Origin of the sequence: Pantoea sp. BS_8 (genome assembly GCF_041954965.1) — a bacterium.
GTDB classification, from domain to species: Bacteria; Pseudomonadota; Gammaproteobacteria; order Enterobacterales; family Enterobacteriaceae; genus Pantoea; species Pantoea stewartii.
In genome coordinates this window covers 229,136-286,806 of sequence record NZ_JAVAXU010000002.1, presented here as the reverse complement: position 1 = coordinate 286,806, position 57,671 = coordinate 229,136, and the positions used below count along the sequence as shown (strand labels likewise).

The following is a 57,671-nucleotide window of genomic DNA, read 5'->3' as shown; positions in this document are numbered from 1 at the left end:
CGCAAATTAACGCCAGTTCGTTAACGGTGAAAGCGTTTATCGATATTCAGGATGACAATCTGCCGAAGCTGATTGTGTGCCAGTCGATGATGATCACAGCCGGATTAACCTTCGGCCAGTTTTCGCATTTCATGAAGCAGAGCGAAGAAGAAATTTCCATGGTCATCATGGAAGCCTTCGCCAACAACCTGCTGATGATGGGTGAAGATGAAGAGCATGTTGCCACCAGCAGCATGCATTCCGTTCTTCACTGATCCTCACCGCCGTGATTAAGCCGTCTGCCAGGACGGCTTTTTTATGCCTGTCACGCTGCCTGTCCCTGGCACAGGCTTTCCTGCCGCACACGTCATAAGCGTTTTTTCCTTCAGCGTCAAATATTCTCAATGTTATCAATTGTGAAGGAGGTAGATTATTTTGTAACCGTAATGTTTTATTCTGCATTAAGCCCTTAATTGCCAGATTTATGACGTTCTTTATGCCGTAAAAGCCGAACCTCATAGCTTAAACATGCATAAAATATTACGTTCAGGCGTTTTTTACGCTGAGGTATGGTTAACCCCGAACGGGGCGGCTATGCTTGCGGTGCGGCACTAACCGCAGGAATACCGTGCTGGTATAGGTTTTTACTATTAAACGTCCACTGAATAATGATTCATTGTGTCACTGATTTTTAAATCATAAAAACGCAATGTCGGATCACTGATGTGCAGCGTTGTTATAACCCGCTCAGGAGGATTAAAAACATGTTCAACCAACGTAAAAAATGGTTGTCAGGTGTGGTTGCTGGGGTGCTGATGGCTGCTTCAGCCAGTACCATGGCGGAAGATAAAACGCTGCACGTTTATAACTGGTCGGATTATATTTCGCCCGATACCGTGCCGAACTTTGAAAAGCAGACCGGTATTAAAGTGGTTTATGACGTGTTTGATTCCAACGAAGTGCTGGAAGGCAAAATGATGGCCGGCAGCACCGGCTACGATGTGGTGGTGCCTTCGTCCAGCTTCCTGGCGCGTCAGCTGCAGTCTGGCGTGTTCCAGCCGCTGGATAAAAGCAAACTGCCCAATTATAAAAATCTTGATCCGGCGTTGATGGAGAAGGTTGCCCAGCACGATCCGGGTAATAAATATGCCATTCCGTATTTGTGGGGCACCACTGGCATTGGCTACAACGTTGAAAAAGTCAAAGCCGCACTGGGTGCGGATGCGCCGGTCAACAGCTGGGATCTGGTGCTGAAACCTGAGAACCTGGAAAAACTGAAAAGCTGTGGCGTCTCGTTCCTGGATGCACCTGAAGAAATTTTCGCGACCGTGCTGAACTACCTCGGCAAAGATCCGAACAGCAGCGATCCTAAGGATTATTCCGGTGCCGCGACCGATCTGCTGCTGAAGCTGCGTCCAAATATTCGTTACTTCCACTCGTCGCAATACATTAACGATCTGGCCAACGGCAACATCTGTGTGGCGATCGGCTGGTCCGGCGATATTCTTCAGGCAAAAAATCGCGCAGAAAAAGCGAAGAACGGCGTCAATATCGGCTACAGCGTACCGAAAGAGGGCGCACTGGCGTTCTTTGATATGATGGCGATTCCTAAAGATGCCAAAGATGTGGACGCGGCTTACACCTGGCTGAACTACATCATGGATCCGAAAGTCATCGCTGACGTGTCCAACAAAATGAATTATGCCAACGGCAATAAAGCGTCTCTGCCGCTGATTAATGCCGATATCCGCAACAATCCGGGCATTTACCCTACGCCGGATGCCATGGCCAAATTGTTTGTACTGAAGGTACAGGATCCGAAACTGGATCGTGTGCGCACGCGTGCATGGACTAAGGTTAAAAGCGGTAAGTAACGAAACGGCATGTCCTGCTACAGCAACAGAGGCGCAGTCCCGGCCTCTGTTGTGCCATTTTTAGCGGCACTGTTTGCCGCGTTGTTCCGCCTGGCTCCGGAGAGATATGAGTGAACGATGCCATCCCACGCCCGCAGACTAAAACGGCAAAAGCGTTAACGCCGTTACTGGAAATTCGTAATCTGACAAAATCCTTTGACGGCCAGCATGCCGTGGACGATGTCAGCCTGACTATTTATAAAGGCGAAATTTTTGCCCTGCTCGGCGCATCCGGCTGTGGTAAATCGACCTTACTCCGCATGCTGGCAGGCTTTGAACAGCCCACCCGCGGGCAGATTGTGCTGGATGGACACGATCTGTCGCATGTCGCGCCCTATCAGCGTCCTATTAATATGATGTTTCAGAGTTACGCGCTGTTTCCCCACATGACGGTGGAGCAGAACATTGCGTTCGGGCTGAAACAGGACAAGCTGGCTAAAGGCGAAATTACCAGCCGTGTCGAAGAAATGTTATCGCTGGTACATATGCAGGAGTTTGCTAAGCGCAAACCTCATCAACTTTCGGGCGGTCAGCGTCAGCGCGTGGCGCTGGCGCGCAGCCTGGCAAAACGGCCAAAACTGCTGCTGCTGGATGAGCCAATGGGCGCGCTCGATAAAAAGCTGCGCGATCGGATGCAGCTGGAAGTGGTGGATATCCTGGAACGGGTGGGGGCAACCTGCGTGATGGTGACGCATGATCAGGAAGAAGCCATGACGATGGCGGGGCGCATCGCTATCATGAACCGGGGCAAATTTGTGCAGATCGGCGAGCCGGAGGAGATTTATGAGCATCCGACCAGCCGCTACAGCGCGGAATTTATCGGTTCGGTCAATGTGTTTGAAGGTCTGCTGCGTGAGCGTCAGGCAGATGGCCTGGTGATTGACAGCCCGGGCCTGAAACATCCGCTTAAAGTCGATTCGGACGTGTCGGTGGTCGATAACGTGCCGGTACATGTTGCGCTGCGCCCGGAAAAAGTGATGCTGTGCGAAACGGTGCCGGCGGATGGCTGTAACTTTGCCGTCGGTGAAGTGGTCCATATTGCCTACCTGGGCGATCTGTCCATTTATCACGTGCGCCTGCACAGCGGTCAGATGCTGAGCGCCCAGTTGCAAAATGAACATCGCTACCGCAAAGGGCTACCGACATGGGGCGATGAAGTCCGCCTGTGCTGGGACAGCGACAGCTGCGTGGTGTTGACGGTTTAAGGAGGCGGGATGAGCCAGATTTTTCAACGCACTAAAGCCCCTGCCAAACTGCTGGGCACGCCGCTGCAGCGCTGGGCAACGCGCGTCAAAATGCAGCACGGGCGCAAGCTGGTCATTGCCTTACCTTACATATGGCTGACGCTGTTCTTTCTGCTGCCTTTCCTGATCGTGCTTAAGATCAGTTTTGCCGACATTGCGCGCGCCATTCCGCCCTATACCGAACTGGTTAACTGGGCTGACGATCAGCTGAGCCTGGTGCTCAATCTGGGCAACTACGTCACGCTCAGCGACGATCCGCTCTACATTGACGCCTATCTGCAGTCATTAAAAGTGGCCGCTATCTCGACGGTGATTTGCCTGCTGATAGGTTATCCGCTGGCGTGGGCGGTCGCGCACAGTAAGCCTTCAATGCGATCCATCCTGCTGCTGCTGGTGATTCTGCCCTCATGGACATCGTTTCTGGTGCGGGTTTATGCGTGGATGGGGCTGCTGAACAATAACGGTATTCTTAATCGTTTCCTGCTGTGGCTGGGGGTGATCGATCATCCGCTGATCATCCTGTATACCAACACGGCGGTGTACATTGGCATCGTCTACTGCTATCTGCCGTTTATGGTGCTGCCGATCTATACCGCGCTGACGCGCATTGATTATTCGCTGGTGGAAGCCTCGCTGGACCTGGGCGCGCGTCCGCTGAAAACCTTCTTTAGCGTGATTGTGCCGCTGACCAAAGGCGGCATCATTGCCGGATCCATGCTGGTGTTTATTCCGGCGGTCGGCGAGTACGTGATCCCTGAGCTGCTGGGCGGCCCGGACAGTATCATGATTGGCCGCATTCTGTGGCAGGAGTTCTTTAACAACCGTGACTGGCCGGTGGCGTCGGCACTGGCGGTGATCATCTTACTGATTTTGATTTTGCCGATTATCTGGTTCCACAAACACCAAAACCGCGAAATGGGAGAGAAGGGATGAACAATCTGCCAACGATCCGCTCTCCCTGGCGCACAGTCATCCTGGCCTGCTGCTTTTTATTTCTCTACGCGCCGATGCTGCTGCTGGTGGTTTACTCCTTCAACAGCTCGCAGCTGGTGACGGTGTGGGAAGGTTTCTCCTTCCACTGGTATAAGGTGTTGTTCCAGGACGATGCCATGATCGATGCGGTGGTGCTGAGCCTGACCATCGCCGCGCTTTCTGCCACCATGGCGGTGGTGCTGGGCACGATGGCGGCGGTAATTATCGTGCGCTTTGGGCGTTTTCGTGGGCATAACGGCTTTGCCTTTATGCTGACCGCACCGCTGGTGATGCCGGATGTGATTACCGGTCTGTCGCTGTTACTGCTCTTTGTGGGGCTCGGTAATGCGCTGGGCTGGCCAAGCGAACGCGGCACGCTGACCATCTGGCTGGCGCACGTGACCTTCTGTACAGCCTACGTGGCGGTGGTGATTAACTCGCGCCTGCGTGAGCTGGACCGTTCCATTGAAGAGGCGGCGATGGATCTGGGCGCAACGCCGTTGAAGGTGTTTTTCGTGATTACGGTGCCGATGATTGCACCCGCTATCGTCACCGGCTGGCTGCTGGCCTTTACCTTATCGCTGGACGATCTGGTGATTGCCAGCTTTGTCACCGGGCCGGGCGCGACAACGTTGCCGATGGCGATTTTTGCCACGGTGCGTCGTGGGGTCAATCCGGAGATTAACGCCCTGGCGTCACTCATCCTGTTTGTCGTGGGCATTGTCGGTTTTATCGCCTGGCGCGTGATGGCGCATGAAGAAAAACAGCGTTTAAGCGATATTCAGAAAGCTAAACGTGGCTGAAATGCCTGACGTTTGCCAATATAGATAAAGGCTGGTTTATCCAGCCTTTTTATCGCGTGGCGGAGTCGAGGACATGTCGGAAACCCTGAAGCACAGTTCTGTTTTACCGGATGCGCCGGTGCCCGTTACGGTGGCCGGCATCGCCATTATTGCCACGCGCTGCCTCAGCGTGCTGATGCTGGTGAACGCGCTGGGCTATACCGAAATCATCAACTTTCTCCATCGCAGTGCGCAGTCCTGGGATTCCACGTTGATTTTCATTGCCAGTCAGATCATTTTTTTATTTGAGCTGCGCTGTGCCTTTACCCTGATGCGCGGGAGCAATCGCGGGCGCTGGGGATTTGTCGTGGTGCAGATTGTGGTGTTGTGCTACATGCTGATGGCCTCCACGGGCGGGATCTATCCGGAAATTTTCAGTATTGACGGCGAAAGTAATCTGCAGATCATTCACCACACCTTGCAGCAAAAACTGCCCGACCTGGCGGTATTCCTGCTGTTGTTTCTGCCCGCCAGTAGCCGCGCATTTTTTCGCAAGCGGTGATACAATCGCGCTCCGCTCACCCTCCCGACAGGCAATACAGGCTTTACCATGCAATGCGCGCTCTATGACGCTAACCGCTGCCGCTCATGCCAGTGGCTCGAAAAACCCTATTCACAGCAGCTTGATGAAAAACAGTCTCTGCTGGCCCAACTGCTGGCTGATGTTCCGGTTGCAACCTGGCTGCCGCCGGTCGCCTCGGCCCAGGAAGGGTTTCGTAATAAAGCGAAGATGGTGGTCAGTGGAAGTGTAGAGCGGCCTGTTTTTGGCATCGTGCAGCGCAACGGCGAGGCCGTCGATCTGTCGGACTGTCCGCTTTACCCTGACCGTTTTTCACCAGTGCTGGCAACCTTAAAACCGTTTATCGCGCGCGCGGGGTTAACGCCATACAACATTGAACGCCAGCGCGGTGAGCTGAAGTATCTGCTGCTGACGGAAAGCACGCAGGGCGGCATGATGCTGCGCTTTGTTCTGCGCTCGCACACGAAGCTGGCACAACTGCGAGCTGCGCTGCCCTGGCTTCAGCAACAGCTGCCGCAACTGACGGTGATCTCCGCCAATATCCAGCCGGTTCATATGGCCATTCTGGAAGGGGAGGAGGAGATTCCGTTAACGCCGACCCAGTCGCTGGCAGAAACGTTCAATGGGGTGCCCTTGTGGATCCGCCCTCAGAGTTTTTTCCAGACCAATCCTCAGGTCGCCAGTGCGCTGTATGCCACGGCGCGCGACTGGGTCCGTGCGCTCCCGGTAACCAGCATGTGGGATCTGTTCTGCGGGGTGGGCGGATTTGGCCTGCATTGCGCGTCGCCGTCCCTGCAGCTTACCGGGATTGAAATCAGCGCCGAAGCGATTCGCTGTGCAGAACGCTCTGCCGCTATGCTGGGCCTGGATAATGTCAGTTTTGCCGCGCTGGATTCCACCGCGTTTGCATTGGGACGCGAAGCGGTGCCGCAGCTGGTGCTGGTCAATCCACCGCGTCGGGGGATTGGCCGTGAGTTGTGTGAGTATCTCCGTGCGATGGCACCGGATTATGTACTTTATTCAAGCTGTAATGCACAGACCATGGCGCAGGATATCGCCCGGCTCAGTGACTACAGGGTAACGCAGGTCCAGCTGTTTGATATGTTCCCGCACACCGCGCATTATGAGGTGCTGACGCTGTTGACGCATCAACGTCAGGGCGGGCCAGCCAGGTAAGCTGCTGAACTGAGGACAGTGCAGAACCGGTCAGCAGAGTACGCGGCTGGCCCATAAACCTTATTCAGGAAACCATTGCTGGTTGATTTTCTGCCAGGTGCCGTTGGCTTTAAGTGCCGCCAGTGCCTGGTTAAGTTTCTCACGCAGGCCGTCGTTACCTTTGCGTACCGCAATGCCTAAGCCGGTCCCAAAATAATCGGCGTCCGTCACATGCTCACCCACACTGGCCAGATCGCTGTTGGTTTTTAACCACTGATTGACCACCGCGCTGTCGCCAAACACGCCGTCAAGACGGCCGCTTTTCATATCCAGAATGGCATTCTGATAGCTGTCATAAGCCACCACCTTGATGTCCGGATGTTTGTCCTGTAGGTATTTCTGGTGCGTGGTGCCGTTTTCGACGCCTACGCGTTTACCGTTCAGGTCACTTATCGCGCTGAATTTGCCTTTCGGGGCAATCACAATCGCCGAGTTGGCATAATAAGGCTGGGTGAAATCGACCTGTTTGCTGCGCTCGGCCGTGATGTCCATGCCGGCAATGACGGCATCATATCGGCGAAACTTCAGCGAGGGGATCAGGCTGTCAAATGCCGTATTGGTAAACGAGCATTCCGCTTTCATCTGCTGGCAAAGGGCCTTTGCCAGATCAATATCAAAGCCGACAATCTGGTTGTCGCTGTTCAGCGATTCAAAAGGGGGATAGGTAGCAGAGGTGGCGAAACGAATTTTCTCAGCGGCCTGCGCGCTTACCGCCAGGCTTACCAGTACTGCAGCAATCATCCATTTTTTCATTACAGGCTCCCTGGCCATCAGTCACATAACATACAGCGGAGTAAGATGCCAGATAATGAATTTTTATGCAATAAATGTGACTGAAAAATTACTCAGGCAGGTTTCCCTGCCTGAAGATCAGTCGCGACGCTCGAAGGCCAGAGCGCGTTTTTCGATCAGGCGCATCAGAAGGGTAAGCAGGCCGTTAACGCACAGGTAAATCAGTCCCGCAGCCGCATAAACCGTGACATCGTAGGTCCGGCCATACAGTAACTGACCGTGTCCCATGACTTCCATCAGCGTAATCGTAAACGCCAGCGAGGTGCCCTTAAAGACCAACACGACTTCATTGGAGTAAGAGGAGAGTGCACGCTTAAACGCATAAGGCAGCAAAATGCGCAGGCTTTGTCTGGGCGTCATGCCCAGCGCCTCGCAGGACTGCCACTGACCGGCAGGTATCGCCCGCACCGCACCGTAAAACAGCTGCGTGGTATAGGCAGCACTGTTCAGCGACAACGCCAGCATGGCACACAACCAGGGTTGTGACAGCAGATGCCACAGCCACGGCAGTTTTTGCAGGCTGGGAAACTGACCGGGCCCGTAGTAGATCAGGAAAATCTGCACCAGCAGCGGGGTGCCGGTAAACAGCGTGATAAATCCTTTAATCAGGGGCGAAAACAGCGGTGTTTTCAGGGTCAGTGCAATGGTAAACATCAGCGACAGACACAGCGCGACCACCAGCGACGCCGCAGTCAGTGTCAGGCTGGTATGAAGCCCTTTCAACAGTTCGGGTAAATATTGCAGCATCAGCTGTTCCCCCGTTCAAAACGGGTTGTCCGGTGTTCAATACGACGCAGCACTGCCTGGCTAAACAGCGTAATCACCAGGTAAATGGCTGCCGCAATCAGGAACCAGGTAAAGGGCTCCTGCGTACGCGTAGCGATGCTTTTGGTTTGCAACATCAGGTCGTTAACGCTGATAAGCGACACCAGCGCAGTGTCCTTCAGCAAGACCAGCCACTGGTTACCCAGACCGGGCAGCGCATGACGCCACATCTGCGGCATGATGAGGCGGAAAAAGATCGCCGACCTCCTCATGCCCAGCGCCTGGCCCGATTCCCATTGACCGACCGGCACGGCTTTTAACGCACCGCGCAGCGTTTGTGACGCATAGGCGGCGTAAAGCATAGCCAGTGCAATTACGCCACACAGGAACGGGCTGACATCAAAATTTTCGATCTGCATCTTAACCGGTACGCTGAACAGACCGAAATGTAGCGTAAAACCGTCAGACAGCGTCAGGAGCAGTTGCGAGGCACCAAAGTAGATAAACAGCACCACCAGAATCTCTGGCAGGCCGCGAATCAGGGTGACCAGTGCGGTGCCTGCCCAGGCGAGCGGACGCAGCCGCATTGACTCCCAGCCAGCAAAAATCATCGCCAGCACAAGGCCAGCGATGAGGGCACAAACAGCAAGGCCGACGGTCATGCCGGCGGCGCTTGCAAGCGGAATTATTTCATTCATCAGAGATTACTGCTGAAACCATTTGTTGTAGATGGTTTTGTAAGTGCCATTGGCCTTGATTTTATCAAGCGCGGTGTTGAACTTGCCTTGCAGCTCGGTATTGCCCTGACGAACGGCGATGCCCAGGCCGGTGCCAAAATAGGCTTTATCCGTGACTTTCTCACCCACCGGGGCCAGATTCGCGTTTTGTTTCAGCCACTCGTTCACCACGGCGCTGTCGCCAAAGACCGCATCAATACGGCCATTTTTCAGGTCAAGCACGGCATTCTGATAGCTGTCATAAGGAACAACGGTGATGTCACTGTGTTTGTCGGCCAGGTATTTCTGATGTGTGGTGCCGTTTTGCACGCCTACACGTTTACCTTTCAGCGCATCAACACTGGCCACTTTGCCTTTCTGCGCCACGAAAATCGCGGAGTTATCGTAGTAAGGCTTGCTGAACAGCACCTGCTTTTCGCGCTCAGGCGTAATGTCCATACCGGCCATAACGGCATCGAAACGGCGGAATTTCAGGCTTGGGATCAGGCTGTCAAAAGACTGGTTGGTAAAGGTACAGGTTGCATCCATCTCTTTACACAGCGCATTCGCCAGATCGACGTCGAAGCCCTGAATTTTGTTGTTGGCATCGACAAATTCAAACGGAGGATAGGAGGCCTCGGTGGCAATACGAATAGTTTCAGCGGCGGAGGCGCTTAAACTCAATCCGGCAAGCAGTGCAGCAAGTACGACTTTTTTCATTTTTAGCATCCTGACTTAGTGCGAAAGATAATGTGCAAACGCCTCGGTTTGCGGCTGTGTAAAGCGGCTGGCATCACCCTGTTCCACGATATGCCCGTTTTCCATATAAACTACACGGCTGGCCGTTTTACGGGCCACGTCCACTTCGTGCGTCACGATAACCTGTGTAATCTGCGTCTGAGCCAGCTCGCGGATAATACTGACGATCTGGGCGGTGATTTCAGGGTCGAGCGCGGCAGTGGGTTCATCAAATAACAGCACCTGCGGCTCCATCATCAGCGCACGGGCAATGGCTACGCGTTGCTGTTGCCCGCCAGAAAGGTGCAGGGGGAAACGGTCGCTATAGCTGGTCAGGCGCAGACGATCGAGGAGCTTGTCGGCTCTGGCGCGTGCGTCGGCCTTGCTCAGGCCCAGTACACGGCAGGGGGCTTCCATCAGGTTTTGCAGCACCGTCAGGTGCGGCCAGAGATTATATTGCTGGAAGACCATTCCGACATTTTGACGAAGCTCGCGTATCGCGGCCTCTGAAGGGGTTTTGCTGAAGTCGAAATCATTACCTGCAATGTGCAACTGGCCTGAGCGTGGGCGCTCAAGCAGATTCAGCACGCGCAACAGCGAACTTTTTCCTGCGCCGCTTGGGCCAAGCAGCACCAGCGTTTCGCCCTGCGGACATTCCAGGTTAATGTCAAACAGCGCCTGGTGAGCACCGTAGAAACAATTAATCGCGTTTAGTTGAATACTCATGCGCCAATTTTGAATAGCTATTAGTTTTGCGGATTTTAACGTCACCAAAATAGTTATGCAATTAAGGTGGCTTAAAATTTACGAATAAGCGGTAAACACACAAAAGATTAGCACAAGATATCGCGAGACAAGGCGGTGAGAAGACGGGGAACCGGAGGTGGCGCGGGATAAAAACGCACGGCCTGGCAGCCGGCGTTTTTATCTGCAGATGTCAAAAAGCGTTTATTTCTTTGTTTTTTCAAGCAGCTGGCTAAGCGATCCTCCGCCAGGATGCGGGACATCTGCCACATAGCGGACATCATCGACGACCCAGCAACTGCCCTGATGAATCATCAGCACTTCGTCCTGCCACTGTTTGTCACCGCGGCTCATTTTCACGCGCAGGGGAATGTTACGGGCATCCCGGTTAGGAATCGTGGAAGCATCGGCAACGTCAACCCCGGTTGGCCCCTGAGCCAGGCTGGAGAAGAGATCGCCGTTGCGCCACGTCGCCGCATCCGGACGTTGGCTGGCTTGCAGCAGCGCCTGATAAAGTCCATCGCTCAGGTAAGGACGATACTGTGCCAGCGTCGCGGTATCAGGCAGGCCGGATGAAGGATGCTCGATACGCATGTCGTAAAAACGCTGGGCGACGGTGTCCGGGCCACCTTCCACGCAGGGGGCCATGCGCGGGCCATTATCCTTGATTACCGGCTCGACCGTCGTACAGGCACTCAGCAGCAGCGCAGCCGGGAGCAAAAGCGCAAAACCTTTGTTTCTCATCTCGATTTCCTTATTGTTCTCTGGCAAGGTGCTTTTTTAACATAGAGTATAGCCCTGCTTTTAGGTGAAAGAGCCTTTGACCCGTTTCGGTAACAGGAGAGTACGATGAAATTGTCAACAACCCCGACGCTGGAAGGACACAGCATCACGGAATACTGCGGCGTAGTCACCGGTGAAGCGATTCTGGGGGCCAATATATTCCGCGATTTTTTCGCCGGGATTCGCGATATTGTGGGCGGCCGCTCGGGCGCTTATGAGAAAGAGTTGCGTAAAGCGCGCGAGATCGCGTTTAAAGAGCTGGAAGACCAGGCCAGATCGCTAGGAGCGAACGCGGTGGTGGGCATTGATATTGACTATGAAACCGTAGGGAAAGACAGCAGCATGCTGATGGTTAGCGTCAGCGGCACGGCGGTTGTTATTCGTTGAAACGCCTCCTGTGCTGTCTGATGGCGCTGCTGCTGGCGGGCTGCCACTCAGGCATTGAATCACGATCGGGCTACTGGGTTGATTTGCGCCATCCCGCACAGGGCGCGCGTCCGCGCGTGAAGGTGGTGGTGATTCACTATACTGCCGAGGATTTCGCCTCCTCGCTGGCTACGCTGACTGACCGTGACGTCAGCGTGCATTATCTTATTCCCCGCCAGCCACCGCAGCGCAACGGTAAAGGCATTATCTGGCAACTGGTACCGGAGCAGGATCTGGCCTGGCATGCCGGCGCCAGCTTCTGGCGCGGCGCAACCCGTATTAACGACACCTCGGTGGGCATCGAACTGGTGAACAACGGCTACCGCCGGACGCCGGCCGGAGTGACGTGGCAACCGTTTCCCCCTGCGCAGATTCGCACCCTGGCGGCGCTGGTACGGGATATAACGCAGCGCTATGGCATCGCACCGGAAAATATTGTGGGCCACAGCGATATCGCGCCGCAGCGTAAGCAGGATCCCGGCCCGCTGTTTCCCTGGCAGCAACTGGCCGCTGAGGGCATTGGCGCGTGGCCCGATCCACAACGCGTGGCGTTTTATCTGGCCGGACGCGATCGTTACGCCGCTGTGCCAGCCGTAACCCTGCTGGAGTGCTTGCAGCGTTATGGTTATCAGGTAACGGAAGGAATGAGCGCGGACGAGCAACAGAAACTGATTGCCGCCTTTCAGATGCATTTTCGTTCTGCAAACATTCAGGGCTTCGCGGATGCCGAAACCCTGGCGATAGCGCAGGCCCTGCTGGAGAAATACGGCACAGCGCAATAATCCCTCGATCACGGCGCTGTGACGAGTTCAGCGGCCTGCGTAAGGCGAGGCGGGCAGGTTCACCGCATCCGATGCCGCATCAGGACGGTGCTGTGCCAGGAAGGCCCGCCAGTGGCCGAGCACCGTTTCAAGCACGGGACGCTCAGCATCCAGATGGGTCACAATCCGTGTTACCGGGCCCACACTCATCAGGACGTTGTGCGCATGCATCCACTGGCCCAGCGCCGTAACCTGATCGACCGGGATGCGCACGAACAGCATATTCGTCTGCTGCTCAGCGACGTCAATCCCCATCTTTCGCAGTTCCTGTCCCAGCCAGGCGGCGTTGTCGTGGTCCGTTTGCAAACGCGTAACGTTGTGTTGCAGCGCATACAGGCCCGCCGCCGCCAGAATACCGGCCTGGCGCATGCCTCCGCCGGCCATTTTGCGCCAGCGGCGTGCACGTTCGATATAGGCTGCCTCGCCGCAAAGTAGCGAGCCTACCGGCGCGCCCAGGCCCTTCGACAGACAAATGGTCAAGGTATCGCAATAGCGGGCAATGTTTTCCAGCGTGGTTTGCTGTGCGACGACCGCATTGAAAATGCGAGCACCGTCGATATGCAGCGCCAGTTTATGTGCTCGGGTAAAATGCCAGGCCTGCTCCAGGTAGGCAGCGGGTAACACTTTACCATGATGGGTATTTTCCAGGCTCAGCAGCCGGGTGCGGGCAAAATGGATGTCGTCGGGTTTAATAACGTCTGCCACGACATCCAGCGGCAAACTGCCGTCTGCTGCTGCGAGAATGGGTTGGGGCTGGATACTGCCCATCACCGCCGCGCCGCCGGCTTCATATTTATAATTGTGCGCCTGCTGGCCCACAATATACTCTTCGCCGCGTTCGCAGTGGCTGAGCAGGGCCACCAGGTTCGCCTGCGTGCCGGTAGGGAAAAACAGCGCTGCCGCTTTACCACTCAGACGTGCGGCTTCGGCTTCCAGTGCATTGACGGTGGGATCATCGCGATAGACGTCATCACCGGTTTCAGCGGCCATCATCGCCTGTAACATCGCGCTGCCGGGACGGGTGACGGTATCACTGCGTAAATCGATCATCGGGCGCTCCTGGTCTGCGGAAAACAGGCGGGCAGAGAACCCGCCCGCAAGAGCACTCTGTTTTACCGTAGCCAGTTGGTTTTTGCCAGCTCCAGCACTTCGTCACCCCGTCCATTGATGATGGCACGAAGCATATAGAGGCTGAATCCTTTGGCCTGTTCCAGCTTGATCTCCGGCGGCATAGCCAGCTCTTCCTTCGCGGTGATCACATCCACCAGCACCGGGCCGTCATGGGCAAAGGCCTGTTCCAGTGCGCCATTGAGTTCTGACGCTTTTTCAACCCGAATACCTTTCACGCCGCAGGCCTCGGCAATGGCCGCAAAGTCAGGATTATGCAGATCCGTCCCGTCAGTCAGGTAGCCGCCCGCTTTCATTTCCATGGCGACAAACCCCAGCGAACTGTTGTTAAAAATGACCAGTTTGACAGGCAATTTCAGCTGTGCGACGGTCAGAAAATCACCCATCAGCATGCTGAATCCACCATCGCCACAGAGCGCCACGACCTGACGGTCCCGGTTAAGCGACTGTGCACCCATCGCTTGTGGCATGGCGTTCGCCATCGAACCGTGATTAAACGATCCGAGCAGGCGACGCTTGCCGTTCATCTTCAGATAACGCGCCGCCCACACGGTCGGCGTGCCCACATCGCAGGTAAAAATAGCATCTTCGTCAGCCAGTTCACTGATTTGCTGAGCCAGATACTGCGGGTGAATGGGCTGCCTGTCGTTCGCGGTGGCCAGCGCATCCAAATCCTTACGCGCTTCCGCGTAGTGTTTCAGCGCACTGTCGAGATGATGCTGATCGGTTTTCACCTGCAGCTTCGGCAGTAACGCGCGCAGCGTCGTTTTGACATCACCGACGTACGCCTGGTCGACATGACAGTGCGATCCCAGACTGCCGGGATTAATATCGATTTGAATGATGTTGGCTTTCTCAGGGTAGAAGGCGCGATAGGGGAACTGAGTACCCAACAGCACCAGCGTATCCGCATTCATCATGGCATGATAACCCGAGGAGAAACCGATTAGCCCGGTCATGCCCACATCGTACGGGTTGTCATATTCGATATGCTCTTTGCCGCGCAACGCATGCACAACAGGGGCTTTCAGCGTTGCCGCCAGTTGCACCACTTCCTCATGCGCACCGGCACAGCCGCTGCCGCACATCAGCGTAATATTGCGGGCGTCATTCAGTGTTTGTGTCAGGGTCGCCAGTTCATCGGCAGACGGCAACACGACGGGTAGCTGCGGTGGATACCACTCTGCACGCGCAGCATCGGGAGCGGGTTGCAGCGCCACATCGCCCGGCAGCACCACCACGGAAACCCCACGGTTCAGAATCGCTTTGCGCATGGCAATGCCCAATACCTGGGGCAACTGCTCGGGATTGGAGACCAGTTCGCAATAGTGACTGCACTCGCGAAACAACTCTTGTGGATGCGTTTCCTGGAAGTAACCGCTGCCGATCTCACTGGAGGGGATGTGGGCGGCAATGGCCAGTACCGGAACGCGATTGCGGTGGCAGTCGAACAGCCCGTTAATCAGATGCAGGTTACCTGGCCCACAGGAACCCGCGCAGACCGCAAGCGTGCCACTGGCATGCGCTTCCGCACCCGCAGCAAAAGCTGCCACTTCTTCATGGCGGGTAGGCATCCACTCAATGGTGCCCATTTTGTTCAGACTGTCAGTGAGTCCGTTTAACGAGTCACCTGTGACGCCCCAAATACGTTTTACACCGGCGTTTTCCAGCGTTTTGGCCACCAGCGCCGCGACGGTTTGTTTCATCTTCATCTCCTTGGTCATTCGTTGCCATCCCGGGGAGGGCAGAATTAAACAGCTACCAAGAAGCGTAGACGAGAGTCATTCAACTCTACCGTAAAAAATTGCATCAAAAGTTGAATTTCGCGCTCAGGCTGAGAACAGCGCAATAAGCACGGGCGCGGCCAGGCTCATAATAAATCCATGCACGATCGCCGCCGGCACAATATCGGTACCGCCTGCACGTTGTAAAACGGGCAGGGTAAAATCCATCGACGTCGCGCCGCACAAGCCCAGCGCGCTGCTGCGGTGGCGGGCGATCAGCGCGGGAATCAGCATAATGGCGATAAGCTCTCGCAGCAGGTCATTAAAAAACGCGGCACTGCCGATCACTGGCCCAAAGGCTTCTGTCATCAGAATGCCGGAAAGGGAATACCAGCCAAAGCCACTGGCGAGTGCCAGGCCGGTTTTAAGGGGGAGCCCCAGTATCAGCGCCGCTACAATGCCGCCCAGTAAGCCACTCAGCAGGACGACACAGGCAATCGTCATCCCCCGGCGATTCAGGATAATCTGACGCAGCGTCATGCCGCTGCCGCGCAGTTGAATACCGACCAGCAAGAGCAGGAAGATCAAGGCATATTCACTGGCTGCGGATGCATGGTGCAGCCAGGGCCATTGCGTAAGGCCCAGCGCAAAGCCGAGGACTACGACGCCGCACAACGTCAGCGATTCCAGCGCCATATGTAAACGTGACGGCAGTTTTTGCTGTTTATGATGATGTTGCCAGGGCATCCGCTGTTCCAGCCAGCGCAATGCCAGCAGGTTGCACAGTAAAATACAGCCCGCAGCGACGGATGCCGTATAAAAAACGGTGATCAGATTGCTGCTAAGGTTGTCCAGAAAAGCCAGGCTGATGCCCATAAAAAACAGAATGACGTAGACCATCCAGCCCAGCAGACGATTTACCGCCTTAAGAAACCTGGCCTGCCGGACGGGTAACAGCCAGCCAGCGAAGAGCGGGAGTAGAATCAGTAACAGTCCTGAATACATAATGAAAAGATCGTCCATGTTAAAATTGACGCTACGCTAACGAAAAAGCACAGGGGAGTAAACCCTGACGGTAAAGTCACCTGACCGCCAGAGCAACGCGTTCTCTTCTTCGGTCAGCTCAGAGGATAAAGCGCTATGAATCTGGAACATATCGATATCCGGGGATTTCGCGGCATTAATCAGCTTTCTCTTCCGTTAACGCGCATTAACCTGTTGATCGGCGAAAATGCCTGGGGGAAATCCAGTCTGCTGGATGCACTGAGTCTGCTGCTGTCACCGCACACGCGCGAGTATGTTTTTACGTCTGACGATTTTCATTTTACGCCAGGTGACAGGGACGACCAGGTGCATCGCCTGTCTGTGGTTTTTCATTTTCGTGCGGATGAGGCAGAAACCAGCGGACCACTTGCGCCTTTCTGGCGAGGCGCGATACCCGGACAACGCTATCTGCGTTACAGCATCCAGGCCAGACGACACGCTGGCCAGATTCGATCCTCGCGACGCTTTATCGACAGCGAGGGCCAGGTGTTGCCTGAAGCGGGAACGGCTGAGGCGATCGATGTTCTTCTGCGTATGAATCCGGTATTACGCCTGCGCGATGCGCGTTTTAGCCGCCGCCTGCGTCCCATTGCCAGCCGGGTGGATGAACGTCTGACGACATTAAATCAACTGACGCAGGAGCTGGATAACCTGACGCGCGATCTGGACCGTCATCCCCAACAGTTGAGCGATGCGGTCCTGCGTCAGGGCGTGCAAACGCTACAGCAACTGATGGAGCACTATTTTCTGGTGCAGCATCCGGATCACGGGAGCCAGGCGTTCCGCGTCGATCCACAGTCACGGGATGGCGTTGAGGGCTGGCGTTCGCTGGATCAGCTCAATCATCTGATTGCTGCGACCGATGTGCGCAGCCGTCAGCTGATTTTGCTGCGGATGTTTAGCTTACTGATGCAGGCAAGGGGCAATGAGCCGTTGCTCCCGGGTGCGCGACCGCTGTTGTTAATTGAAGATCCGGAAACACGACTGCATCCCATCATGCTTTCGGTGGCCTGGAACTTGCTTGCGCTGCTGCCGTTGCAGAAGATTGCCACGACCAACTCGGGCGAGTTATTGTCGCAGGTGGCGGTAGAGGATGTGTGTCGATTGGTACGCGAACCCACGCGCGTGGCGGTGTGGCGCATCGGTTCTGAAGGATTGAGTGCAGAAGACAGCCGTCGCATCGGCTTTCATATTCGTGTTAACCGCCCCTCAGCGTTGTTTGCCCGTTGCTGGTTGCTGGTGGAAGGTGAAACCGAAGTCTGGATTATCAATCAGATGGCACGACAATGCGGTTATCACTTCGCGGCAGAAGGGATAAAAGTCATTGAATATGCGCAGTCAGGTCTGAAGCCGTTGCTGAAATTTGCCCGACGCATGGGCATCGCCTGGCATGTCCTGACGGATGGCGACATGGCAGGAAAAAAATATGCCGCCACGGCGCGCAGCCAGCTTCAGCCGCATGATAATGAAAAGCATCATCTGACCCAGCTTCCGGCGACCGATATGGAACAGTTCCTCTACAACAACGGCTTTAGCGAGGTTTACCATGCGGCAGCGCATCTGCCGTTAAACGTGCCTGTTAATTCCAGGCGTATTATTACCAAAGCGATTCATCGCGCATCAAAACCGGAACTGGCCATCACGGTCGCTATGGCGGCCGCAGAACGCGGAACCGCGTCTGTTCCGACCTGTCTGCAAGAGATGTTTGTTCGCGTCATCCAACTGGCGCAGGGGAAGGCGGGTTAAGGCATAAAGTAAAAATGCCAGCGCATCAGGCTGGCATTTTTGACGGAGCGGTCCAACGTTGGGGATGTCAGGCCACGGCCTGCTGCGCTTCTACGGGTACAATAAGACTGGCATGGTTGCCCTTCGGGCCTTGATGAACGTCAAAATGGACCTGCTGGCCCGCTTTTAACGTCCTGTAACCATCCATCTGTATTGTTGAGTAGTGTGCGAAGATATCTTCGCCGCCCCCGATTGGACAGATAAAGCCGAAACCTTTGGCGTTATTGAACCATTTAACGGTACCTGTCTCCATGCTTTTACTTCCCTCGCAAGACATTTTATAAGTAGGTGAGGTGACGTAAGCTGTGAGTCGGGTTTGATTAAAACTCAATCAGCTTGTGAAGCTAGAATGTAGAAAAATCGCCGCGATCGTCAAGCAAACCACCGGGCCAGGTGGGGAGAAAATCATTAAAATTTGAGGTGGTTAACGCTATTTGAAATTTTGTGATACAGGTCGCGTAACGAATTTTTGGCTGACCGATTCATTAGCGGCAGTGCACTTGACACACGTGTTAAACTCTACAGATGACACCGGGTTTGATGATGACGTACTGACTCACAACGGAACACTATGGCAAACACTAAAGACTGGCTAAATTTCGAACACTTAGCCGAAGGTAAAGTACGCGAAGAGTTAAAGCCACCTTCGATGTATAAAGTCATTCTGAATAATGACGATTATACACCTATGGAATTTGTTATTGACGTTCTGCAAAAGTTCTTTTCTTATGATATTGAACGTGCAACGCAACTGATGCTGAAAGTTCACTACCACGGTAAAGCCATCTGTGGTGTATTTACCGCAGAAGTCGCTGAGACGAAAGCGGCACAGGTGAACAATTACGCGCGGGACAATCATCATCCGTTGCTGTGTACGCTTGAAAAAGCCTGAGCCTCTCTCCATACAGGAAGCAGGTCAGAGCGATTAACTGGAGGAGGTGCCTAATGCTCAATCAAGAACTGGAACTCAGTTTAAACATGGCTTTCGCCAGAGCGCGTGAGCACCGTCATGAGTTTATGACCGTCGAGCATTTGTTACTGGCATTGCTCAGTAACCCGTCGGCAAGAGAGGCACTGGAAGCCTGTACGGTGGACATTGTGGCTCTGCGGCAGGAGCTTGAAGCCTTCATTGAACAAACCACGCCTGTGCTGCCCGCCAGTGAAGAGGAGCGCGATACGCAACCGACGCTCAGCTTCCAGCGCGTGTTGCAACGCGCCGTGTTCCACGTTCAGTCATCCGGACGCAGCGAAGTCAATGGCGCGAATGTTTTGGTCGCCATCTTCAGCGAACAAGAATCCCAGGCAGCGTATCTGCTGCGCAAACACGAAGTCAGCCGCCTCGATGTGGTGAACTTCATCTCTCACGGTACGCGCAAAGACGAACCGGGCCAGGCACCTGGTGCTGAAAATCCGGTTAACGAAGAGCAAGCAGGCGGGGAGGAACGTATGGAAAACTTCACCACCAATCTTAATCAGCTTGCTCGCGTTGGCGGCATTGATCCGCTGATTGGCCGCGATAAAGAGCTGGAACGTACGATTCAGGTCCTGTGTCGTCGCCGTAAAAATAACCCCCTGCTGGTGGGTGAGTCGGGCGTCGGTAAAACCGCGATTGCGGAAGGATTAGCCTGGCGAATCGTTCAGGGCGACGTGCCAGAGGTGATGAAGGACTGCACCATTTACTCGCTGGACATTGGTTCGCTGCTGGCGGGCACCAAGTACCGTGGTGATTTTGAGAAACGTTTTAAAGCGTTGCTGAAACAGCTTGAGCAAGATAACTCCAGCATCCTGTTTATTGATGAAATTCACACCATTATCGGCGCGGGTGCCGCATCGGGTGGACAGGTGGATGCCGCTAACCTGATTAAGCCGCTGCTCTCCAGTGGCAAAATCCGCGTGATGGGATCAACCACGTATCAGGAATTCAGCAATATTTTTGAGAAAGATCGTGCCCTGGCGCGTCGTTTCCAGAAAATTGACATTACCGAGCCCTCTGTTGAAGAGACGGTGCAGATTCTTAATGGTCTGAAAACCAAATACGAAGCGCACCATGATGTACGTTACACCGCGAAAGCCGTGCGCGCGGCGGTGGAGCTGGCGGTGAAATACATCAACGATCGTCATTTGCCGGATAAGGCTATCGATGTCATTGATGAAGCCGGTGCCCGTGCGCGCCTGATGCCTGCCAGCAAACGTAAGAAAACGGTGAATGTGGCGGACATTGAAACGGTGGTGGCGCGTATTGCCCGTATTCCGGAGCAAAGTGTGTCAGCAACCGATCGCGATACGCTGAAAAATCTGGGCGACCGTCTGAAAATGCTGGTCTTCGGTCAGGATAATGCCATTGAGGCATTGACAGAAGCCATCAAGATGAGCCGCGCAGGTCTGGGTCAGGATCGCAAGCCGGTAGGGTCGTTCCTGTTTGCCGGTCCTACCGGTGTGGGTAAAACCGAAGTGACCGTCCAGTTAGCTAAAGCGCTGGGCATCGAACTGCTGCGCTTCGACATGTCCGAATATATGGAACGTCACACCGTCAGCCGTCTGATTGGTGCGCCTCCCGGCTATGTCGGTTTCGATCAGGGCGGCTTGCTGACCGATGCGGTGATCAAACATCCTCACGCCGTTGTGCTGCTGGATGAAATTGAGAAAGCGCATCCGGACGTGTTCAACCTGTTGTTGCAGGTCATGGACAACGGCATGCTGACTGATAACAACGGTCGCAAAGCGGACTTCCGTAACGTGGTGCTGGTGATGACCACCAACGCCGGCGTGCGTGAAACTGAGCGTAAATCTATTGGCCTGATTCATCAGGACAACAGTACGGATGCAATGGAAGAGATTAAGAAAATCTTTACGCCTGAATTCCGTAACCGTCTGGACAACATTATCTGGTTCAGCCACCTGTCAACGGACGTCATTCACCAGGTGGTCGACAAGTTTATTGTTGAACTGCAGGCGCAGCTGGATGCGAAAGGCGTTTCGCTGGAAGTCAGTGACGAAGCGCGTGACTGGCTGGCAGAGAAGGGCTATGACAAAGCGATGGGTGCCCGTCCAATGGCACGTACCGTGCAGGAAAGCCTGAAGAAACCGCTGGCGAACGAACTGCTGTTTGGTTCTCTGGTCGACGGGGGATCGGTTTCCGTTGCGCTGGATAAAGAGAAGGGGCAACTGACCTACCACTTCCTCAGCGCGCAAAAACGCAAAACGGAAGGGACGGTGCACTAAGCACCGTTTCACAGAACGAGAAAAGGCCGGATAAAATCCGGCCTTTTTTTTGTCCGCCTGCGCGCACGCAGGCAGCAGCATCAACGCAACTCAGCGACTACGGAAGACAATGCGGCCTTTGCTCAGGTCGTACGGGGTCAGCTCGACAGTCACTTTGTCGCCCGTCAGGATGCGGATGTAGTTTTTACGCATTTTACCGGAGATATGAGCGGTAACCACGTGTCCGTTCTCAAGTTCTACGCGGAACATGGTGTTAGGTAACGTATCCAGTACGGTACCTTGCATTTCAATATTGTCTTCTTTGGCCATCGAATCCTCTGGGTGTACTACCTTTCAGTTGAATCGGCAAGATAATGCCCAATTCAACAAGTTATGTAAAGAACCGTCGGCAATAAAGCCAACGCATCGCCGTGCTTCGCGTGTCAACGCGAGCATGTCGGTTAAATTCGGGTGTTTATGTGACGTCTGCGGGGGATTAGCGGGCTAAGAATCTGAATCAACCGGTAACACGCGCACGATTGAAACAGTTCCGAGAGTGCGATGAGATTCCCAGCCTGGCAATTCCGGCTTGAAAACCAAGCGCGGACGACATACCAAACCTGGCTATTATATCACTTAACCGACTTTATGTGTGCAAAACATCTACGCAACTTTTAAAAAAGGGTTTGATTACGCCAGCCGCCGCTGTCAACGGCCAGGGATGCCAGGTTTTTTACCTGCTCAAGATAACGATCGCGTGCAATCTCAACCGCTCCCAGCGAAGCGGTATGGGGGTTAAGTATCTGACAATCCACTAACTGGCCCCCGTGCTTAATAAAATGCTGACAGAATACCAGTAAGGCCGTTTTTGACGCATTGGGTTGCAGGCTGAACATCGATTCGCCGCAAAAGATTTGTCCCAACGCCAGACCGTACATGCCACCTGCAAGGGTTTGATCGCGCCAGACTTCAATCGAATGCGCGTGGCCCAGTTCATAGAGCTTCTGCCAGGCGCGTTTCACTTCAAACGTAATCCATGTACCTTCTTCGCGGCCCAGGGCACAGCCGTCAACGACATCGCCAAAGGCCTCATTCATCGTCACCCGATAAGGTGACTGCTGATGAAACCGCTTCATACTGCGACTGAGATGGAACTGCGTCGGGAATAACACCGCTCGCGGATCGGGTGACCACCACAAAATCGGATCGCCGGGCGAGAACCAGGGAAAAATACCCTGCTGATAGGCACTCAGCAGGCGTGCAGGGGAGAGATCGCCGCCCATCGCCAGCAGGCCGTTCGGCTCGCGCAGCGCGGTTTCCGGTGGCGGAAAGCGCAACGACTCTTGTGACAGTTGAACCAGTCTCATCGCGGTAATGTACCCCTCAGCGTTTGCTCAGCACTATAGCGCAAAGCGCTGCTGGAAACGCCAGTAACGTCCACCTTTTGCGACTAATTCAGAATGATTTCCCTGCTCGACGATCTTACCGCTGTCCATAAGGCAAATTCGGTCCATTTGCGCCAGGCCGCGCAGACGATGCGTTACCATAATGACCGTTTTACCCGTGGTGATCTGTTGCAGGAGGGCGAGAATCTGCTGCTCGGTGGTGGCATCAAGCCCTTCAGTCGGCTCGTCCAGAAGCCATAAGTCGCCGTTGTGTAACATCGCCCGGGCGATGGCCAGGCGGCGTAGCTCTCCACCCGACAGCGGACGGCCGCCTTCACCCAGCCAGGCATTAAGCCCTTCTTCATTTTCCAGCAGGCCCTGAAGCCCGGTTTGCACCAGTGCATTTTCAAGCATTGCATCACTGGCGGTGGGGCAGGCCAGCAACAAATTGTCCCGTAGCGTCTGACTAAACACATGGACGCGCTGGGTGACTACGCTGATGCGCTGACGAAGTTGGGCTTCATCCCAGTCCGCAAGCGGTACGCTGTTCAATACGATTTCGCCCTGTTGCGCCTCCCAGGCGCGGGTGAGCAGCCCAAGCAAGGTGGACTTGCCGCAGCCTGTGGGGCCGAGAAGGGCAATACGTTCACCGGCTTTCATCGTCAGTGAAAACTGATCCAACACCTTTTCTGGTCGTCCCGGATAACGGAAATCCAGCGCGTCAATCCTGAGTTGCAGCGCACCGGCGGGAACCGTGCTTGTGGATGGAAAGAGGATGGCAGGCGACTGATCGATAACGTCATTGACGCGTTGTGCTGCCGTGATTACCTGAGACAGGGGCAAAAAGGCGCTCGCGATCGGCGCCAGTGCTTCAAAAGCTGCCAGGGCACAAAACACCACCAGGGCAATGAGCGGTCCGGGCAGTTGCTGCTGCGCAATGCTTGTTGCGCTCAGCCAGAGCAGGGCAGTGACAGTGAGGCCACTGCATAACAGCAGCAGACTTTGCGCCAGCGCCTGTAAACGCTCCTGCTGACGTTGTGCGTCCTGCCACTGCTGCTCATCTTCGTCCAGCCTGGCCCGCCAGCGGGCAGCGTTACCATACAGTGTCAGTTCTGCCTGTCCCGCCAGCCAGTGCATTAACTGTTCTCGCCAGCGCGATCGCTGCCGGGCAATCGCGATGCCGGTGGGCGCGCCCAGACGGTAGAACAGCGGGGGAAAAAGGCAGAGCAGCGTAAGCAGAATGCCGCCCAGCACCAGCGCCAGGTGCAGATCAATCAGGCTGAGGCCTGCTGTTACCACGACGATAACGATAAACGCGCCCAGCAGCGGCGAGAGGACCCGCAAATAGAGATGATCCAGCGTATCCACATCACCAACAAAACGATTAAGCAGATCGGCCTGACGAAAGAGCGCGAGCTGGCCGGGAGAAAGCGCAATCAGGCGGCTAAACGTGAAGACACGCAGATGCTGTAAAACCCGAAACGTTGCGTCGTGACTTACTAACCGCTCAAAATACCGGGCGGCGGTACGGGTAATCGCTGCGCCGCGCACGCCAGCGGCGGGAAGCATATAGTTGAAACTATACAGGCCAGCCACACCGGCTACAGAAGAGGCGGCCAGAAACCAGCCCGACAACGTGAGCAAGCCGATACTGGCTAACAGCGTGACAATCGCCAGCACGATCCCTGACGTCAGGCGGAAGGGATGACGCAGCCATAGCCGCAGAAAGGGACGCAGAGCCGTCATCAGAAAATCTCCTGTTGCCGGTGTTGTAATAAATCACTGAACGGACCGGACGCAGTCAGCGTCTGCCAGTCGCCCTGCTGTACGATCTGACCGGCCTGCATTACCCAGATCGCATCCCATGTCTGAAGCAGATCAATTTGGTGGGTGATCATCAGTGTCGTCTGGCGCGTGGCCGCCTGATTTAATGCCTGCATCACATGATGTTCACTTTGACTGTCCAGGCTGGCAGCGGGCTCATCCAGTAACAATAACTGGGCGGGTTTATACAGCGCGCGGGCTACGGCAATGCGCTGTGCCTGACCGACCGATAAGTGATGACTGGCATCCCCCGGTTCGGTATCCAGTCCGGCAGGCAGTCGGGAAAGAAATTCATCGATCCCACATGATGCGGTTAAGGCACTTAGCCGTGCGGGATCGTGCGGCGCATCCATGATGATATTGTCCCGTAACGTTGCGGCGGGTAGCTGGGGATTCTGGCCGACCCAGGCAAGATGCCGATGCCAGTCATGGCGTGCGATACGGTGAAGTTCAATGCCGTTAACTTTCAGCGATCCCTGATAGGGTAAAAAGCCCAGCAGGGCATTTAACAGTGCGGTTTTGCCTGCACCGCTTTTGCCCACCAGCGCGACGCGCGTGCCTGCGCGCAGGGTGAAGGTGAGCGGGCCGCAGAGCTGATGGCCATTGGGCGCGTGCACCGTCAGATTTTCTGCCACCAGCTCTACTGGCGCCGTTGCGCTAACGGCGTCGCTGGCGGATGTGTTTTCGGCCTCTGGCGTTTCCTGCATAAAGCGTTCAAGCGCATCGGCACCGCCAATTGCCTGCGCTTTAGCATGGTAGAACGTGCCCAAATCGCGCAGAGGCTGAAAAAATTCCGGGGCCAGAATCAGCACCAGGAAGCCGGCAAACAGCGTCACGCCGCGGCCATAATCACCAAAGTGCAGTTCGCCCAAATAGGAAAAGCCAAAATAAACGGCGACAACGGCGATGGACAGTGACGCAAAAAATTCCAGTACTGACGAAGAAAGAAAGGCCAGACGCAGAACCTCCATCGTCCGTTGACGGAAATCCGTCGTGGCGTCAGCAATCGCCTGTTTTTCGGCGTCTGCCCGATGAAACAGACGCAGGGTTTCCCGGCCACGCAAGCGATCCAGAAAGTTGCCACTCAGGCGTGCGAGCGCCACAAAGTTACGGCGATTAGCCTCGGCCGCGCCCATGCCGACCAGGGCCATAAAAAGCGGGATCAACGGCGCGGTCGCGAACAGGATCAGACCTGCCGCCCAGTTTAACGGAAACAGGGTGAGCAATATGCAACAGGGAATGACCGCCGCCAGCGTCATCTGCGGCAAGTAACGCGCGTAATAGGCCTGCATATCCTCGGTTTGCTCAAGTAGTAACGTTGCCCAGCTGCCGGCGGGCTTGCCCTGTATCCAGGCCGGACCCAACGCTGCCAGACGATCCAGCACCTGTTTACGCAAAGCCTGACGGATGGCCTGCCCGGCACGGAATCCAGCCTGCTCCCGGGCATAATTCAGCGCGGCGCGCAGAACAAAGCACAGGATCAGAAGTGAAAATGAGGACAAAAGGGAGGCTGGAGAATGCCTGTCAATAATCAGCGCCTGCAGTAGCGACGCTAAAAGCCATGCCTGCATGATAATCAGAAGCGCGCCAGCGCAGCCCAGCAACGACGTAACGCGCAACCAGGGGCCAGCATGATGACACTGTTGACGAAGCCAACGAGTAAGATGCTGCTGACGCGATTTATTCATGCGAAACCCAATGTGGCAAAGACAAATGAAATGAGGCTGGTCCTCACACCCGGCGCCTGAATTTAGCATGGTGATAATAAAAAAGGCGACTGAAAAACAGTCGCCTCAAACAATTAAGATCAGGTTATTAACAACTTACTTATCGTCCTTAACCAATCCGTCAAGATAACGCTCTGCATCTAACGCAGCCATACAACCGGTACCGGCAGAGGTAATGGCCTGACGGTAGATATGGTCCATGACGTCACCCGCGGCAAACACGCCAGGGATACTGGTTTGCGTGGCATTACCATGCAGGCCGGACTGTACCTTGATGTAGCCGTTTTCCAGCGCCAGCTGACCATCGAAAATCGCCGTATTCGGGCTGTGTCCGATAGCAACAAACAGGCCGGCAACATCCAGCGTTTCGGTCTCTTCGGTATTCAGCGTTGAACGTAGCGTCAGGCCCGTCACGCCCATCTGATCGCCGACCACTTCTTCCAGCGTTCTGTGTGTATGCAACACGATATTGCCGTTGCTGACTTTTTCCATCAGGCGGTCAATAAGAATTTTCTCTGCGCGGAAGCTGTCGCGGCGGTGAATTAAATGCACTTCAGAGGCGATATTCGCCAGATAAAGTGCTTCTTCAACCGCGGTATTTCCGCCACCGATAACGGCGACTTTTTGGTTGCGGTAGAAGAAACCATCACAGGTCGCACAGGCCGAAACGCCTTTGCCTTTAAAAGCGTCTTCCGACGGTAAGCCCAGATAGCGTGCTGATGCACCCGTGGCAATAATCAGCGCATCGGCAGTATATTCGCCACTGTCACCGGTCAGACGGAAGGGACGGTTCTGCAGATCGACCGTATGAATATGATCGAAAATAATTTCCGTGTTAAATTTCTCGGCATGCTCATGCATACGTTCCATCAGCGAGGGACCTGTCAGATCATGCGGGTCGCCCGGCCAGTTTTCCACTTCCGTCGTGGTGGTCAGCTGACCGCCTTTTTCCAGCCCGGTAATCAGTACTGGATTCAAATTGGCGCGTGCAGCATAGACGGCCGCGGTATAACCTGCCGGACCAGAGCCCAAAATGAGCAACTTACTGTGTTTAGCCGTACTCATGCGTTCCTCAGTTTTATTCACCTGACATAACCTGCGATTGTAGGGAATATGCCGTAGCAATGACAACACTTGCGCACTTTTGTTAGCGATTGCTGCAAACGGCGTAGACGATGAATGGCTTTTTCGCCTGCCTCCTGTGCCAAAAGGGGGCAAAAATTCAGTTTACAGACCACCATCGCACGAAAATACTCATTTAAAAACAGTGACCCAGCGAAGTGTCTGGCATCTTGTCCTGAATTTAGACATTTTACTTTGACAATCGCCTGCGCATTTGCGAAAACAGTGTGAGAAGCGAATAACTTAGTCTGAACAAAACGGGTGTTGCCGCCGGGTTTTGGGCAGAGTACCGAACGAATTTTATCGTCTGATATTGGTCATGACGCATGCGGTGGACAGACAGCATGCGTCATACAAATAGGTACGAATGCGCTCAGACGCCGTTATTTCACTTCAAAAATGCCCCGAACAATGACCGTTTTCAGGGGATGGCAGGTAAAGGGAAGGAATGAAGAGAGACAATAATAATGGTAGATAATAAGAAACGCCCCGGTAAGGATCTCGACAGGATCGACAGAAACATTCTCAATGAATTGCAGAAAGACGGTCGCATCTCAAACGTGGAACTTTCCAAACGTGTAGGATTATCTCCTACACCTTGTCTTGAGCGTGTACGCCGTCTTGAACGCCAGGGATTCATCCTTGGCTATACTGCGCAACTCAACCCTCACTACCTGGATGCTTCATTACTGGTATTTGTTGAGATTACTCTGAATCGTGGCGCACCTGATGTGTTTGAGCAATTTAACGCCGCTGTGCAAAAACTTGAGGAAACTCAAGAGTGTCACCTGGTTTCTGGTGATTTCGACTACCTGCTTAAAACGCGCGTGCCTGATATGTCCGCTTACCGCAAGCTGCTGGGTGAAACCTTGCTGCGCCTGCCAGGCGTAAACGACACGCGTACTTATGTGGTGATGGAAGAGGTCAAACAGAGCAATCGTCTGGTGATCAAAACGCGCTGATGCGTGGCAGGTGCAAAGCCTGGGAAATTTCGGTACACTCCTGTGAATACATACAGGACCAGCGTCGGGTGAGCCCGACGCTGTTGTTTCTTACTTTACAGGCACCTGGAGAGATCTCTTGAGCCAGGAATACACAGAAGATAAAGACGTTTCGTTACAGTCGCTGAGCAGCGGACGCCGTCTGCTGGAAGCGTTACTTATTTTGGTGGCATTGTTCGCCATCTACCTGATGGTTTCCCTGGTCAGCTTTAATCCTTCCGATCCGAGCTGGTCGCAAACGGCCTGGCATGAACCTATCCATAACATGGGTGGCACAGTCGGCGCATGGCTGGCTGATACGCTGCTTTTCATCTTTGGTGTGATGGCCTATGCCATTCCGCCGGTCATACTGGGGCTGTGCTGGATAGCGTTTCGCCAGCGGGATAACCAGGATTATGTGGACTACTTTGCCATTGGTTTACGCTTAATCGGTGTCCTGGCCCTGGTCGTCACCACCTGTGGGATGGCCGCGCTCAACGCGGACGACATCTGGTATTTTGCTTCCGGAGGCGTCATTGGCAGCCTCGTCAGTAATGCCATTTCACCCTGGTTCAGTCCGGCAGGTGGCACACTGACTTTGCTCTGCATCTGGGCCGCAGGGATCACGCTGTATACGGGCTGGTCATGGTTAACCATTGCGGAAAGAATCGGTGGCGTGGTCATGGGCGTGCTGACATTCGCCAGCAACCGCTCACGTCATGATGAACCCTGGCATGAAGAGGACGAAGCAGACGATTATCACGAGAGCGCACCCGTCCTTCATGCTCAGACGGACGACGACGATGACGTATTGCTAACCGCGCCGCGTAAGGCGCAGCCCGATCTGGATGCGCATGATCCACTGTTAGCCAGGGCCGCCACCGCCACCCGCGCCGCTGTTGCGGCCACAGCCGAAGTATCTGCGACCACAACACCGACGGCAAGCGCTCAGGCTACTGCCACAGCACCTGCGCAGCCTGCTGCCGCAACAATGGCGGCAACGCCTGTCAGTGCGCCATCAGCTTCATCTGAGCCTGAACAGGTTGCAGCGACGCCTGAACCTGTTTCGCCTGCGGCATCGCCTCATCCTGCCCCGGTGACGCACACTGCGCCGCGCGAGCCGATGCCACAGGAGAAGCCTCTCACTGAACCGCCGCGCTACCGCTTTGAGTTACCGGACGATGCACCGGCGGCTGCCCCGCACTTTACCGCTTATGAGGATGACGAACCCAAAATGGGTAACTGGCGTGAAGCCACGTCAGCAGCCTCGCTGAACAGCGCTGGTGTCGCCGGTGCTGCGGCAACCGCAGCATCGTCAGCATCCTCACCGCTGTTTGAGCCTGTCCCTGAAACGGTGTCGAATCCACAGGTGAAACAGGGGATTGGTCCGGCGCTGCCGCGGCCTAATCCGGTTAAACTGCCTACCCGACGTGAGCTGGCCTCGTACGGCATTAAACTGCCTTCACAGCGTATGGCGGAAGAAAAAGCCAAACGTGCTGAACTGCCGTCATCACAACCTACGAAAGAAGATGCGTCACTCACTGACTGGTCAGCAGAGGAGCAGGATGCGCTGCAACAGGCAGAGTTGCGTCAGGCGTTCCAGTCAGAGCAGCAGCAACGCTATGGCGAAAGCTGGCAGCAGGACGACGCGCACGAGGACGATGAGCTGGCATTGCAGCAGGCCTCGCTGGCGCGTCAGTTCGCACAGCAACAGCAACAGCGCTATGAAACGGTGCCTGAAGACAATGCACCCGTTTTCAATCTGGATACGTCAGCGGCCTTCGATTTCTCCCCAATGAAGGACCTGGTCGACGATGGCCCTGTCGAGCCGCTGTTCACCATTGCAGCATCGCCGGACGTCAGCGAGGTCGCGCCACAACATGAGCCCTGGCAGCACGTTCAGGCGGCACCAGAACAGCCCGCGGCTCAGCGTGTAGAATCAGCCCAGACCTTTGCGGCCGATCACTTTGCCGCGCCTGCGCAGCAGCCGGAGCCGGTCACGGAGGCGAAGCCATCCGTGCATGACAGCCTGATTCACCCCTTCCTGATGCGTCACGAGCAGCCACTGGAAAAACCTTCTACACCCTTACCGTCACTCGATCTCCTGACCGCGCCGCCGGAAGAGGAAGAACCGGTTGATATGTTCGCCCTTGAGCAGACAGCAAGACTGGTTGAAGCGCGTCTGGGTGACTACCGCGTCAAGGCCGAGGTGGTGGGCATTTCGCCAGGACCTGTGATTACCCGTTTTGAACTGGATCTCGCGCCGGGCGTGAAAGCGGCGCGTATCTCTAACCTGTCACGCGATTTGGCCCGCTCCCTGTCGACTACGGCAGTGCGTGTGGTTGAAGTGATCCCTGGCAAACCCTATGTTGGTCTGGAATTACCCAACCGACATCGCCAGACCGTTTACCTGCGTGAAGTGCTGGATTGTCCAAAATTCCGTGACAACCCCTCGCCGCTGTCTGTGGTGCTGGGTAAAGATATTGCCGGCCAGCCGGTCGTCGCCGATCTGGCTAAAATGCCACACTTACTGGTAGCGGGTACAACCGGTTCCGGTAAGTCCGTCGGCGTGAATGCGATGATCCTCAGCATGCTGTATAAAGCCACGCCGGAAGACGTGCGCTTTATTATGATTGACCCCAAGATGCTCGAGCTTTCCGTTTACGAAGGCATTCCGCATCTGCTGACCGAAGTCGTGACCGATATGAAAGATGCGGCGAACGCGCTGCGCTGGAGTGTCGGTGAGATGGAGCGTCGCTATAAGCTGATGTCGGCGCTGGGTGTACGTAATCTGGCTGGCTACAACGAAAAAGTGGCGCAGGCGGATGCAATGGGGCGGCCGATTCCCGATCCGTTCTGGAAGCCAGGCGACAGCATGGATATGACGCCGCCAGTGCTGGAAAAACTGCCTTACATCGTGGTGATGGTGGATGAGTTCGCCGATTTGATGATGGCTGTCGGTAAGAAAGTGGAAGAACTGATTGCACGTCTTGCACAGAAAGCGCGTGCGGCGGGAATCCACCTTGTTCTGGCAACCCAGCGTCCGTCAGTTGACGTCATTACCGGCCTCATCAAAGCCAACATTCCTACCCGTATCGCGTTTACTGTCTCAAGTAAAATTGACTCGCGAACCATCCTTGATCAGGGCGGTGCAGAATCGTTACTGGGGATGGGCGATATGCTTTACATGCCGCCCAACTCATCAATGCCGGTGCGTGTTCACGGTGCCTTTGTGCGCGATCAGGAAGTACATGCTGTCGTGCAGGACTGGAAAGCGCGCGGGCGTCCGCAATATATTGAAAGCATTACAGCGGGCGAAGAAAGTGAAGGCGGGGGCGGCATTGACAGCGATGAAGAACTCGATCCGTTGTTCGATCAGGCTGTTGCCTTTGTGGTGGATAAGCGACGCGCCTCGATTTCGGGCGTACAGCGTCAGTTCCGTATCGGTTATAACCGTGCTGCGCGCATCATTGAACAGATGGAAGCACAGGGCATCGTCTCGTCACCGGGCCACAACGGTAACCGTGAAGTGCTCTCTCCACCACCCCATGATATGTAAAGCCTGAACGATAAGCTTTGAAACACAAAACAATGAGCCAGTTTCCACTGGCTCATTGTTTTTTAGCGGTTAACCCCCATAGTTGATTAGTGTTTCGGTTTTTTCTCCTGTATTAAACGCAGGACAGCGACCAGGCTTAGTCACGTGATCAACGGGAAACGATTTAATAAGGATTTAAGCAGATGAAATTACGCGTAATCGCCTTAGGCCTGCTGGCCGCTTTGGGGTCAGCCAACGTTCTCGCCGATGCGTCGAGCGACCTGCAACAGCGCCTTAATAAAGTTAACAGCTTCCACGCCAGCTTTACTCAAAAGGTGACCGATGGAAGCGGTGCCAACGTGCAGGAGGGTGAAGGCGAGCTCTGGGTTAAGCGCCCCAGCCTGTTCAACTGGCATATGACCGCACCCGACGAGAGCATCATTATTTCTGACGGGAAATCGTTATGGTTCTATAACCCGTTTGTTGAACAAGCTACGGTCAGCCTGTTAAAGAATGCGACCAGCAATACACCGTTTATGTTGATTGCCCGTAACCAGGCCAGTGACTGGCAGCAATACAACGTAAAACAGCAGGGTGACAAATTTGAACTGACGCCGAAGAAAAGCGATGGCAACCTCAAGCAGTTCACGATTGATGTGACGCCAGATGGCACCATTAATCAGTTTAGCGCCGTCGAGCAGGATGGGCAGCGCAGTAACTACCAGCTAAAGAGCCAGAAAAACGGCCCGATTAGCCCGGATAAATTCACATTCACCCCGCCAAAAGGCGTCACGGTGGATGACCAACGTCAGTGAGGTGGTAGTGGGTAACCTGTCCCTGGATTTTTCCAGTGAAGATTTTAAACCGCTGGCCGCGCGTATGCGGCCAGCAACCCTGAAGCAATACATTGGACAGCAGCACCTGCTGGCTGCGGGTAAACCGTTGCCGCGCGCGATCGAAGCGGGGCACCTGCACTCCATGATTCTCTGGGGACCGCCAGGGACAGGAAAAACAACGCTGGCCGAGATTATCGCTCACTATGGCAATGCGGACGTTGAGCGTATTTCTGCGGTCACCTCTGGTGTCAAAGAGATTCGTGAAGCCATTGAACGCGCAAGGCTGAGCAAGCAGGCGGGCCGCCGCACTATCCTGTTTGTAGATGAAGTCCATCGCTTCAACAAAAGTCAGCAGGATGCGTTTCTTCCCCATATTGAAGACGGCACTATCACGTTTATCGGTGCCACGACAGAAAATCCCAGCTTTGAGCTGAACTCCGCACTGCTGTCACGTGCTCGTGTCTATTTACTTAAATCCCTGACCACAGAAGATATTGAGCAGGTGCTTGACCAGGCGATGCAGGATGCCAGTCGGGGTTATGGCAACAGCGATATCCTGTTACCTGACAATACGCGGCGTATGATTGCGGAACTGGTCAACGGCGATGCACGTCGTGCTCTGAATACGCTGGAAATGATGGCCGATATGGCCGAAACCAACGGCACAGGCAAACGCGAGCTGACGCCCCAGTTGCTGACCGAAGTGGCGGGGGAACGGTCTGCCCGGTTCGATAATAAAGGCGATCGCTTTTATGACCTGATTTCTGCCTTGCATAAATCCGTCCGGGGATCGGCACCGGATGCCGCCCTGTACTGGTACGCTCGTATTATTACCGCCGGTGGCGATCCGCTGTATGTCGCGCGTCGGTTACTGGCCATTGCGTCTGAAGACGTCGGCAATGCCGATCCACGAGGCATGCAGGTGGCTATCGCGGCCTGGGACTGTTTCACCCGGGTTGGTCCGGCAGAAGGGGAGCGAGCGATTGCGCAGGCCATTGTCTATCTCGCCTGTGCGCCAAAAAGTAACGCCGTCTATAACGCGTTTAAGGCGGCGATGCGTGATGCACGCGACCATCCAGATTTCGATGTTCCCGATCATTTGCGCAATGCCCCCACGAAGCTGATGAAAGAGATGGGGCTGGGCGAAAGCTATCGCTATGCGCATGACGAAGCCAATGCCTATGCTGCGGGTGAAGTCTATTTCCCACCCGAAATGGCGCAAACGCGTTACTATCATCCCACTCAACGCGGTCTTGAAGGCAAAATTGGCGAAAAGCTGGCCTGGCTGACTGAACTCGATCAAAATAGCCCGACAAAACGCTACCGCTGAAACAGACGTTGCGGTAATGTGGTCAATGTTTTCAACGCATTCCAGCGGGAGTGCGTCCCCTTCTTTTAACTCATAAATACACAGGATAAGCATGCTCGATCCCAATCTGCTGCGTAATGAGCCAGACGCAGTCGCAGAAAAACTGGCACGCCGAGGATTTAAACTGGATGTGGAAATGCTGCGTTCGCTCGAAGAGCGTCGCAAAGTCTTGCAGGTTGAAACGGAAAACCTGCAGGCCGAGCGCAACTCCCGCTCCAAATCCATCGGTCAGGCCAAAGCACGTGGGGAAGACATCGAGCCACTGCGTCAGGAAGTGAACAGCCTGGGCGAACGCCTGGATGCGGCTAAAGCAGAACTGGACGAGCTGCAAAATCAGATCCGCGATTTCAGCCTGGCGCTGCCGAATCTTCCTGCGGATGAAGTGCCGCTGGGGAAAGACGACACGGAAAACCTGGAAATCAGTCGCTGGGGTGAACCCCGCCAGTTTGATTTTGAGGTGAAAGATCACGTTGAGCTGGGCGAAGCGGCTAAAGGGCTGGACTTTGCTGCGGCAGTGAAACTCACCGGCTCACGCTTCGTGGTTATGCAAGGCCAGATTGCTCGCCTGCACCGTGCGCTCAGCCAGTTCATGATTGACCTGCACACGGAACAACATGGTTATCTGGAAACTTACGTCCCTTACCTGGTTAACCATGCGACCTTATACGGTACAGGCCAGTTACCTAAGTTTGGTGAAGATCTGTTCCATACCCGTCCGCTGGAAGAAGAATCCGAAAGCAGCCATTACGCGCTTATTCCGACCGCTGAAGTGCCGCTGACGAACCTTGTGCGGGATGAAATCGTTGAAGAAGAGAGCCTGCCGCTGAAGCTTACGGCACATACACCCTGCTTCCGCTCTGAAGCAGGCTCCTATGGCCGTGATACGCGTGGGCTCATCCGTATGCACCAGTTCGACAAAGTTGAAATGGTGCAAATCGTCGCGCCTGAAACCTCTATGGATGCGCTGGAAGAGCTGGTTGGCCATGCTGAAAAAGTGTTGCAACTGCTGAACCTGCCGTATCGCAAGGTCTTGCTGTGCAGCGGTGATATGGGCTTTGGTGCGACAAAAACCTACGATTTAGAAGTATGGTTACCGGCGCAAAATACCTACCGTGAAATCTCTTCTTGCTCAAACATGGGGGATTTCCAGGCTCGCCGTATGCAGGCGCGCACCCGCAATAAGCAGGATAAAAAACCGCGTCTGGTGCATACCCTGAATGGCTCGGGCCTGGCCGTAGGACGTACGCTGGTTGCCGTGCTGGAAAATTACCAGCAGCAGGACGGCCGCATCGCCGTGCCAGAGGTATTACGTCCTTATATGAACGGCCTGGAATTTATTGGCTAAGCGTTCACCCTGTTTAAAATAACCCAGCTCAGGCTGGGTTTTTTTATCTTTACCGCGAGGCATCCTCAACACGTTTAAAATTTATCACAAATAAACATTATCGATGACGACGCGGGCAGAAAGCGTAAAAATCCAGATTATCATAGAGATAGCGCAAAGTTATCTGATGCCTGACAGATGGCTAACTTACTGAAGATAAATAATTTAAATGGTCACGCAGCAAAATGTGCTGCACCCTCATTCCTCCCGTTGACTTTACAACGCGCGATGGCAAACTGCGCGCAATTTCCTTCATTTCTTTTGGTTTTTATCCCCTATGTCGACCTGGTCACGTCCTGTGATATTGCTGCTCTGCGGCCTGTTATTGATGACAGTTTCCATTGCGGTACTGAATACGTTAGTGCCCCTTTGGCTGACGCATGATGCGCTGGCAACATGGCAGGTAGGCGTGGTGAGTTCGTCGTATTACACCGGTAACCTGCTGGGCACTTTAGTGGCTGGCTGGCTGATCAAGCGATACGGTTTTAACCGAAGCTATTATCTGGCGACCGGCCTTTTTGCGCTGTCGACACTGTGCATGCTGGCGCTGGAAGGATTCTGGGCATGGACATTGCTGCGCTTCACGGCCGGTATCGGCTGCGCGTTAGTCTGGGTCGTGGTGGAAAGCGCATTGTTATGCAGTGGAACAGTACGTAACCGTGGGCAGTTGCTCGCTGCCTATATGATCGTCTATTACCTGGGTACGGTTGCCGGACAACTGCTGGTGAGCAAACTGTCTACCGAATTACTGAGTGTGATTCCCTGGGTAACCGCCACGGTCATCAGCGCCATCTTACCGTTAATCTTCACGCAGGTTTCTGCCAACAGCGATACCGTAGAAGCTACGCCAGGCGGACGAATTTTACCTATGCTGCGTCGTCGCAGTTCTCGTCTCGGTATTAACGGCTGTATTATTTCTGGCATTGTTCTGGGATCGCTGTACGGCTTGATGCCGCTCTATCTTTCTCATCAGGGTATGAGTGATGCCAACGTGGGTTACTGGATGGCCTTGCTGGTGAGTGCCGGCATTGTCGGGCAGTGGCCGATTGGTCGGCTTGCTGACCGCTTTGGCCGCATGATGGTACTGCGAGTGCAGGTATTTGTGGTGATCCTCGGCGCGATTGCGATGCTGACAAACGCCGCGATGGCCCCAGCCCTGTTTGTGCTGGGGCTGGCAGGTTTTACGCTTTATCCGGTCGCCATGTCATGGGCCTGCGAAACCGTGGCGCACCATGAACTGGTGGCAATGAATCAGGCGCTGTTACTGAGCTACACCGTGGGCAGCCTGGCCGGACCAAGCATGACGGCCATGCTGATGCAAAGTTATTCCGACCGTCTGCTGTTCGTTATGATCGCGGCGGTAGCGCTGGTTTACCTAGTCATGTTACTGCGTAAAGCCGATCACCATGCCACGCCAGTGGCACATGCCTGATCATAACGATAACCAGGCGGTGACACTTAACCTTCGCCGTCTGGCTGCGCTGACTGTCAGACGGTTATCGTTTACTGACTGCGGTGACGTGGCCTGTCAATACATCACTTCATGTCCGTAGCTGGCAAGAATATGCTTGACCCGTTCCATGGTCGCTTTACTGGGCGGTTTTACACCGTCGAGCTTGTACTCTTCACCCATCGCAATCCATTTATGCTTACCCAGCTCGTGATAAGGCAGAAGCTCAATCTTCTCCACATTTGCCATATCCTGCGTAAATGCACCTAAGCGATGGACACTGTCATCATCATCAGAATAGCCGGGCACGACGACGAAACGAATCCACGTCCGTTTTCCTTTCTTCTGAAGATAGCGCGCAAAATCGAGTGTGCGATGATTCGACACACCGACAAGAATCTGGTGGATGTCATCGTTCATCTGCTTGAGGTCAAGCATCACCAAATCTGTTGCATCCAGTAATTCATCAATAACGGGATCGTAGCGGCGGACAAAGCCGTTGGTGTCAAGGCAGGTATGAATGCCCTCAGCTTGACATGCGCGAAACCAGTCGCGCACAAACTCCGCCTGCAAAATGGCCTCACCGCCTGAAGCCGTCACCCCGCCACCGGACGCATTCATGAAATGGCGATAAGACAGAACGTCCGCCATGAGCGCGTCGACGGTAATTTCTTTGCCGCAATGCGTGTCCCATGTATCACGGTTGTGGCAGTACAGGCAGCGCATCAGGCAGCCCTGAAAAAAGGTGATAAAACGGATGCCGGGACCGTCTACGGTTCCGCATGATTCAAATGAGTGGATGCGACCAATGGCAGACATTGCGATGTATTCTCCTGATGAGCCTGCGAAGCAGGTGGCGCACTCTCCGGTGCGCTCTGAACGGGAAATCAATTTTGGTGGTTATCCGTCATACAGACAGCGACCAAACCTGACTCGAAAGAAGAGGCTCCATGAAGGAGCCTCAAGGGTGAACTAGAGTGACTGGGTAAAGGTACGGGTAATCACGTCCTGCTGCTGCTCTTTGGTGAGCGAGTTAAAGCGAACGGCATAGCCCGAAACGCGGATGGTTAACTGAGGATATTTCTCAGGGTTATCCATTGCGTCCATCAACATTTCCCGGTTCATCACGTTAACATTCAGATGCTGGCCGCCTTCAATACTGGCCTCATGATGGAAGTAACCATCCATTAGTCCTGCCAGATTGGTTTTACGTACATTATCATCTTTGCCAAGCGCATTAGGCACGATGGAGAAAGTATAAGAGATACCGTCTTTAGCGTACGCAAAGGGTAATTTCGCTACCGAGGTCAGCGATGCTACCGCTCCTTTCTGGTCGCGACCGTGCATGGGGTTAGCGCCAGGGCCAAAGGGGGCGCCTGCACGGCGGCCGTCTGGCGTATTACCGGTTTTCTTGCCATAAACGACGTTAGAGGTAATGGTCAGAACGGACTGCGTTGGCACCGCGTTGCGATATGTTTCCAGTTTCTGAATTTTCTTCATAAACCGTTCAACTAGGTCGCATGCCAGGTCGTCCACACGCGGATCGTTGTTACCGAACTGGGGATAGTCGCCTTCGATGTCGAAATCAATTGCCAGGCCATCTTCATCACGCACGGGTTTCACTTTGGCATATTTAATGGCTGAGAGTGAATCCGCAGCCACAGACAGTCCGGCGATACCGCAGGCCATGGTGCGGTAAACATCACGATCGTGCAGCGCCATGAGTGACGCTTCATAGCTATATTTATCATGCATGAAGTGGATGATGTTCAGTGCGGTGACATACTGTTTTGCCAGCCAGTCCATGAAGTGATCCAGACGGGCCATCACGACGTCGAAATCGAGCACTTCATCCATGATTTTGGCTTCTTTCGGCCCCACCTGCATTTTCAGTTTTTCGTCCATGCCGCCGTTGATCGCGTACAACAAGGTTTTTGCCAGGTTGGCGCGGGCACCAAAGAACTGCATTTGCTTGCCGACGATCATAGGGCTGACACAGCAGGCAATGGCGTAATCATCGTTGTTAAAGTCAGGACGCATCAGGTCGTCATTTTCATACTGCAGTGACGAGGTGTCGATTGAAACTTTAGCCGCATATTTTTTGAAGTTAACGGGCAGTTTTTCAGACCACAGAATGGTCATGTTTGGTTCAGGGGAGGGGCCCATGGTGTACAGCGTGTTCAGGAAACGGAACGTGGTTTTACTGACCAGCGTGCGACCATCAACGCCCATCCCTGCCAGCGATTCGGTGGCCCAGATAGGGTCACCAGAAAACAGTTCATCGTATTCTGGTGTACGCAGGAAGCGGACCATGCGCAGTTTCATAACCAGATGGTCAATCAGTTCCTGTGCCTGCTCTTCGTTCAGTTTACCTGCCTGGAGGTCGCGTTCGATGTAGATATCGAGGAAAGTCGACACCCGGCCAAAAGACATGGCCGCGCCGTTCTGTGATTTAACTGCAGCCAGATAGCCATAATAGGTCCACTGAACGGCTTCAGCCGCGTTGGTGGCCGGGCCAGAAATATCATGACCGTATTTGGCTGCCATCGCTTTAATTTGTTCAAGCGCACGATGCTGATCAGCAATTTCTTCCCGCAGGCGAATCGTGGCTTCCAGGTTTACGCCGTTTTCAAGATCGTTTTGCAGTGAGGTGAACTGAGCAAACTTATCCGCCATCAGATAATCAATGCCGTATAGGGCAACACGACGATAATCACCAATGATGCGTCCACGACCATAAGCATCAGGCAGGCCGGTCAATACGCCAGATTTACGGCAGCGTAAAATGTCAGGTGTATAAACATCAAAAACACCCTGGTTATGCGTTTTGCGGTATTCCGTGAAAATCTTTTTCAGAGACGCGTCGAGTTCACGACCATAGACCTTGCATGAGCCTTCAACCATTTTGATACCGCCAAAAGGAATAATGGCGCGTTTCAACGGGGCTTCGGTTTGCAGGCCAACAATTTTTTCCAGTGATTTATTGATGTAACCGGCATCGTGGGAAGTGATGGTTGAGGCAAGATCGGTATCAAAATCGACTGGTGCATGGGTGCGGTTTTCAATTTTGATGCCTTCCAGCACGCTCTCCCACAGGGTTGTGGTGGCCTCGGTGGCACCGGCCAGAAAGGACTCGTCGCCTTCATAAGGCGTATAGTTTTTCTGAATAAAGTCGCGTACGTTGACGCTGTTCTGCCATTCGCCTTCAGTAAATCCCTGCCAGGCTGAAGCGAGTTTTGCATTAAGTTCGGTCATAATATACCTGCCTTATTTAAGGAGACTTTTGCTCTCGGGCGTACCAGGCTGCGATATGCCGTTGAGACAGGATTAGTGCGTTTCTTTACCACCGCGTAAGTAAATTACCCAGTAGGTCAATCCGACTAGCAGGCCGCCGCCAATGATGTTACCGAGCGTGACCGGAATCAGATTGTCGAAAATAAAGTTTTTAACGGTGAGGGCCGGGAACTGTGCTGCTGTGGCCCCTGCGGCCTGCCAAAACTCAGGTCCGGAAAAGTCGCGTATCACGATCGCGAAAGGAATCAAAAACATATTGGCGATACTGTGTTCAAAACCACAGGCGACAAACATGGCCACCGGCAAAATCATAATCAGGCTTTTATCGGTCAATGTCCGTCCTGAATAGCTCATCCAGACCGCCAGGCAGACCATCAAATTGGCCAATGTGCCGAGGCAAACGGCTTCGATAAAAGTATGATGCATTTTATGGTCGGCTGTTTGCAGGACGTTTAATCCCCACGCGCTGTTTGCCACCATCTGTTCACCGGAGAACCACATGAGCGTGACGAAAAATAACGCGCCAGCCAGGTTACCGATATAAACGGTTATCCAGTTTCGTGCCAGTTGCCCCCAGGTGATGCGTCCACTGGCTTTGGCGACCACAATGAGGACGGTAGATGTGAACAGATCGGCACCGCATACCACGACCAGTATGAGTCCCAGTGAAAAACAGATGCCGCCGATCAGTTTTGCCAGGCCATAAGGCACAGCACCGCTGCCCGTGGTAGCCGTGATGTAAAACACGAAAGCAATCGAGATGAACATGCCCGCAGTAAAGGCCAGAAAGGTCGTGGTGAGGGGATGTTTAGTGGCCTTATTAACGCCAGCATCTTCAGCCACTTTCGCCATCGCGGCGGGTAATAACAGATTAAAAGGATTGTCAGCTTTCACACTAACTCACTCCAAAAGTTGTCTGAAAAAATGATAACAAAGGCAACAGTTACAGAAGTTGATTTGGATCATGATCAGTCATGCAAGGACGGAGCGTGTTTCACTGAAAGACGGGATTTTTGCGGTTAATTTATTGAAATATAATGATTAAAAATATTTTAAATTATGTAGTTTTTGTTTAATGGAGGGCGGAGTGCCGTCAAGACGATCTCTGCGGAGTTAACGAAATGCATCTGTTATGTTGCTTTAAATAATGATGATAAAAACGCTGAACAATACATCCCTTAAATACTTATTCTCAAAAAAAGAAAGGCACCCATTAAATAAGGTGCCTGTGAGATTATTATCGCTTTATCCTGAAACAGAGCCGCGAAAGATTAGGCGTTTTTCCAGTAAAGACGTTTCGCCTTTTGCAGCTTTTCATAGGCAGCAAGCAAAGCCTGATGAGCAGGGAAAGCCTTAAGATCGCTGTCTACCGGCTGGAGGCCATTGAAGGCCGCCTCACCGCTGATTGCCGCCGAGGCGGCGTCGACAGCGTCAGCACCATACATACGCACAAAGGCTGCGTGATACTCAAGCGGATTCCGCTCATCTTCCATCGCCAGCAGCAGCAGAGTTTGCAGACAGCGGTAATAATTTGCACGCTCCGGGCTGAATACGGAGCCATTAAATTCTATTGTCCATTCCGTCCAGATCAGCGCCTGATCGAGATCACCGCCAGCCAGGGCCAGCATGGCTTTGAGTTCGCCAATGCGCAACGTGTACCAGCCGTTATCTTTGCCTGTCGCCAGTCCCAGCAACTCGCGGACACGCGTGAAGTCATCAAAACCTTCTTCGTCCAGCTGAGAAATTAAATCCAGGTACTCTTCCGGATTCCAGTTGCTGCCGGGCAGGGCCAGAAGCGTTTCACGAATACCTGCACCCATGCTGTTATTCGCCAGCAACAAGTCTTCAGCCGGATAAATATCTGACATACCGGGCACAATAATGCGGCAGGCATACACACCGAGGTGCTCATAATCAGCGATGTAAACGTCCTGACCTTCGGCTTTGAAAATCGCCATGAGCGTACTGAATTCCTGCTCGGTGGTGCCATCAAATTTCCAGTCAACGAAGGGATAATCCGCTGTTTCTTTAAACAGATCCCAGGAGATCAGGCCGCTTGAATCGATAAAGTGGGTTTCCAGGTTGGCGTGCTCTGCCACTTCTTCATCATCAAACGTGGGCGGCGTGAACACATCCAGATCTTTCAGGCTGCGGCCCTGAAGCAGTTCGGTAACGGTACGCTCCAGCGCGACACCAAAATCAGGGTGCGCGCCAAAAGAGGCGAAACAGGTGCCGTTGGCAGGATTAAACAGCACAACGCAGATAACCGGATATTTCCCACCCAGTGACGCGTCATAGGCAAAAATCGGGAACCCTTCGGCTTCCAGACGGGCGATGGCCTCAACCACATCGGGGTAACGCGCCATCACGGATTCAGGAATGGCAGGCAGGCTGATGGACTCGGCGATGATACGATTTTTAATATAGCGCTCCAAAACTTCTGACAGCCCCTGTACCCGTGCCTCGTTGGCCGTGTTGCCGGCGGACATGCCGTTCGACACATACAGGTTACCGATAATATTCATCGGAATATAAACGGTCTGCTGATCGGACTGACGGGTAAAGGGCAGGGCGCAGATGCCGCGTGCGCTGTTACCCGACTGGAGATCGATTAAATCTGAAGCGGAGAGGGCGTTTTCAGGATCGTAAAAGGCGCGCAGGCGCGCATCCAGGATGCCTTCAGGCAGGCTGTCGTCTTCAGGCAGAGCAAACCATTTTTCATTGGGATAGTGAACAAAATCCCCCTGGGCGATACTGTTGCCAAGCCAGAAATCAGCAAAAAAGTAATTCGTGGACAGGCGTTCAAAATATTCTCCCAGCGCCGAGGCCAGAGCGGCTTTTTTGCTGGCGCCCTTACCATTGGTGAAGCAGAGGGGGCAGTCGCGATCACGAATGTGGACAGACCAGACGTGTGGCACAGGATTCAGCCAGGAGGCTTCTTCAATATTAAAACCCAGATCCTGTAATTTGGTCTGGAAGCGTGAAATGGAGTCTTCCAGGGCGGCATCTTTGCCCGGGATAAAAGTTTGCGTCATGGTGCCGCTCTCTCTGTAAATGGGGAGACATAAAGCGCGCAATGATACGTTTTTTACCGTCTGTTCGCTATCAAGACGCCGCAATTTTACCGTCGTTTTTCTCATGCTTTGTCATCTGAGCCAAAGCCGGGACTGCATGAAAGGAAGCCGCCTCACAATATTTCGTGCCGGATTACATTGGTAATATAACCTTCGGTGCGTCATGCCGAAAAAATGTGACCGCAGTTCGATTTATGATTGCAGCCACCAGAAGGCAGTGATAAAACCGAATCGTTATTCATAACCGTTCGATATGACAGTGGTGAGGGAAATGACGCAAATTTATAATTTTAGCTCTGGGCCAGCGATGCTGCCGAGCGAAGTACTCCGCCGTGCAGAACAAGAACTGACAAACTGGCATGGTCTGGGAACTTCAGTAATGGAGATCAGCCACCGCAGTAAAGAATTTATTCAGGTGGCAGAAGAGGCTGAAGCGGACTTCCGCGATCTGCTGAAAATTCCTTCCAATTACAAAGTATTATTCTGTCATGGCGGCGCACGTGCGCAGTTTGCTGCTGTACCGGGCAATTTACTCGGCAGTGCGACCAGTGCGGACTATGCAGATGGAGGCTACTGGGCTCACAGTGCCATTAAAGAAGCGGAAAAATATTGCTCACCGCGGACGCTGGATGTCAAAACGACCCAAGAAGGTAAGCGCGCCATCCTGCCGATGCGCGAATGGGATGTCAGCGACACGGCCGCCTATTTGCATTTTTGCCCAAATGAAACCATTGACGGTCTGGCTATTGACGAAGAGCCTGACTTTGGTGACAAGGTTGTGGTCGCCGATCTTTCCTCCACCATTCTGTCACGCCCAATTGATATCAAGCGCTATGGTGTGATTTACGCAGGTGCGCAGAAAAATATTGGTCCGGCTGGCCTTACCCTGGTTATCGTACGGGACGATCTTCTCGGCAACGCGCATCAAAGCGTGCCTTCCATCCTTGACTACACCGTTCTGGCTGAAAATGATTCCATGTTTAACACGCCACCTACGTTTGCCTGGTATCTGAGTGGCCTGGTCTTTAAGTGGCTGAAGCAGAAGGGTGGTGTCGCTGAGATGGAAAAAATTAATCAGGCAAAAGCCGGATTACTCTATGGTCTCATCGATAACAGCGATTTTTACCGTAACGATGTGGCACTGCAAAACCGTTCCCGAATGAACATTCCTTTCCAACTGGCTGATGCCTCGCTGGACAGCCTCTTCCTGGAAGAGTCATTTAAGGCAGGTCTGCACGCATTAAAAGGTCACCGTGTTGTGGGCGGCATGCGTGCCTCAATCTACAATGCGATGCCATTGGAAGGCGTTAAAGCGCTGACCGATTTCATGATTGATTTCGAACGCCGCCACGGCTAAGTCTTTCACTGTCAGTGGAATGACTGACACCCGACTCCGCCCTCTGGCGGAGTCATCGTTTTTTAAGGATTACGTTTCACATGCAAGATTCCCTGACCCTTCAGCCCATCGCTCGCGTTAATGGTACGGTTAATTTGCCCGGTTCCAAAAGCGTGTCAAACCGTGCGCTTCTGCTTGCTGCACTGGCGAAAGGTAAAACCCGATTAACTAATCTGCTGGACAGCGACGATGTTAAGCACATGCTTAATGCGCTTGATGCACTGGGTGTTGAGTTCACGCTTTCCAGCGATCGTACGGTGTGCGAGGTGACAGGAAAGGGTGGGCCGCTGCATGCATCACAGCCCACAGAGCTGTTTCTGGGCAACGCCGGCACTGCCATGCGGCCGCTTGCGGCAGCGCTTTGCCTGGGTGTGCAGGATGTCGTCCTGACGGGCGAACCACGCATGAAAGAACGCCCTATCGGGCACCTGGTCGATGCACTACGGCAAGGTGGGGCTACTATAGACTATCTCGAAAATACAGATTATCCCCCAGTCCGCCTGCGGGGTGGGTTTACTGGCGGCGACGTTACAGTAGATGGCAGCGTATCCAGCCAGTTTTTGACCGCGCTTCTGATGATGGCTCCGTTAGCTGAAAATCCTACCCGTATCAGCATTAAAGGTGAGCTGGTTTCCAAACCTTACATCGACATTACTCTGCACCTGATGCGCTGCTTTGGTGTCGAGGTTGAGAATCAGCAGTATCAACACTTCCTGATTAAGGGTAAACAGCACTACAAGTCACCAGGTGAATATCTGGTGGAGGGGGATGCGTCTTCTGCCTCCTATTTTCTTGCCGCAGCCGCAATCAAAGGCGGTACCGTGCGTGTCACCGGCATTGGTCGCAACAGCGTGCAAGGCGATATTCGCTTTGCGGATGTACTCGAAAAGATGGGTGCATCAATTGAGTGGGGCGATGACTATATTGCCTGCACGGCCAGGACATTACGCGCCATTGATATGGATATGAACCATATTCCTGATGCTGCCATGACCATTGCCACTGCGGCATTGTTTGCAGAAGGTACGACGCAACTGCGCAATATTTATAACTGGCGAGTTAAAGAAACGGATCGTCTGACGGCTATGGCAACCGAGTTGCGTAAAGTCGGTGCCAAGGTGGAAGAAGGGCACGATTTTATTCGCATCACGCCGCCTGAGACGTTGAAGCATGCCGACATCGGCACGTATAACGATCACCGTATGGCGATGTGTTTCTCGCTGGTTGCGCTGTCCGATACGCCCGTTACCATTCTTGATCCAGGCTGTACGGCAAAAACCTTCCCTGATTATTTTGAACAGCTGCAAAAAATTAGCGAAAACGCCTAATCCCCTCGCCCGATGTCGTGCATCGGGCTCATCATCTTCAGGACGCTTTTCCACGCCAGAGGCCTTTTTCCTGGCTAAATTTCTCATTGCCTCTTCTCAAAAGGTAACTAAGCGTCGCCGGGCAGCGTATAATGCCCGACATTTGTGACGGCCAACCGGCCAAAATGCGCGCAGCAACAGGAGGGAATGATGACAGCAACTGCCCCGGTCATAACAATTGATGGGCCAAGTGGCGCGGGAAAGGGCACCCTGTGCAAGGCGATGGCGGAAGCATTACAGTGGCATTTACTGGATTCCGGCGCAATTTATCGTGTACTGGCCTTAGCCGCATTACATCATCAGGTCGATATTGAGTCTGAAGAGGCGTTAGTCCCTATCGCCGCCCATCTTGATGTGCGTTTCCTTTCTCATCATGGCGAAATGCAGGTCATCCTGGAAGGGGAAGACGTCACCAGCGAAATTCGTACCCAGGAAGTCAGTAATACCGCCTCACGCGTCGCGGCTTTTCCTCGCGTTCGGGAAGCGCTGTTACGTCGTCAACGCGCGTTTCGCGAGGAACCCGGTTTGATTGCAGACGGGCGGGATATGGGCACCGTCGTTTTCCCCGATGCGCCTGTAAAGATTTTCCTTGATGCCAGCCCGGAAGAACGTGCTCAGCGACGTATGCTACAGTTGCAGGAGAATGGCTTTAATGTTAACTTTGATCGCCTTTTAGCCGAGATAAAAGAACGCGACGACCGCGATCGCAACCGCGCTATCGCACCGTTAGTCCCTGCCGCTGATGCTTTGGTGTTGGATTCAACCCAGATGTCCATCGAGCAGGTTATTGATAACGCGTTAAATTATGCCCGCAAAACGCTTGGTGTGTAATCTTCCGGCTTAAACGAATGTATTAACCCTGTGCCACGGATCCGGTGCAGGGCATGTGAAACAACCCCATCCGACATGATGTCAGATGGACGTTAAATTGAAGAATCCTAAGATTATCAATATGACTGAATCTTTTGCTCAACTATTTGAAGAATCCCTGAAAGAAATCGAAACCCGCCCGGGTTCCATCGTTCGTGGCGTTGTTGTCTCTATCGACAAAGACGTTGTTCTGGTTGATGCGGGCCTGAAATCTGAATCTGCAATCCCTGCAGAGCAGTTCAAAAACGCAGCCGGCGAACTGGAAATCCAGGTTGGTGACGAAGTTGACGTTGCTCTGGACGCAGTGGAAGATGGCTTCGGTGAAACTCTGCTGTCACGTGAGAAAGCTAAGCGTCACGAAGCTTGGATCACGCTGGAAAAAGCTTACGAAGAAGCTGAAACTGTTACCGGTATTATCAACGGCAAAGTCAAAGGTGGCTTCACAGTTGAGCTGAACGGTATCCGTGCGTTCCTGCCAGGTTCACTGGTTGATGTGCGTCCAGTACGCGACACACTGCACCTGGAAGGCAAAGAGCTTGAATTCAAAGTGATCAAGCTTGATCAGAAACGCAACAACGTCGTGGTTTCACGTCGTGCGGTTATCGAATCTGAGAACAGCGCAGAGCGCGATCAGCTGCTGGAAAACCTGCAGGAAGGCATGGAAGTTAAAGGTATCGTTAAGAACCTCACTGACTACGGTGCATTCGTTGATCTGGGCGGTGTTGACGGCCTGCTGCACATCACTGACATGGCCTGGAAGCGCGTTAAGCATCCAAGCGAGATCGTGAATGTTGGCGATGAAATCAACGTTAAAGTCCTGAAATTCGACCGCGAGCGTACCCGTGTATCTCTGGGTCTGAAGCAACTGGGCGAAGATCCATGGGTGGCTATCGCTAAGCGCTATCCAGAAGGCACCAAGCTGACTGGGCGTGTAACCAATCTGACTGACTACGGCTGCTTTGTTGAAATCGAAGAAGGCGTTGAAGGCTTGGTACACGTTTCAGAAATGGACTGGACCAACAAAAACATCCATCCGTCTAAAGTTGTAAACGTAGGCGATGTGGTTGAAGTGATGGTTCTGGACATCGATGAAGAGCGTCGTCGTATCTCCCTGGGTCTGAAGCAGTGCAAATCTAACCCATGGCAGCAGTTCGCTGAGACCCACAACAAAGGCGATCGCGTTGAAGGTAAAATCAAGTCAATCACTGACTTCGGTATCTTCATCGGCCTGGACGGTGGCATCGACGGTCTGGTTCACCTGTCTGACATCTCCTGGAACGCGACTGGCGAAGAAGCCGTTCGTGAGTACAAAAAAGGCGACGAAATCGCTGCCGTTGTACTGCAGGTTGATGCAGAGCGCGAGCGTATCTCTCTGGGCGTGAAACAGCTGGCAGAAGATCCGTTCAACAACTACATCACTTTGAACAAGAAAGGTGCTATCGTCACCGGTAAAGTGACTGCAGTTGATGCGAAAGGTGCTACAGTTGAATTGGCAGACGGCGTTGAGGGTTACCTGCGCGCTTCTGAGGCTTCAATGGACCGTATCGAAGACGCTACACTGGTTCTGAACGTCGGTGACGACGTTGAAGCTAAATTTACCGGCGTTGACCGTAAAAACCGCGTAGTGAGCCTGTCTGTTCGTGCGAAAGACCAGGCTGACGAGAAAGAAGCTATCAACACTGTTAACACCAAACAGGAAGAAGGCAACTTCTCAAGCGCAATGGCTGAAGCGTTCAAAGCGGCTAAAGGCGAGTAATCGACCTTGCACCGGGCGGATTCATCCGCCCGGTTTCGGTAAAGGCTGTCATACATTCCTGTAGGGATTAACCGGAGGTTACATGACCAAGTCAGAATTGATTGAAAGGCTGGCGGGACAGCATACTCATATACCGGCGAAAGTCGTTGAGGATGCAGTCAAAGAGATGCTTGAGCACATGGCCACAACGCTGGCACAGGGCGAACGCATTGAAATCCGGGGATTCGGCAGCTTTTCGTTGCACTATCGCGCACCGCGCACTGGCCGTAACCCGAAAACGGGTGACAAAGTGGATCTGGAAGGTAAATACGTTCCCCACTTCAAGCCGGGCAAAGAACTGCGTGACCGTGCTAACATCTACGGCTAAGCCGATACCGAAACGCCTAAACGACATCTCCGGATGTCGTTTTTTTTTTGCCCGCGTGATTATGTTCGCTCTCCCGCAAAAAAATGCGTCTGCGCTGCAACGAATTATCCTCTCTGGAAACCCTTTCTTAATTCACTCTTTACGCGCTTTACCCTGAAAGTCTGAAGGACATACTTACGCCAGTTCATCAGCGGGATACGGTATGTTGACATGGATTGGACTGGCGAGACTGGCCTCGCTGACCGCGTTACCCTTACTGATCGTGCCTCAGCTCCCTTCGCGAACGTTTATTGTCGTGATGCTGCTGTGTGGCACTTGTCTGGTAGGGATGTCCGTACGTTATGTCCGCATCGCAGGCTATACGCTTTTGCTGGCCGCCTGGGGGCTGGTTAATGCGCAATCCCTGGTCAACGACACGGAATGGATGAGTACCCGACCCGCCTGGTTTGTCGTGCAAATTGAAGAGGTAAAACAAGACGCGTCACGTATTCGGGTCAGAATGTTGAAAGCGGGAAACCGGATTTTCTTTCCTCCCCGTTTTGCCTGGCTGTCACTGCAGGATAACGCTACAGCCTATTGTCCGGGGCAGCGCTGGCAAATGCGGCTCAGGTTACGCGCTGTTCATGCCAGACTCAATGAGGGAGAATTCGACGCACAACGCTTTGCCATGGCGAATCATACCCCGGTGCAGGGGCGCATTATCAAGCAACATCCTGTGCAGTCTGAATGCAGCTGGCGTTGGCAGCATATTCGTGGCCACAGGCAACATTACGAACATTTACCCGCTTCGGCTACGCTGGAGGCACTGGCTTTTGGCATTCGCGACAATCTGAGTGAGGCAACCCGTCAGCTGTTACGTGATACCGGAACGGCGCATCTTATGGCCATTTCAGGTATGCACATTGGCCTGGCCGCGGGCACCGGATGGCTACTGGCGCGGGGCAGCCAGTTTTTGTTACCGGCACGCTGCATTAGCTATCTGTATCCGCTCATTGTCAGTTGGCTCTGTGCCGCACTCTATACGTGGCTTTCAGGGGCCCAGGCGCCAGCGCAGCGGGCATTACTGGCACTGACGCTATGGGCAATAACACGTATAACAGGTATACAGCTCAGCCCCTGGCAAATCTGGACGCTCTGCGTAGGGTTGTTGCTGGCACTGGATCCGCTTACCGTCCTCTCGGACAGCTTCTGGCTGTCGGTGCTGGCGGTGGGGATGTTGCTGACCTGGTATCGCTGGTTTCCTCTGGCCGAGCGCTTTCGTGACAGGCGGCGCTGGTTTTTACTGCAACTCCTTCATCTGCAACTGGGGATGATGATCCTGATGGTGCCGCTTCAGGCCGCATTATTTAATGGCATCAGCCTGACCGCGCTGTTCGCTAATCTGTTTGCGATTCCTGTCGTGTCGTTTATTACGGTGCCATTGATACTCATCACCCTGTTGCTACCTTTCCCGGCATTATCAGTGTGGGGGTGGCAGGCGGCCGATCTGTCCCTGCGGTTTCTGTTCTCCGGCCTTGCCCTGCTACCGGCAGGCTGGTGGCCGCTGCAAGGCGCACCTTTCCTGATAATAGTCATATGGGGAGGGCTACTCCTGTGGCGTTCCGGCGTACTGTTCTCCATGCCGTTCAGTTGTAGCGCTGTCGCACTGGCAATCCTGTTTTCCCGCCATGCTAAGCCGGAAGCGCTATGGCGCATTGATATGCTGGACGTGGGGCATGGATTGAGCGTCGTCATCAGCCAGGGCGATGAAGCGGTGCTCTACGATACCGGTCCACGCTGGAAATACAGCGATGCAGGGAGCCGCGTTATTCTGCCCTGGCTTGAACGTAAAGGACTCAGACTGCGGGAGGTTATTCTCAGCCACCGGCATCTTGACCATACCGGCGGGCTGTCGGCTATTCTGCAACATGTCCCTACTGTACGGTTGCGCAGCGGACTTACAGAAAGCGGGCATTTACCCTGTGTACGCGGTACCACATGGCGCTGGAAACGGCTACATTTCCGGGTGCTCTGGCCAGCAACGTCTCCCAACCAGGGGAAAAACAACGATTCATGCGTGGTGAGTGTGGATGATGGAAGCGTCCGTTTGTTACTCACGGGCGATCTGGAAACCGAGGCGGAGCGGCAGTTAGTGCGGCTGGAAAAGCAGCAGTTAAAGGCGGATATTCTGCAGGTACCTCATCATGGCAGCCGGACATCCTCATCGCGCTTACTGCTGCGCAGCATCGCCGGCCATACCGCCATCACCTCTGTAGCACGCTATAATGCGTGGCGAATGCCCGCGAAGTCCGTGCTGCGAAATTACCGTGAACACGCTTATGACTGGCGTGATACCGGTCAGTCCGGACAAATTAGTATCAAAATAGAGGCAAACACCGTGCAGGTTTTTTCCTTCAGAGAACAATTAGTGCCCCGTTGGTATCATCAGTGGTTTGGCGTCAAACGCGAATCCAGGTAGAATGACCGGCTATTTCCAACAACGTGAATAAATAATGCATCAAGATAAAGATCTCTCAACGTGGCAGACATTCCGTCGACTCTGGCCGATGATCGCACCCAACAAAGCTGGCTTAATTGTGGCGGCTACTGCCCTGATTATTAATGCCGCAGGCGATACGTTAATGCTCTCCCTGTTGAAGCCTTTGCTGGATGACGGCTTTGGTAAAGCGGACAGATCCGTGATGCTGTGGATGCCGTTGGCAGTCATCGGCTTGATGCTGGTTCGTGGCGTAAGCAGCTATATCTCCAGCTACTGCATCTCATGGGTGTCAGGCAATGTGGTGATGAATATGCGCCGTCGTCTGTTCAGCCATATGATGGGCATGCCGGTTGCGTTCTTCGATCAGCAATCCACGGGTACGTTACTCTCTCGCATCACCTATGATTCGGAACAGGTCGCCTCGTCGTCATCGGGGGCGCTGGTCACCGTGGTGCGTGAAGGCGCTTCGATAATTGGCCTGTTTATCATGATGTTTTATTACAGCTGGCAGCTGTCGTTGATTCTGATTGTTCTGGCTCCAATCGTATCCTTCGCGATTCGTACCGTATCAAAGCGCTTCCGCAACATCAGCAAATCGATGCAAAACACCATGGGACAGGTGACGACCAGTGCCGAGCAGATGCTGAAAGGGCACAAAGAAGTGCTGATTTTTGGTGGCCAGGACATTGAATCCGAGCGTTTTGCCAAGGTCAGTAACCGCATGCGTCAGCAGGGGATGAAGCTGGTTTCAGCCTCTTCAATCTCCGATCCGGTTATTCAGCTCATTGCTTCTCTGGCTCTGGCATTCGTTCTGTACGCCGCCAGTTTCCCCAGCGTGATGGATACGCTGACTGCGGGGACCATTACGGTGGTCTTCTCATCTATGATCGCTCTGATGCGTCCGCTGAAATCGCTGACAAATGTGAATGCGCAGTTTCAGCGTGGTATGGCGGCCTGTCAGACGCTGTTCTCCATTCTCGACAGTGAGCAGGAGAACGACACCGGTACGCGTGAAATCACGCGCGCAAAAGGTGATGTCGAATTCCGTGGGGTGACCTTCACCTATCCCGGCCGTGAAACACCTGCGTTGAAAAACATTAACCTGATGCTGCCTGCCGGAAAAACCGTTGCCTTAGTCGGGCGCTCCGGCTCAGGTAAATCGACTATCGCCAGTTTGCTGACGCGTTTTTATGATATTCAGCAGGGCGAGATTTTACTGGATGGCCATGACCTGCGTGAATACACCTTAGCGTCGTTGCGTAATCAGGTCGCACTTGTGTCGCAAAATGTGCATCTGTTCAACGATACCGTTGCCAATAACATTGCCTATGCGCGCAGTGAACAGTATAGCCGCGAGGAAATCGAAAAGGCGGCGACGATGGCACACGCGATGGACTTTATTAATAAAATGGACAAGGGGCTGGATACCGTCATCGGGGAAAATGGTGTGCTGCTATCAGGCGGTCAACGCCAGCGTATCGCCATCGCCCGCGCTCTGCTGCGTGACTGTCCTATCCTGATTCTCGATGAAGCCACCTCTGCGCTGGACACCGAGTCCGAGCGTGCTATCCAGTCTGCCCTGGATGAGCTGCAGAAAAACCGCACCTCACTGGTGATTGCGCATCGCCTTTCTACTATTGAAAAAGCGGATGAAATTGTGGTGGTGGAAGAGGGCAATATCATCGAACGCGGTACGCACGCCGACCTGCTGGCGGAAAAAGGTGCTTATGCCCAACTCCATAAAATGCAGTTCGGCCAATGATTGAGCGCATCTGGAGTGGCCGATCGCCATTATGGTTAGTCCTGTGGCCACTCAGTGTGCTTTATGGCGCCATTACGGCGCTGATCCGCCTCAGTTTCCGGCGTGGCTGGCGTAAAAGCTGGCGTGCGCCCTTGCCTGTTGTCGTGGTGGGGAATCTGACCGCGGGCGGGAATGGTAAAACACCCGTGGTCATCTGGCTGGTTGACGCCCTGCAGCAGCGAGGATTACGGGTAGGTGTGATTTCCCGCGGCTACGGGGGGAAAGCAGACCGCTATCCGCTGCGTGTCACTGCGGAAACCGCCACCGATCAGGCGGGTGACGAGCCGGTGCTGATTGCGCAGCGCACAGCTGCACCCGTTGCAGTGGCACCGCGACGCCGTGAGGCGATTGAAGCCCTTCTGCAACATCATTCACTGGATCTCATCGTGACTGATGATGGCCTGCAACATTATGCGCTCCAGCGCGATCGGGAAATTGTGGTGGTGGATGGCGTGCGACGTTTTGGCAACGGCTGGTGGTTACCTGCCGGACCCATGCGGGAACGGGCATCCCGCATTAAGACGGTAGACGCGGTGATCGTTAACGGTGGTGAAGCGCAGCAGGGCGAAATTGCCATGCAACTGCAGGCGGGGATGGCAACCCATCTGCTCAGCGGTGAACAACGACCGCTCAACACGTTGCACGATGTCGTCGCCATGGCCGGCATTGGTCATCCGCCGCGCTTTTTTCATACCTTAAAACAGCACGGTCTGACGCCCGTTGCGGAGATCGCCTTTGCCGATCATCATGCTTACAGCGAAGAGGAACTGTCGCGTCTGGTCACGCCCGGCCAAACGCTGTTGATGACGGAGAAAGATGCCGTTAAATGCCGCGCATTCGCGCAATCCTCATGGTGGTATCTTCCCGTCGATGCCCATCTGCAGGCTGAGGCAGCGACGCTACTCTTAGACGATATACAACGCCTGTGTGGCATGTATTCACCACGAGAGCCGCACTAATTTCCACTGAGAAGGAAGAGAATGGGCACGCATTCACTTTCACGACAGCAGGCACGTAATATTCAGCTCGCGGCGCAGGGGTTATTGCGTCCGGTGAAACGTCGGGCACGTTTTCAGGATATTTCAGCCTGCATTAGCCGCATGTCGCTGTTGCAAATCGACACCATCAATGTGGTGGCCCGCAGTCAGTATCTTGTCTTATTCAGTGGCTTAGGCGACTATCCGCCCGTCTGGCTGGACGAGTCGCTGGCGCAGGGGGAGATTTTCGAATACTGGGCGCATGAAGCCTGTTTTATTCCCCGCGCAGATTACCGGTTACTGCGGCACCGCATGCTGTCGCCAGAGCGCCTGGGCTGGAAGTACAGTGCAGACTGGGCAACGGAACATCAGCAGGAAATCGCTGATCTACTTACCTATATACGCGACAACGGGCCCGTCAGATCGGCTGATTTCGCCAGTGGAAAAAATCATAAGCCAGGATGGTGGGCATGGAAACCCCACAAGCGGCATCTCGAAAACCTGTTCAGTTCAGGGGAGTTAATGGTGTCAGCGCGCCATAATTTTCAGCGCGTCTATGATTTACGCTCACGTGTCATGCCTGACTGGCAGGATGCGCTGCATGCTATCAGTGAGGATGACGCTGTCCGCCTGATGTTAGTGAACAGCGCACGCAGTCTGGGCATTTTTCGCCGTGAGTGGCTGGCAGACTATTACCGGCTAAAGCGCGCGCCCATTAAAGACTTTATCTTATGGGCACAGGCGGCCGGCGAAATCATGCCGGTTGAGGTCGACGGCATGGGAGAGATGTGGCTGCATCGGGACGCTCAGGCCGCATTAGCCACGCCGTTGATCGCAACACATACCACGCTGTTATCCCCTTTCGATCCGCTGGTATGGGACAGGAAACGTGCGCTTGCGTTGTTTGACTTTGACTACCGCATTGAATGTTACACGCCTGCGGCCAAACGTAAATATGGCTATTTTGTCTTACCGGTGCTGCATCGGGGCCAACTCAAAGCCCGCCTGGATGCACGGATGGTGCGCTCAACAGCCTTGCTGGAAATTAACAACATCTGGCTTGAACCTGACGTCGCGGTAACCGTTTCCTTTCTCAATGACGTGCAACGTGCTATTGAACGCTTCGCCCGTTGGCAGGGGGCCGAAACGGTCTTGCTAAAGAATGCGCCTTCGGCGTTACTGACACACTGGCCAACGCGCTGGCAGCTTAACAATTCCTGATGCAGCGCGGGTGTGATTTACCCGCTCTCATCAGCGCTGTGATATGCTTTAGTCCTTACGCTCTCGGTCCGAGATGGAGGACATATGGATCACCGTTTACTCGAAATCGTTGCCTGCCCGGTTTGTAATGGCAAATTGTACTTTAACAAAGAACAGCAAGAGCTGATCTGCAAGCCCGACGCGCTGGCTTTCCCTGTGCGTGACGGTATTCCGGTACTGCTGGAAAACGAAGCCCGTACGTTATCGGTTGAAGAGATCCATCCATGAGTTTTATTGCCATCATTCCTGCGCGTTATGCTTCCACCCGTTTACCGGGTAAACCCCTGGTTGATATTCATGGCAAGCCAATGGTGGTGCATGTGATGGAGCGCGCCCGGGAATCGGGTGCCAGCCGTGTGATTGTCGCGACCGATCATCCTGAGGTGGCCCGCGCTGTCGAGGCTGCCGGTGGCGAGGTGTGTATGACACGCGCCGACCATCATTCCGGTACGGAACGCCTTGCAGAAGTGATTGAAAAATATCAGTTCGCGGATGACCAGATCATCGTCAATGTTCAGGGCGACGAACCCATGATCCCCGCTGATATCGTCCATCAGGTGGCGACCAATCTGGCTCAGGCTGACGCCGGCATGGCGACGCTGGCGGTGCCGATTACGGATGCGGAAGAGGCGTTCAATCCCAACGCCGTCAAGGTGGTCATGGATGCCAGAGGCTACGCGTTGTATTTTTCACGCGCGACGATTCCCTGGGATCGTGAACGTTATGCGCAGTCCCGGGAACAGATCGGTGACACGCTGCTGCGCCATATCGGCATTTATGCTTATCGTGCCGGGTTTATTCGTCGCTATATCAGCTGGGAACCCTGTCCGCTTGAGCAGATCGAACTGCTGGAGCAGTTGCGCGTGCTGTGGTATGGCGAAAAGATCCACGTTGCGGTGGCAAAAACGATTCCGGGCGTTGGCGTGGATACGCCAGAGGATCTCACCCGGGTCCGCGCCGCGATGCTTCGCTGACCTGTTCCGCTTCTTGTGAGATGACCGTCTGCGCACGCGGCTGAGGCGCCGGGTTCCGGTCCACTCAGCCTGCGCCATGACGGATGTGCGCCTTTGCGTCTATCCATCAGATCGTGCGGCAGAGGGTGAGGCGGATGAGAAGCGTTGCAATGCGCTCCCCAGCGTTTCGTAGATCGCGCGTTCGCTGTGACTCATCCACAGCGGGGAAGGATAAAAACGCTCCCACCAGTTAAGTGGTGAAGTAATCGCCAGCTGATTGGCGGGCGCTGCAATCGGCTTGAGTCCTGCCTGAGTGAAAAACCGCATCGCGCGCGGCATATGATTAGCTGAGGTAATCAGCAGGAAAGGGTGGTGCCCGATGAGCGTGCTGACAGCCTGCGCCTCCTGTGCGGTATCTTTTGGCTGATCCAGCAGACGAATGTGCGATGAAGGTACGCCCAGGCTTTCGGCAACCTGTGCGGCGACCCAGGCATTACTTTTGGGATTTTGCCCTGCCGCAGCACCGGTAAAGACCAGGGTAGCATCCGGATGGCGCTGCCACTGACGCACACCTTCTGTCACGCGAGGCAAACTGTTGTTCAGCAGGTTCGAGCTGGGCGCCCAGGCCGGGTTATAGGTATAGCCGCCCCCTAACACCACGATGTAATCGACTTTTTCAGTCCCATTCCACGTCGGGTAATGCGATTCGACGGGCAACAGTAAGCGATCGGCGACCGGCTGTAGGCTTATCAGTAATAACATCAGCCAACTCACTGAGATAAAGATTTTACCGCTTTTCTGCCAGCGGCTGAACCAAAGCAGCAAAATGCCGACAGCCATCAAAAGAAGCAGAAAAGGCAGGGGCAGTAACAGGTTGCCAAATGCCTTTTTCAGCATAAAAAACATGTAAAATCCCTCTTGTTGTCCGAAAAAACAGCAGCCAGAGCAGAAGAAGAGCATGAAAGCTTCATTCTTACGGCACCTGTGACAAAATAGCATACGTTTTACCGCAGCATACCGGAGTCCATGCCATGCAGGATCGTAACTTTGACGATCTCGCGGATAAATTTTCGCAAAATATTTACGGCACCACCAAAGGCCGGGTGCGTC

At 53.9% G+C, this 57,671-nt stretch carries 49 protein-coding genes and 1 pseudogene (2 of these 50 running past the window's edge); 30 read left to right on the top strand and 20 right to left on the bottom strand.

Annotation, left to right across the window (positions count from 1 at the left end; all coding sequences use genetic code 11):
* The 7 genes from RAC65_RS06750 to rlmC form a co-directional block, all read left to right on the top strand.
* A protein-coding gene (locus RAC65_RS06750; protein WP_033737663.1) for a YbjN domain-containing protein crosses the window boundary here: on the top strand, positions 1–254 show its 3' portion. It extends 226 nt beyond the left edge of the window; 254 of the gene's 480 nt are visible here — the last part of the coding sequence; its start codon lies beyond the left edge, outside the window; the stop codon is at positions 252–254.
* A gap of 489 nt (positions 255–743) precedes the next feature.
* Positions 744–1,853 carry a spermidine/putrescine ABC transporter substrate-binding protein PotF gene (gene potF, locus RAC65_RS06745; protein ID WP_375096529.1) on the top strand — a complete coding sequence of 370 codons (1,110 nt, stop codon included), beginning with the start codon at positions 744–746 and terminating at the stop codon, positions 1,851–1,853.
* Positions 1,854–1,963: 110 nt separating this feature from the next.
* Positions 1,964–3,097 carry a putrescine ABC transporter ATP-binding subunit PotG gene (gene potG, locus RAC65_RS06740; RefSeq protein ID WP_375096528.1) on the top strand — a complete coding sequence of 378 codons (1,134 nt, stop codon included), beginning with the start codon at positions 1,964–1,966 and terminating at the stop codon, positions 3,095–3,097.
* A gap of 9 nt (positions 3,098–3,106) precedes the next feature.
* On the top strand, positions 3,107–4,069 hold the full coding sequence (gene potH, locus RAC65_RS06735; protein WP_039341374.1) for a putrescine ABC transporter permease PotH: 963 nt from the start codon (positions 3,107–3,109) through the stop codon (positions 4,067–4,069).
* Positions 4,066–4,911 carry a putrescine ABC transporter permease PotI gene (gene potI / locus RAC65_RS06730; RefSeq protein ID WP_375096527.1) on the top strand — a complete coding sequence of 282 codons (846 nt, stop codon included), beginning with the start codon at positions 4,066–4,068 and terminating at the stop codon, positions 4,909–4,911. The genes potH and potI overlap by 4 nt, the downstream gene beginning before the upstream one ends.
* A gap of 73 nt (positions 4,912–4,984) precedes the next feature.
* On the top strand, positions 4,985–5,452 hold the full coding sequence (locus RAC65_RS06725; RefSeq protein WP_033737659.1) for a YbjO family protein: 468 nt from the start codon (positions 4,985–4,987) through the stop codon (positions 5,450–5,452).
* A gap of 48 nt (positions 5,453–5,500) precedes the next feature.
* Positions 5,501–6,646, top strand: a complete 1,146-nt coding sequence (rlmC, locus tag RAC65_RS06720) for a 23S rRNA (uracil(747)-C(5))-methyltransferase RlmC (RefSeq protein ID WP_033737658.1) — start codon at positions 5,501–5,503, stop codon at positions 6,644–6,646.
* Positions 6,647–6,706: 60 nt separating this feature from the next.
* On the opposite strand, the gene RAC65_RS06715 is transcribed toward rlmC, so the two are convergent.
* The 6 genes from RAC65_RS06715 to RAC65_RS06690 form a co-directional block, all read right to left on the bottom strand.
* The gene (locus RAC65_RS06715; RefSeq protein ID WP_033737657.1) at positions 6,707–7,438 is read right to left on the bottom strand and encodes an arginine ABC transporter substrate-binding protein; all 732 of its coding nucleotides are present in this window, start codon (positions 7,436–7,438) and stop codon (positions 6,707–6,709) included.
* Between the two features lie 117 nt (positions 7,439–7,555).
* Positions 7,556–8,224, bottom strand: a complete 669-nt coding sequence (gene artM / locus RAC65_RS06710; protein ID WP_058707612.1) for an arginine ABC transporter permease ArtM — start codon at positions 8,222–8,224, stop codon at positions 7,556–7,558.
* Positions 8,224–8,940 (bottom strand): arginine ABC transporter permease ArtQ, encoded by a 717-nt coding sequence (artQ, locus tag RAC65_RS06705; RefSeq protein ID WP_033737656.1) that lies wholly within the window; start codon positions 8,938–8,940, stop codon positions 8,224–8,226. The genes artM and artQ overlap by 1 nt, the downstream gene beginning before the upstream one ends.
* A 6-nt stretch (positions 8,941–8,946) precedes the next feature.
* Positions 8,947–9,678, bottom strand: coding sequence for an arginine ABC transporter substrate-binding protein (gene artJ / locus RAC65_RS06700; RefSeq protein WP_033737655.1), 732 nt, complete (start codon positions 9,676–9,678; stop codon positions 8,947–8,949).
* 15 nt (positions 9,679–9,693) lie between these two features.
* Positions 9,694–10,422, bottom strand: coding sequence for an arginine ABC transporter ATP-binding protein ArtP (gene artP / locus RAC65_RS06695; RefSeq protein ID WP_110267732.1), 729 nt, complete (start codon positions 10,420–10,422; stop codon positions 9,694–9,696).
* Between the two features lie 222 nt (positions 10,423–10,644).
* Positions 10,645–11,184: a lipoprotein gene (locus RAC65_RS06690; protein WP_058701036.1), complete on the bottom strand. Its 540-nt coding sequence runs from the start codon at positions 11,182–11,184 to the stop codon at positions 10,645–10,647.
* Between the two features lie 105 nt (positions 11,185–11,289).
* On the opposite strand from RAC65_RS06690, the gene RAC65_RS06685 reads away from it, so the two are divergent.
* Both RAC65_RS06685 and RAC65_RS06680 read left to right on the top strand, forming a co-directional pair.
* Positions 11,290–11,610: a heavy metal-binding domain-containing protein gene (locus tag RAC65_RS06685; protein WP_082999207.1), complete on the top strand. Its 321-nt coding sequence runs from the start codon at positions 11,290–11,292 to the stop codon at positions 11,608–11,610.
* Between the two features lie 20 nt (positions 11,611–11,630).
* On the top strand, positions 11,631–12,431 hold the full coding sequence (locus RAC65_RS06680) for an N-acetylmuramoyl-L-alanine amidase (RefSeq protein ID WP_185199880.1): 801 nt from the start codon (positions 11,631–11,633) through the stop codon (positions 12,429–12,431).
* A 90-nt stretch (positions 12,432–12,521) separates the two neighbouring features.
* Here the strand turns inward: RAC65_RS06680 and ltaE are convergent.
* The 3 genes and pseudogenes from ltaE to RAC65_RS06665 all read right to left on the bottom strand — a co-directional run.
* Positions 12,522–13,520 (bottom strand): annotated as a pseudogene (gene ltaE, locus RAC65_RS06675) (low-specificity L-threonine aldolase); the annotation flags it as partial.
* Between the two features lie 62 nt (positions 13,521–13,582).
* Complete coding sequence (gene poxB, locus RAC65_RS06670; RefSeq protein ID WP_033737651.1) at positions 13,583–15,304, bottom strand: ubiquinone-dependent pyruvate dehydrogenase; 1,722 nt, start codon at positions 15,302–15,304, stop codon at positions 13,583–13,585.
* A gap of 123 nt (positions 15,305–15,427) precedes the next feature.
* Positions 15,428–16,327 carry a lysine exporter LysO family protein gene (locus RAC65_RS06665; RefSeq protein WP_289366428.1) on the bottom strand — a complete coding sequence of 300 codons (900 nt, stop codon included), beginning with the start codon at positions 16,325–16,327 and terminating at the stop codon, positions 15,428–15,430.
* Between the two features lie 135 nt (positions 16,328–16,462).
* On the opposite strand from RAC65_RS06665, the gene RAC65_RS06660 reads away from it, so the two are divergent.
* Entirely contained in the window at positions 16,463–18,112 is a 1,650-nt protein-coding gene (locus RAC65_RS06660; protein WP_375096526.1) for a DUF2813 domain-containing protein, read from the top strand.
* A gap of 67 nt (positions 18,113–18,179) precedes the next feature.
* On the opposite strand, the gene cspD is transcribed toward RAC65_RS06660, so the two are convergent.
* Positions 18,180–18,404, bottom strand: coding sequence for a cold shock-like protein CspD (gene cspD / locus RAC65_RS06655; protein ID WP_006118603.1), 225 nt, complete (start codon positions 18,402–18,404; stop codon positions 18,180–18,182).
* A gap of 318 nt (positions 18,405–18,722) precedes the next feature.
* On the opposite strand from cspD, the gene clpS reads away from it, so the two are divergent.
* The gene (clpS, locus tag RAC65_RS06650; protein ID WP_006118604.1) at positions 18,723–19,043 is read left to right on the top strand and encodes an ATP-dependent Clp protease adapter ClpS; all 321 of its coding nucleotides are present in this window, start codon (positions 18,723–18,725) and stop codon (positions 19,041–19,043) included.
* A 53-nt stretch (positions 19,044–19,096) separates the two neighbouring features.
* A complete protein-coding gene (gene clpA / locus RAC65_RS06645; RefSeq protein ID WP_006118605.1) occupies positions 19,097–21,373 on the top strand; it encodes an ATP-dependent Clp protease ATP-binding subunit ClpA in 2,277 nt (758 codons plus the stop codon).
* 90 nt (positions 21,374–21,463) lie between these two features.
* On the opposite strand, the gene infA is transcribed toward clpA, so the two are convergent.
* The 5 genes from infA to trxB form a co-directional block, all read right to left on the bottom strand.
* On the bottom strand, positions 21,464–21,682 hold the full coding sequence (gene infA / locus RAC65_RS06640; protein ID WP_002211347.1) for a translation initiation factor IF-1: 219 nt from the start codon (positions 21,680–21,682) through the stop codon (positions 21,464–21,466).
* 344 nt (positions 21,683–22,026) lie between these two features.
* The gene (gene aat, locus RAC65_RS06635; RefSeq protein WP_375096525.1) at positions 22,027–22,719 is read right to left on the bottom strand and encodes a leucyl/phenylalanyl-tRNA--protein transferase; all 693 of its coding nucleotides are present in this window, start codon (positions 22,717–22,719) and stop codon (positions 22,027–22,029) included.
* Between the two features lie 33 nt (positions 22,720–22,752).
* Positions 22,753–24,483 (bottom strand): cysteine/glutathione ABC transporter ATP-binding protein/permease CydC, encoded by a 1,731-nt coding sequence (cydC, locus tag RAC65_RS06630; protein WP_277281702.1) that lies wholly within the window; start codon positions 24,481–24,483, stop codon positions 22,753–22,755.
* A complete protein-coding gene (gene cydD / locus RAC65_RS06625; RefSeq protein WP_375096524.1) occupies positions 24,483–26,249 on the bottom strand; it encodes a cysteine/glutathione ABC transporter permease/ATP-binding protein CydD in 1,767 nt (588 codons plus the stop codon). The genes cydC and cydD overlap by 1 nt, the downstream gene beginning before the upstream one ends.
* Positions 26,250–26,384: 135 nt before the next feature.
* Positions 26,385–27,353, bottom strand: coding sequence for a thioredoxin-disulfide reductase (gene trxB, locus RAC65_RS06620; RefSeq protein ID WP_375096523.1), 969 nt, complete (start codon positions 27,351–27,353; stop codon positions 26,385–26,387).
* A 524-nt stretch (positions 27,354–27,877) separates the two neighbouring features.
* On the opposite strand from trxB, the gene lrp reads away from it, so the two are divergent.
* From lrp to RAC65_RS06590, 6 genes are all read left to right on the top strand, one after another.
* On the top strand, positions 27,878–28,372 hold the full coding sequence (gene lrp / locus RAC65_RS06615) for a leucine-responsive transcriptional regulator Lrp (protein WP_006118610.1): 495 nt from the start codon (positions 27,878–27,880) through the stop codon (positions 28,370–28,372).
* Between the two features lie 118 nt (positions 28,373–28,490).
* Complete coding sequence (locus tag RAC65_RS06610; protein ID WP_375096522.1) at positions 28,491–31,949, top strand: DNA translocase FtsK 4TM domain-containing protein; 3,459 nt, start codon at positions 28,491–28,493, stop codon at positions 31,947–31,949.
* A gap of 182 nt (positions 31,950–32,131) precedes the next feature.
* Positions 32,132–32,743: an outer membrane lipoprotein chaperone LolA gene (gene lolA, locus RAC65_RS06605; protein WP_006118612.1), complete on the top strand. Its 612-nt coding sequence runs from the start codon at positions 32,132–32,134 to the stop codon at positions 32,741–32,743.
* Between the two features lie 7 nt (positions 32,744–32,750).
* The gene (locus RAC65_RS06600) at positions 32,751–34,094 is read left to right on the top strand and encodes a replication-associated recombination protein A (protein ID WP_133745304.1); all 1,344 of its coding nucleotides are present in this window, start codon (positions 32,751–32,753) and stop codon (positions 34,092–34,094) included.
* Between the two features lie 91 nt (positions 34,095–34,185).
* Entirely contained in the window at positions 34,186–35,478 is a 1,293-nt protein-coding gene (gene serS / locus RAC65_RS06595; protein WP_039341327.1) for a serine--tRNA ligase, read from the top strand.
* Positions 35,479–35,794: 316 nt separating this feature from the next.
* Positions 35,795–36,949: an MFS transporter gene (locus RAC65_RS06590; RefSeq protein WP_006118615.1), complete on the top strand. Its 1,155-nt coding sequence runs from the start codon at positions 35,795–35,797 to the stop codon at positions 36,947–36,949.
* A gap of 96 nt (positions 36,950–37,045) precedes the next feature.
* Here RAC65_RS06590 and pflA read toward each other — a convergent pair whose 3' ends face one another.
* From pflA to ycaO, 4 genes are all read right to left on the bottom strand, one after another.
* Entirely contained in the window at positions 37,046–37,786 is a 741-nt protein-coding gene (pflA, locus tag RAC65_RS06585; RefSeq protein WP_039341323.1) for a pyruvate formate lyase 1-activating protein, read from the bottom strand.
* 153 nt (positions 37,787–37,939) lie between these two features.
* Positions 37,940–40,222 carry a formate C-acetyltransferase gene (pflB, locus tag RAC65_RS06580; protein ID WP_375096521.1) on the bottom strand — a complete coding sequence of 761 codons (2,283 nt, stop codon included), beginning with the start codon at positions 40,220–40,222 and terminating at the stop codon, positions 37,940–37,942.
* Positions 40,223–40,294: 72 nt separating this feature from the next.
* Positions 40,295–41,155, bottom strand: coding sequence for a formate transporter FocA (focA, locus tag RAC65_RS06575; RefSeq protein WP_375096520.1), 861 nt, complete (start codon positions 41,153–41,155; stop codon positions 40,295–40,297).
* Positions 41,156–41,532: 377 nt separating this feature from the next.
* Positions 41,533–43,296 (bottom strand): 30S ribosomal protein S12 methylthiotransferase accessory factor YcaO, encoded by a 1,764-nt coding sequence (gene ycaO / locus RAC65_RS06570; protein ID WP_375096519.1) that lies wholly within the window; start codon positions 43,294–43,296, stop codon positions 41,533–41,535.
* 310 nt (positions 43,297–43,606) lie between these two features.
* On the opposite strand from ycaO, the gene serC reads away from it, so the two are divergent.
* The 11 genes from serC (at position 43,607) to kdsB (ending at position 56,582) form a co-directional block, all read left to right on the top strand.
* Entirely contained in the window at positions 43,607–44,692 is a 1,086-nt protein-coding gene (gene serC, locus RAC65_RS06565) for a 3-phosphoserine/phosphohydroxythreonine transaminase (RefSeq protein WP_006118621.1), read from the top strand.
* An 80-nt stretch (positions 44,693–44,772) separates the two neighbouring features.
* Entirely contained in the window at positions 44,773–46,059 is a 1,287-nt protein-coding gene (aroA, locus tag RAC65_RS06560) for a 3-phosphoshikimate 1-carboxyvinyltransferase (protein ID WP_375096518.1), read from the top strand.
* Between the two features lie 189 nt (positions 46,060–46,248).
* Positions 46,249–46,929 carry a (d)CMP kinase gene (gene cmk, locus RAC65_RS06555; RefSeq protein ID WP_006118623.1) on the top strand — a complete coding sequence of 227 codons (681 nt, stop codon included), beginning with the start codon at positions 46,249–46,251 and terminating at the stop codon, positions 46,927–46,929.
* 121 nt (positions 46,930–47,050) lie between these two features.
* On the top strand, positions 47,051–48,724 hold the full coding sequence (rpsA, locus tag RAC65_RS06550; protein ID WP_033737767.1) for a 30S ribosomal protein S1: 1,674 nt from the start codon (positions 47,051–47,053) through the stop codon (positions 48,722–48,724).
* Between the two features lie 82 nt (positions 48,725–48,806).
* On the top strand, positions 48,807–49,091 hold the full coding sequence (gene ihfB, locus RAC65_RS06545) for an integration host factor subunit beta (RefSeq protein WP_003849360.1): 285 nt from the start codon (positions 48,807–48,809) through the stop codon (positions 49,089–49,091).
* Positions 49,092–49,293: 202 nt separating this feature from the next.
* Positions 49,294–51,549, top strand: coding sequence for a DNA internalization-related competence protein ComEC/Rec2 (locus RAC65_RS06540; RefSeq protein ID WP_058701025.1), 2,256 nt, complete (start codon positions 49,294–49,296; stop codon positions 51,547–51,549).
* A 34-nt stretch (positions 51,550–51,583) separates the two neighbouring features.
* Complete coding sequence (gene msbA / locus RAC65_RS06535; RefSeq protein ID WP_033737638.1) at positions 51,584–53,332, top strand: lipid A ABC transporter ATP-binding protein/permease MsbA; 1,749 nt, start codon at positions 51,584–51,586, stop codon at positions 53,330–53,332.
* Entirely contained in the window at positions 53,329–54,330 is a 1,002-nt protein-coding gene (lpxK, locus tag RAC65_RS06530; protein ID WP_033737637.1) for a tetraacyldisaccharide 4'-kinase, read from the top strand. Before msbA ends, lpxK begins: the two co-directional genes overlap by 4 nt.
* 21 nt (positions 54,331–54,351) lie before the next feature.
* Entirely contained in the window at positions 54,352–55,569 is a 1,218-nt protein-coding gene (locus tag RAC65_RS06525) for a winged helix-turn-helix domain-containing protein (RefSeq protein ID WP_375096517.1), read from the top strand.
* An 84-nt stretch (positions 55,570–55,653) separates the two neighbouring features.
* Positions 55,654–55,836, top strand: a complete 183-nt coding sequence (locus RAC65_RS06520) for a Trm112 family protein (protein ID WP_006118631.1) — start codon at positions 55,654–55,656, stop codon at positions 55,834–55,836.
* Positions 55,833–56,582, top strand: a complete 750-nt coding sequence (gene kdsB, locus RAC65_RS06515; RefSeq protein ID WP_039341301.1) for a 3-deoxy-manno-octulosonate cytidylyltransferase — start codon at positions 55,833–55,835, stop codon at positions 56,580–56,582. The genes RAC65_RS06520 and kdsB overlap by 4 nt, the downstream gene beginning before the upstream one ends.
* A 99-nt stretch (positions 56,583–56,681) precedes the next feature.
* Here kdsB and elyC read toward each other — a convergent pair whose 3' ends face one another.
* Complete coding sequence (gene elyC, locus RAC65_RS06510; RefSeq protein WP_058701024.1) at positions 56,682–57,467, bottom strand: envelope biogenesis factor ElyC; 786 nt, start codon at positions 57,465–57,467, stop codon at positions 56,682–56,684.
* A gap of 125 nt (positions 57,468–57,592) precedes the next feature.
* Here elyC and cmoM point away from each other — a divergent pair, with 125 nt between their 5' ends.
* Positions 57,593–57,671, top strand: the beginning of a protein-coding gene (gene cmoM / locus RAC65_RS06505; protein ID WP_375096516.1) for a tRNA uridine 5-oxyacetic acid(34) methyltransferase CmoM. Its footprint extends 713 nt past the window's final position; only the first 79 of its 792 coding nucleotides appear in the window; it begins with the start codon at positions 57,593–57,595; its stop codon lies off the right edge, out of view.

Coding starts and splice junctions, on each gene's coding strand:
- kdsB (WP_039341301.1), top strand. CDS start 55,833: ATGAGTTTTATTGCCATCATTCCTGCGCGTTATGCTTCCACCCGTTTA.
- lrp (WP_006118610.1), top strand. CDS start 27,878: ATGGTAGATAATAAGAAACGCCCCGGTAAGGATCTCGACAGGATCGAC.
- infA (WP_002211347.1), bottom strand. CDS start 21,682: ATGGCCAAAGAAGACAATATTGAAATGCAAGGTACCGTACTGGATACG.
- rlmC (WP_033737658.1), top strand. CDS start 5,501: ATGCAATGCGCGCTCTATGACGCTAACCGCTGCCGCTCATGCCAGTGG.
- ycaO (WP_375096519.1), bottom strand. CDS start 43,296: ATGACGCAAACTTTTATCCCGGGCAAAGATGCCGCCCTGGAAGACTCC.
- clpS (WP_006118604.1), top strand. CDS start 18,723: ATGGCAAACACTAAAGACTGGCTAAATTTCGAACACTTAGCCGAAGGT.
- RAC65_RS06660 (WP_375096526.1), top strand. CDS start 16,463: ATGAATCTGGAACATATCGATATCCGGGGATTTCGCGGCATTAATCAG.
- cspD (WP_006118603.1), bottom strand. CDS start 18,404: ATGGAGACAGGTACCGTTAAATGGTTCAATAACGCCAAAGGTTTCGGC.
- RAC65_RS06725 (WP_033737659.1), top strand. CDS start 4,985: ATGTCGGAAACCCTGAAGCACAGTTCTGTTTTACCGGATGCGCCGGTG.
- RAC65_RS06685 (WP_082999207.1), top strand. CDS start 11,290: ATGAAATTGTCAACAACCCCGACGCTGGAAGGACACAGCATCACGGAA.
- pflA (WP_039341323.1), bottom strand. CDS start 37,786: ATGTCTGCCATTGGTCGCATCCACTCATTTGAATCATGCGGAACCGTA.
- clpA (WP_006118605.1), top strand. CDS start 19,097: ATGCTCAATCAAGAACTGGAACTCAGTTTAAACATGGCTTTCGCCAGA.
- serC (WP_006118621.1), top strand. CDS start 43,607: ATGACGCAAATTTATAATTTTAGCTCTGGGCCAGCGATGCTGCCGAGC.
- artM (WP_058707612.1), bottom strand. CDS start 8,224: ATGCTGCAATATTTACCCGAACTGTTGAAAGGGCTTCATACCAGCCTG.
- ihfB (WP_003849360.1), top strand. CDS start 48,807: ATGACCAAGTCAGAATTGATTGAAAGGCTGGCGGGACAGCATACTCAT.
- trxB (WP_375096523.1), bottom strand. CDS start 27,353: ATGAGTACGGCTAAACACAGTAAGTTGCTCATTTTGGGCTCTGGTCCG.
- lpxK (WP_033737637.1), top strand. CDS start 53,329: ATGATTGAGCGCATCTGGAGTGGCCGATCGCCATTATGGTTAGTCCTG.
- pflB (WP_375096521.1), bottom strand. CDS start 40,222: ATGACCGAACTTAATGCAAAACTCGCTTCAGCCTGGCAGGGATTTACT.
- RAC65_RS06525 (WP_375096517.1), top strand. CDS start 54,352: ATGGGCACGCATTCACTTTCACGACAGCAGGCACGTAATATTCAGCTC.
- RAC65_RS06520 (WP_006118631.1), top strand. CDS start 55,654: ATGGATCACCGTTTACTCGAAATCGTTGCCTGCCCGGTTTGTAATGGC.
- RAC65_RS06715 (WP_033737657.1), bottom strand. CDS start 7,438: ATGAAAAAATGGATGATTGCTGCAGTACTGGTAAGCCTGGCGGTAAGC.
- rpsA (WP_033737767.1), top strand. CDS start 47,051: ATGACTGAATCTTTTGCTCAACTATTTGAAGAATCCCTGAAAGAAATC.
- RAC65_RS06665 (WP_289366428.1), bottom strand. CDS start 16,327: ATGTATTCAGGACTGTTACTGATTCTACTCCCGCTCTTCGCTGGCTGG.
- lolA (WP_006118612.1), top strand. CDS start 32,132: ATGAAATTACGCGTAATCGCCTTAGGCCTGCTGGCCGCTTTGGGGTCA.
- aroA (WP_375096518.1), top strand. CDS start 44,773: ATGCAAGATTCCCTGACCCTTCAGCCCATCGCTCGCGTTAATGGTACG.
- serS (WP_039341327.1), top strand. CDS start 34,186: ATGCTCGATCCCAATCTGCTGCGTAATGAGCCAGACGCAGTCGCAGAA.
- aat (WP_375096525.1), bottom strand. CDS start 22,719: ATGAGACTGGTTCAACTGTCACAAGAGTCGTTGCGCTTTCCGCCACCG.
- potH (WP_039341374.1), top strand. CDS start 3,107: ATGAGCCAGATTTTTCAACGCACTAAAGCCCCTGCCAAACTGCTGGGC.
- potI (WP_375096527.1), top strand. CDS start 4,066: ATGAACAATCTGCCAACGATCCGCTCTCCCTGGCGCACAGTCATCCTG.
- RAC65_RS06590 (WP_006118615.1), top strand. CDS start 35,795: ATGTCGACCTGGTCACGTCCTGTGATATTGCTGCTCTGCGGCCTGTTA.
- artJ (WP_033737655.1), bottom strand. CDS start 9,678: ATGAAAAAAGTCGTACTTGCTGCACTGCTTGCCGGATTGAGTTTAAGC.
- cmk (WP_006118623.1), top strand. CDS start 46,249: ATGACAGCAACTGCCCCGGTCATAACAATTGATGGGCCAAGTGGCGCG.
- RAC65_RS06680 (WP_185199880.1), top strand. CDS start 11,631: ATGGCGCTGCTGCTGGCGGGCTGCCACTCAGGCATTGAATCACGATCG.
- poxB (WP_033737651.1), bottom strand. CDS start 15,304: ATGAAACAAACCGTCGCGGCGCTGGTGGCCAAAACGCTGGAAAACGCC.
- artQ (WP_033737656.1), bottom strand. CDS start 8,940: ATGAATGAAATAATTCCGCTTGCAAGCGCCGCCGGCATGACCGTCGGC.
- RAC65_RS06540 (WP_058701025.1), top strand. CDS start 49,294: ATGTTGACATGGATTGGACTGGCGAGACTGGCCTCGCTGACCGCGTTA.
- elyC (WP_058701024.1), bottom strand. CDS start 57,467: ATGTTTTTTATGCTGAAAAAGGCATTTGGCAACCTGTTACTGCCCCTG.
- potF (WP_375096529.1), top strand. CDS start 744: ATGTTCAACCAACGTAAAAAATGGTTGTCAGGTGTGGTTGCTGGGGTG.
- RAC65_RS06690 (WP_058701036.1), bottom strand. CDS start 11,184: ATGAGAAACAAAGGTTTTGCGCTTTTGCTCCCGGCTGCGCTGCTGCTG.
- artP (WP_110267732.1), bottom strand. CDS start 10,422: ATGAGTATTCAACTAAACGCGATTAATTGTTTCTACGGTGCTCACCAG.
- msbA (WP_033737638.1), top strand. CDS start 51,584: ATGCATCAAGATAAAGATCTCTCAACGTGGCAGACATTCCGTCGACTC.
- cydD (WP_375096524.1), bottom strand. CDS start 26,249: ATGAATAAATCGCGTCAGCAGCATCTTACTCGTTGGCTTCGTCAACAG.
- cydC (WP_277281702.1), bottom strand. CDS start 24,483: ATGACGGCTCTGCGTCCCTTTCTGCGGCTATGGCTGCGTCATCCCTTC.